Source organism: Flavisolibacter tropicus, assembly GCF_001644645.1.
GTDB lineage: Bacteria > Bacteroidota > Bacteroidia > Chitinophagales > Chitinophagaceae > Flavisolibacter > Flavisolibacter tropicus.
Genome location: NZ_CP011390.1, coordinates 2,520,687 through 2,578,357 on the forward strand (window position 1 = coordinate 2,520,687; position 57,671 = coordinate 2,578,357).

At 41.5% G+C, this 57,671-nt stretch carries 42 protein-coding genes and 1 riboswitch (2 of these 43 cut by a window edge); of the genes, 6 read left to right on the forward strand and 36 right to left on the reverse strand.

Annotated elements, in window-relative coordinates; genetic code table 11:
* The 3 genes in view from SY85_RS10555 to SY85_RS10565 are tightly spaced (at most 52 nt apart) and all read right to left on the reverse strand, a layout consistent with a single transcriptional unit that may run on beyond the window.
* Positions 1-113 carry the start of a fasciclin domain-containing protein gene (locus SY85_RS10555; protein ID WP_066404281.1) on the reverse strand. 448 nt of this gene lie to the left of the window's left edge, so the window shows 113 of its 561 coding nt (coding positions 1-113); its start codon is at positions 111-113; its stop codon lies off the left edge, out of view.
* Between the two features lie 52 nt (positions 114-165).
* Positions 166-2,187, reverse strand: a complete 2,022-nt coding sequence (gene nosZ, locus SY85_RS10560) for a Sec-dependent nitrous-oxide reductase (RefSeq protein ID WP_066404283.1) — start codon at positions 2,185-2,187, stop codon at positions 166-168.
* Between the two features lie 35 nt (positions 2,188-2,222).
* On the reverse strand, positions 2,223-2,699 hold the full coding sequence (locus tag SY85_RS10565; RefSeq protein WP_066404285.1) for a c-type cytochrome: 477 nt from the start codon (positions 2,697-2,699) through the stop codon (positions 2,223-2,225).
* Positions 2,700-2,863: 164 nt separating this feature from the next.
* Between SY85_RS10565 and SY85_RS10570 the strand changes: the two genes are divergently transcribed.
* A complete protein-coding gene (locus SY85_RS10570; protein WP_066404287.1) occupies positions 2,864-3,307 on the forward strand; it encodes an RrF2 family transcriptional regulator in 444 nt (147 codons plus the stop codon).
* Between the two features lie 96 nt (positions 3,308-3,403).
* Here SY85_RS10570 and SY85_RS10575 read toward each other — a convergent pair whose 3' ends face one another.
* From SY85_RS10575 to nosZ (SY85_RS10650), 16 genes are all read right to left on the reverse strand, one after another.
* Positions 3,404-4,036, reverse strand: a complete 633-nt coding sequence (locus SY85_RS10575; RefSeq protein WP_066404291.1) for a hypothetical protein — start codon at positions 4,034-4,036, stop codon at positions 3,404-3,406.
* Between the two features lie 292 nt (positions 4,037-4,328).
* Positions 4,329-4,742, reverse strand: coding sequence for an arsenate reductase ArsC (locus SY85_RS10580; protein ID WP_066404293.1), 414 nt, complete (start codon positions 4,740-4,742; stop codon positions 4,329-4,331).
* A complete protein-coding gene (locus SY85_RS10585; protein WP_066404297.1) occupies positions 4,739-5,404 on the reverse strand; it encodes an MIP family channel protein in 666 nt (221 codons plus the stop codon). Before SY85_RS10585 ends, SY85_RS10580 begins: the two co-directional genes overlap by 4 nt.
* Complete coding sequence (gene arsN2, locus SY85_RS10590) at positions 5,397-5,837, reverse strand: arsenic resistance N-acetyltransferase ArsN2 (protein WP_066404298.1); 441 nt, start codon at positions 5,835-5,837, stop codon at positions 5,397-5,399. The genes SY85_RS10585 and arsN2 overlap by 8 nt, the downstream gene beginning before the upstream one ends.
* Positions 5,838-6,089: 252 nt before the next feature.
* Positions 6,090-6,938, reverse strand: a complete 849-nt coding sequence (locus tag SY85_RS10600; protein WP_066404301.1) for an arsenite methyltransferase — start codon at positions 6,936-6,938, stop codon at positions 6,090-6,092.
* Positions 6,939-6,993: 55 nt separating this feature from the next.
* Positions 6,994-7,323, reverse strand: a complete 330-nt coding sequence (locus SY85_RS10605) for an ArsR/SmtB family transcription factor (protein WP_066404303.1) — start codon at positions 7,321-7,323, stop codon at positions 6,994-6,996.
* Positions 7,324-7,608: 285 nt separating this feature from the next.
* Complete coding sequence (locus tag SY85_RS10610) at positions 7,609-8,172, reverse strand: hypothetical protein (protein ID WP_066404304.1); 564 nt, start codon at positions 8,170-8,172, stop codon at positions 7,609-7,611.
* Positions 8,173-8,372: 200 nt separating this feature from the next.
* Entirely contained in the window at positions 8,373-10,874 is a 2,502-nt protein-coding gene (locus tag SY85_RS10615) for a heavy metal translocating P-type ATPase (protein ID WP_066404305.1), read from the reverse strand.
* Positions 10,875-11,167: 293 nt separating this feature from the next.
* Positions 11,168-12,421, reverse strand: a complete 1,254-nt coding sequence (locus SY85_RS10620) for an efflux RND transporter periplasmic adaptor subunit (protein WP_066404306.1) — start codon at positions 12,419-12,421, stop codon at positions 11,168-11,170.
* A 5-nt stretch (positions 12,422-12,426) separates the two neighbouring features.
* A complete protein-coding gene (locus SY85_RS10625) occupies positions 12,427-16,752 on the reverse strand; it encodes a CusA/CzcA family heavy metal efflux RND transporter (RefSeq protein ID WP_066404308.1) in 4,326 nt (1,441 codons plus the stop codon).
* Between the two features lie 79 nt (positions 16,753-16,831).
* Positions 16,832-17,203 (reverse strand): DUF6660 family protein, encoded by a 372-nt coding sequence (locus SY85_RS25445; protein WP_335583202.1) that lies wholly within the window; start codon positions 17,201-17,203, stop codon positions 16,832-16,834.
* Between the two features lie 86 nt (positions 17,204-17,289).
* Positions 17,290-18,060 carry an ABC transporter permease subunit gene (locus SY85_RS10630; RefSeq protein ID WP_066404310.1) on the reverse strand — a complete coding sequence of 257 codons (771 nt, stop codon included), beginning with the start codon at positions 18,058-18,060 and terminating at the stop codon, positions 17,290-17,292.
* A complete protein-coding gene (locus SY85_RS10635) occupies positions 18,060-18,809 on the reverse strand; it encodes an ABC transporter ATP-binding protein (RefSeq protein WP_066404312.1) in 750 nt (249 codons plus the stop codon). The genes SY85_RS10630 and SY85_RS10635 overlap by 1 nt, the downstream gene beginning before the upstream one ends.
* Positions 18,806-20,038 carry a nitrous oxide reductase family maturation protein NosD gene (locus SY85_RS10640; protein ID WP_066404314.1) on the reverse strand — a complete coding sequence of 411 codons (1,233 nt, stop codon included), beginning with the start codon at positions 20,036-20,038 and terminating at the stop codon, positions 18,806-18,808. Before SY85_RS10640 ends, SY85_RS10635 begins: the two co-directional genes overlap by 4 nt.
* A complete protein-coding gene (locus tag SY85_RS10645; RefSeq protein WP_226999062.1) occupies positions 20,039-21,052 on the reverse strand; it encodes a nitrous oxide reductase accessory protein NosL in 1,014 nt (337 codons plus the stop codon).
* A gap of 70 nt (positions 21,053-21,122) precedes the next feature.
* A complete protein-coding gene (gene nosZ / locus SY85_RS10650) occupies positions 21,123-23,177 on the reverse strand; it encodes a Sec-dependent nitrous-oxide reductase (protein ID WP_082886366.1) in 2,055 nt (684 codons plus the stop codon).
* Between the two features lie 704 nt (positions 23,178-23,881).
* Here nosZ (SY85_RS10650) and SY85_RS10655 point away from each other — a divergent pair.
* Positions 23,882-24,352 carry a c-type cytochrome gene (locus SY85_RS10655; protein WP_066404318.1) on the forward strand — a complete coding sequence of 157 codons (471 nt, stop codon included), beginning with the start codon at positions 23,882-23,884 and terminating at the stop codon, positions 24,350-24,352.
* A gap of 107 nt (positions 24,353-24,459) precedes the next feature.
* The gene (locus SY85_RS10660; RefSeq protein WP_066404320.1) at positions 24,460-25,692 is read left to right on the forward strand and encodes a hypothetical protein; all 1,233 of its coding nucleotides are present in this window, start codon (positions 24,460-24,462) and stop codon (positions 25,690-25,692) included.
* Positions 25,693-25,705: 13 nt separating this feature from the next.
* Here SY85_RS10660 and SY85_RS10665 read toward each other — a convergent pair whose 3' ends face one another.
* The 7 genes from SY85_RS10665 to SY85_RS10695 all read right to left on the reverse strand — a co-directional run bounded on the left by SY85_RS10665 (position 25,706) and on the right by SY85_RS10695 (position 39,688).
* A complete protein-coding gene (locus tag SY85_RS10665) occupies positions 25,706-26,725 on the reverse strand; it encodes a PorP/SprF family type IX secretion system membrane protein (RefSeq protein WP_066409596.1) in 1,020 nt (339 codons plus the stop codon).
* A 5-nt stretch (positions 26,726-26,730) separates the two neighbouring features.
* Entirely contained in the window at positions 26,731-31,041 is a 4,311-nt protein-coding gene (locus SY85_RS10670) for a PKD domain-containing protein (RefSeq protein WP_066404327.1), read from the reverse strand.
* Between the two features lie 350 nt (positions 31,042-31,391).
* Positions 31,392-32,411 carry an alpha/beta hydrolase family protein gene (locus SY85_RS10675; protein WP_158512961.1) on the reverse strand — a complete coding sequence of 340 codons (1,020 nt, stop codon included), beginning with the start codon at positions 32,409-32,411 and terminating at the stop codon, positions 31,392-31,394.
* Between the two features lie 244 nt (positions 32,412-32,655).
* Complete coding sequence (locus SY85_RS10680) at positions 32,656-34,641, reverse strand: LTA synthase family protein (RefSeq protein WP_082886367.1); 1,986 nt, start codon at positions 34,639-34,641, stop codon at positions 32,656-32,658.
* 128 nt (positions 34,642-34,769) lie between these two features.
* Positions 34,770-36,023 (reverse strand): sensor histidine kinase, encoded by a 1,254-nt coding sequence (locus SY85_RS10685; RefSeq protein ID WP_082886368.1) that lies wholly within the window; start codon positions 36,021-36,023, stop codon positions 34,770-34,772.
* Positions 36,024-36,032: 9 nt separating this feature from the next.
* Positions 36,033-36,710, reverse strand: a complete 678-nt coding sequence (locus tag SY85_RS10690) for a response regulator transcription factor (protein ID WP_066404331.1) — start codon at positions 36,708-36,710, stop codon at positions 36,033-36,035.
* A 524-nt stretch (positions 36,711-37,234) separates the two neighbouring features.
* Positions 37,235-39,688: a PAS domain-containing protein gene (locus tag SY85_RS10695; protein WP_066404333.1), complete on the reverse strand. Its 2,454-nt coding sequence runs from the start codon at positions 39,686-39,688 to the stop codon at positions 37,235-37,237.
* Between the two features lie 406 nt (positions 39,689-40,094).
* Between SY85_RS10695 and SY85_RS10700 the strand changes: the two genes are divergently transcribed.
* Together SY85_RS10700 and SY85_RS10705 are read left to right on the forward strand one after the other, a co-directional pair.
* The gene (locus SY85_RS10700; RefSeq protein ID WP_066404334.1) at positions 40,095-41,456 is read left to right on the forward strand and encodes a Gfo/Idh/MocA family protein; all 1,362 of its coding nucleotides are present in this window, start codon (positions 40,095-40,097) and stop codon (positions 41,454-41,456) included.
* A gap of 148 nt (positions 41,457-41,604) precedes the next feature.
* The gene (locus SY85_RS10705) at positions 41,605-42,654 is read left to right on the forward strand and encodes a phosphotransferase enzyme family protein (RefSeq protein ID WP_066404335.1); all 1,050 of its coding nucleotides are present in this window, start codon (positions 41,605-41,607) and stop codon (positions 42,652-42,654) included.
* A gap of 99 nt (positions 42,655-42,753) precedes the next feature.
* On the opposite strand, the gene SY85_RS10710 is transcribed toward SY85_RS10705, so the two are convergent.
* Positions 42,754-45,213, reverse strand: coding sequence for a bifunctional YncE family protein/alkaline phosphatase family protein (locus SY85_RS10710; protein ID WP_066409604.1), 2,460 nt, complete (start codon positions 45,211-45,213; stop codon positions 42,754-42,756).
* 206 nt (positions 45,214-45,419) lie between these two features.
* Here SY85_RS10710 and SY85_RS10715 point away from each other — a divergent pair, with 206 nt between their 5' ends.
* Positions 45,420-45,902, forward strand: coding sequence for a GNAT family N-acetyltransferase (locus SY85_RS10715; RefSeq protein WP_066404337.1), 483 nt, complete (start codon positions 45,420-45,422; stop codon positions 45,900-45,902).
* A 112-nt stretch (positions 45,903-46,014) separates the two neighbouring features.
* Here SY85_RS10715 and SY85_RS10720 read toward each other — a convergent pair whose 3' ends face one another.
* The 9 genes from SY85_RS10720 to SY85_RS10760 all read right to left on the reverse strand — a co-directional run.
* The gene (locus SY85_RS10720; protein WP_066404338.1) at positions 46,015-47,982 is read right to left on the reverse strand and encodes a KUP/HAK/KT family potassium transporter; all 1,968 of its coding nucleotides are present in this window, start codon (positions 47,980-47,982) and stop codon (positions 46,015-46,017) included.
* A 42-nt stretch (positions 47,983-48,024) separates the two neighbouring features.
* Positions 48,025-48,711, reverse strand: coding sequence for a response regulator (locus tag SY85_RS10725; protein ID WP_066404339.1), 687 nt, complete (start codon positions 48,709-48,711; stop codon positions 48,025-48,027).
* Positions 48,690-49,790 carry a sensor histidine kinase gene (locus SY85_RS10730; RefSeq protein ID WP_066404340.1) on the reverse strand — a complete coding sequence of 367 codons (1,101 nt, stop codon included), beginning with the start codon at positions 49,788-49,790 and terminating at the stop codon, positions 48,690-48,692. The genes SY85_RS10725 and SY85_RS10730 overlap by 22 nt, the downstream gene beginning before the upstream one ends.
* 217 nt (positions 49,791-50,007) lie before the next feature.
* Entirely contained in the window at positions 50,008-50,673 is a 666-nt protein-coding gene (locus tag SY85_RS10735) for a DUF6985 domain-containing protein (protein WP_148661160.1), read from the reverse strand.
* 352 nt (positions 50,674-51,025) lie between these two features.
* Positions 51,026-52,393 carry a voltage-gated chloride channel family protein gene (locus SY85_RS10740; protein WP_066404342.1) on the reverse strand — a complete coding sequence of 456 codons (1,368 nt, stop codon included), beginning with the start codon at positions 52,391-52,393 and terminating at the stop codon, positions 51,026-51,028.
* Positions 52,394-52,421: 28 nt separating this feature from the next.
* Positions 52,422-52,489, reverse strand: a riboswitch (Fluoride riboswitch).
* Positions 52,490-52,644: 155 nt separating this feature from the next.
* Positions 52,645-54,294, reverse strand: a complete 1,650-nt coding sequence (locus tag SY85_RS10745; protein WP_066404345.1) for a serine hydrolase domain-containing protein — start codon at positions 54,292-54,294, stop codon at positions 52,645-52,647.
* A 178-nt stretch (positions 54,295-54,472) separates the two neighbouring features.
* The gene (locus tag SY85_RS10750; protein WP_066404350.1) at positions 54,473-55,045 is read right to left on the reverse strand and encodes a hypothetical protein; all 573 of its coding nucleotides are present in this window, start codon (positions 55,043-55,045) and stop codon (positions 54,473-54,475) included.
* A 153-nt stretch (positions 55,046-55,198) separates the two neighbouring features.
* The gene (locus SY85_RS10755) at positions 55,199-56,695 is read right to left on the reverse strand and encodes a YfcC family protein (RefSeq protein ID WP_066404352.1); all 1,497 of its coding nucleotides are present in this window, start codon (positions 56,693-56,695) and stop codon (positions 55,199-55,201) included.
* 280 nt (positions 56,696-56,975) lie between these two features.
* Positions 56,976-57,671 carry the 3' portion of an SdiA-regulated domain-containing protein gene (locus SY85_RS10760; protein ID WP_066404353.1) on the reverse strand. The gene runs 144 nt beyond the window's last position, so only the last 696 of its 840 coding nucleotides appear in the window; its start codon lies off the right edge, out of view; the stop codon is at positions 56,976-56,978.

Genomic DNA, 57,671 nt, shown 5'->3' on the forward strand with positions numbered 1-57,671 from the left:
GCTGCCGTTGCAGATGGGGCTTCTTCTGACTTAGTGCTGTTTGCCTCTGAAGTATTGCATGCATATAGAAATAGGGCAGCAATGGCAATGGACAGGTTGAATATCTTTTTCATATACATAGTTTGAATAGAGCAGCCCTAGGGAAAGGCTGCTCTATGTGATTACTTATTTTTTAGGAGTAGCATTACCGGCGTTGCCAGCAGGCGTGTTTTCAACAGGTAGATTTTTACCTGTACTAAAGGTTAGTGCTACGTTGCTACCTGCAGGAGATACGCGTACATATCCTTGCATTTCCTGGTGCAATGCAGAACAGAAGTCAGTACAGTAGATTGGGAATACACCGGTTCTATCTGGTACCCATTTCAGGGTTTGTGTTTCACCAGGCATTACCAGTATTTCTGCATTGTTGGCGCCTTTCACTGCAAAGCCGTGTGGCACATCCCAATCCTGCTCCTGGTTAGTTAGGTGGAAGTAAACGACATCACCCATTTTGATACCTTCAATATTATCAGGCGTAAAGTGAGAGCGGATAGCCGTCATTTTCACGTGTACTTCGTTACCCTTGCGCTCTACAGAAGCCTGGCTTTCACCTTTGGCTACATAAGGGTGCTGGTTATCTTCGATCTTATAGATCTTCTGGCTTTTCTTCATTAAGATCTCGGCAGGAATAGACTCCGCATAGTGAGGTTCACCCGTAGTTGGGAAGTCTAATACCAACTTCATCTTATCGCCACTGATATCAAACAGTTGCGCACTTTGTGTTAGCTCTGGACCTGTTGGCAGATAACGATCTTTAGTGATCTTGTTATAAGCCACTACATATTTACCCCAAGGCTTCTTGGTAGGACCGCCAGGAATAGACAAGTGACCAATAGAATAGTAAGTAGGTACGCGATCTAACACTTTCAAGGATTTGATATCCCACTTAACAATCTCAGAAGACACGAAGAATGAAGTATAAGCATTTCCTTTTCCATCAAACTCGGTGTGTAATGGTCCAAGACCTGGTTTCTGTACTTCACCATGCAATACGGCATCGTATTTCAGTACAGGTATGCCATCATAAGTGCCATCGTAGTTTTTATCAGCAATAGCTTTTTGAATTTTATCGAATGAGAATACTGGAATTACAGCAGCCAGTTTACCACTACCTACAATGTATTCACCACTAGGATCGGTATCGCAACCGTGTGGAGATTTTGGACAAGGCATGAAGTAAACTACATCCTGCAGCTCTTTAGGATCCAGCATAAGCACCTCATTAACAAATTCTGAAGTAGCAGTATGCGTTTTTTCGTCCAATACGTTATGTGCATACTTTACTGGCACTTTCTTGCCTTTACCAGCGCGGGCATATTCCTGGGCTTTTTTCCAGTTTACCGCCATGATAAAATCTTTGTCTTTAGCAGAAGCATTCACTTCCAAAAGTGTATTAGCTTTTTCAGAGTTATAGCAGCTAAAGAAGAACCAGTCTTTTGATTTGCCTTTACCCGCACGGGCCAGGTCAAAGTTGATACCAGGCAGCAAAAGCTGGAAGTCAATGTTCATGTGGCCGGTATTTTTATCAATACCAATAAAGCTCACTGTACCCTTGAAGTTGTCTTTATAGGTGTTAATAGGCACGTCGGTATTACCATTATCCATTGGCACGCTAAAGCGGGTACCAGCTACTACATACTCGGTATTTTCTGTAATAAATGGTGAGGAGTGGTTACCTGCACTGTTTGGGATCTCAATGATTTCCTCTGTGCGGAAGGTAGAAAGGTTGATACGGGCAATACGTGGCGTATTGTTGGCATTACCAAATGCCCAGCGACCATCGTGTTGACCATCGGTTGTAGATAAGGCAATGTGGTGCAAATCATCCCAGGGAACAAAGCCATGTGAAGTGTTCAGTAATGGTTTTGTTTCTTCAGAAAAACCATAACCGTTTTCTGGAAATTGAGAGAACACTGGAATAATGCGAAATAAACGGCCAGAAGGCAATCCGTAGATGCTCATTTGGCCGTTAAAACCACCAGACACTATGTTATAAAATTCGTCGTACTTACCAGGAGCTACATAAGCTTTCGCAGCATCACCAGTGGCAGCAGCTTCTGCACTTTTAGGCTTACAGCTGTACATTGTACTTGCCGCAGCCACCACAAGAGCTGTGTTTATTAAAAATTTTGTGGAAGAATGTGACATATAATAGGAGATTAGTTTTTAGAGATGGGAATCGATTATTTTTCACCGTCGTTGCTCCGCATGAACTCTACTATTTTGCGGGCATCTTCTTTCGCTACGTTTTGGTTAGGCATGCGTACTAAACATTGCTCTAATAGCTTTTGTGCTTCAGGATCTTTTTCCAGCATCATATCCGTGTTCATGATCATATTCATGATCCAATGTGGCTGGCGTTTTTTGGTTACGTCTTTCCAACCGGGTCCCACCAGCTTTTCATCTGTCAGTTTATGACAGCTCTGGCATTTCATATCATAGATGCCTTTACCAGCAGAAACCCACTCAGCATTTAAAGGAGAAGTAACCTGTACATCTTCTGGCTTTACTTCATTTCCATGGACCTCTGTTTGAGCAGTAGCTGTTTCTGTTGTGCCTGCTGGTGCACTTGCTGCCGAGCTGGTGCTGTCTGAACAACTTACAAATAGCCCAGACCCTGTTAGAAGAAGTGCCGCGGCAAGCAATAATTTTCTTTTCATACTGAAATTTTAGAGTTTTGTAAAAAAGACCTGCATGTCTTTAATAAGTCAAAAGTATTCCTGTTAAAACCCCTTAACATTGAGTGAGGTCAACCCTAAACATGACATTGCTCAGGTTGGTCGGAAATAACTGGAAATAAATTTGAGCGGTAAACTGGAAAGCCATGCTATTTTCTAAATCATTCAGCTATGCGTTGCGCGGTATTTTATATATCGCTGTTGTGCAGGAAGAAAAACAGCGCGTGCCTTTGGAGGAGATAGCCGATAAAGTAGGCGCCCCAAAGCATTTTATGGGAAAGGTGCTAAAGCGCCTGGTCAAAGAAAATATATTAAACTCAGTTAAAGGTCCCACCGGCGGATTTTATCTTCGAGAAAAAACCCTTTCTACACCCGTTCTTACCATTGTAGCCATCACAGATGGTCTTGCTGGATTTAAGACCTGTGTATTACGTTTTGTTGAATGCAATCTGCAAAACCCCTGCCCTATGCACGCCAAAGTAGAAGCAACCATTAAGGAGTTAAAAGAAATGATTGGAGAAACGACCGTTGGCGAATTACTAACAAACGACAAAGAGCGACTGTTGGCAAGTATTGCTACCGTGAGTTGAGTTCGTATTGTAACTCGAGCAAACAAGAAGCTTTTTTTAACTCAAGGACTGTTTGTACCTGACAGCCATCTTTAAAAGCTATCGAGCAATAACAGCTTATCTATCGTTAAATCCCTGTAATGGTTCATCTATTTTTTGTCGCAATTGTTTTAACTCAAAATCAAATTCTGGGCTACCATTAAAAACCTTGAGTAGATAGCTACTATCCTGAGGTATCAATTTAGAAAAATATTCCCTGCTTGAATCGCCATTTAAATAATAAGTAAAATAAATAGCAAACTTCCACTTATCACCTTTTGCTGAATCTGTCTCTTCGTTTAAAACCCAATAAGAAAGAGCCGTGGCTTTTGTGGTACTATCAAAATGTTTATTTAATACCTTAAGTGCTTTATTAAGTTCTTTAGGAATATCTTTTATTGCTATGTAATTGGATTGCTGCTGGCTTATTAGTTGACCTACCTGTCCATAAAAGAAGATACTAACAGCAATTAACAGGCCGCCTAATTGGCAATAAAACTGCGTCTTGCCTTCTCTACCCTCCTTGTAGAAAAGGACAATAATGAGCATGGATATTAAAAAGGCAGGAACTATAATCAAAAGTGGCAAACACCAAAAAGCAAGCTCAAAAAACGGTTCAACAAAACTTCTAGTAGATAAAGCAGCAAGGGTATAAGAGAATATAATGTCTATTAAAATAACTCTCCAAATGGCCCTTTTAAAGCTTTTCATTGTATAACTGCTAATAGAACAAGCTTGCTAGTGTGGTAGCCAACTCAGTTCTTATTGTTTTGGTTTATGGATGAAAGATAAAGAGAATTGCAATTGCTACTTACATTCACTGCATCTACCTTGCCTCTTCTGCCTAGTCTCCTTTGAATAGCCATTGTGCGACAGTAAGGAACTCCGAGTTAACCAATAAATGAATTTAACTTAAAAGAGCATTTACGACTGTTGCTGAACCGAAGAACCCACATCCACAACATAAACCTGAGAAATGAAACTCGTTGAAAAAGAGAAATGTTTACAGATTGGTTGCAACAAAATCCTGGCTATACATTTTAATCAGATTTCTAACGTTTCTAAATTGCTGCATGATCTCTTCTTCTGTTCCCGTAGCTTTTGCCGGATCAGGAAAATTATAGTGAAACTTGATTGCATTGGAAGGGAAGTAAGGGCATCTTTCTTTCGCATTATCACAAACAGTAATGACAAAATCAAAGTCAATACCCTTATACTCGTTTACATTATTTGAGGTATGCTTAGAAATGTCAATGCCATCTTCTTGCATAATTTGAATGGCTCTTGGATTGACACCGTGCGTTTCTACACCTGCACTATACACTTCTGCTTTATTACCTGCAAAATGCCTTAAGTAACCTTCTGCAATCTGACTTCTACAACTATTGCCAGTACAGAGTACTAGTATCTTTTTCATTTGCTTTGATTATCAAGTTGTGTTTTATAATGTAATACTCTAAAAATTGAGATAGCGAATAAGGCACCTAAAATGGGTGCCAGTATGTATACCCAAAGATGTTCTGTATGTCCTGAAACTAGCGCCGGTGCAATACTTCGAATGGGGTTCATACTTGCGCCGCTTACAGGACCGGCAAACATAGCTTCCAACAAAACGGTTGAGCCAATGGCCAACCCAGCAAACATACCTTGTTCTTTACTGCCTGTTGCTACGTTAATAATTACTAGCATCAGGAAAAAGGTCAGTATGAATTCTAAAACAAAAGATTGGATGGCGGATCCGGCTGGCAACGTGGCACCTAAAGTTTGATTGGAAGGAAATAAATATTTCAAGGTAAGACTTGCCAATATGGCACCAACTGTTTGACTAATAATGTAGGGTAACACTTGCTTTAAAGGGAACCGCTTTGCTACAGTGAATGCAATCGTTACAGCCGGATTCATATGAGCGCCTGAAATACCACCCAGGGCATAAATCATGGCCATAACAATCAACCCGAAAGTAATGGCAACGCCTACATGGGTAATGACACCACCAGACTGCTCATTAATGACAATTGCCCCTGTGCCGCAAAACACAAGAGCAAATGTTCCTAAAACCTCCGCTATGTATTTATTCATTTACTACAAGTGGTTTTTTCATAACGATTGCACTAACAGGGCAAACATAGCTGAATTCTGATGAAGCTTTAACTTCAGTTGGAACTTCTTCTCTTGCAATAGCGTGATAACCATTCTTGCTGAAATACTTATCCGCCGTTTCAGTTAAAAGGTACATATTACTAATACCAGAAGCCGTAGCCTGTTCTTCTAAGGTTCTTACAAGTGTTTCGGCAATGTGCCGGTTGCGGTAATCCGGATGAACCACCATAGAACGCAACAGACCAGATCGACCATATCGTTCCATTCCAATCAATCCTATTACTTTATCGTCATCAACTACTATATAAAAATCGGAAAGCGAACCCGGCAAATCTTCTGAAGGCAACTTATTTGCTTGTAGAAGACTAATTATTTCATAGCGGTGCTGCTCCATGGCGTTGGCTACTTGCATAAACTGAAGTTATTTTAGGTTAAAGGTTAGTTTTAATACTAAACTGTCTTGCACTTCTTCGAATTCTCCACATATCATAAGCAGAGAAGGCTGCTTGATTGCACTTATACTTATTTACCACTTCTTGATCGTCTATATGGTAGATTGTTTGGCAAAAGTCAATACAACATTGTGTTTGACCATTTTCCTTCTGAATATTATTTGTATTCATGGCTATACTTTTATTATTTAAGCAATGTGGTTAAGCTTCTATTAGTTACAGCAATCCGTACCGCAACAAGCCTGTTTTTCTTCAGTTGGTTTTTCAGCATATACAGTAATGCTGCGAATACCAGTACCTGATTGTTTAAAAGCGGCCAATTGTTTCGCGGACAGGTATTGACCTAATATATCATCCGGGACAATGATTGGCTTGTCCTTTTGTATAGTGATGTTTATAAAGCCGTTTGTTTCTATTAACGCCAAATACACTTGCTTTTGAATAGCCCCCGCCACACAACCGGCATACATCTCAGCAGCTTCTTTGATTTCATTTGGCAGTTCTCCCTCTAATACAATATCGGATATAGAGAAATGACCACCCGGCTTTAGTACACGATAGATGTCTTTGATAACCCCATCTTTATTAGGTACCAGGTTTAGCACACAATTGCTTACAATGACATCTGCAGTATTGGCCGACACCGGCATGCTTTCAATATCACCCTGTCTGAATTCTACATTGTTAAAGCCTCGTACTTCGGCATTTTTTCTTGCCCGTTCTATCATAGCCGGCGTAAAATCAATTCCAATAACCTTACCTGTTTCTCCGGTTTCATGCCTTGCAATAAAGGCATCATTACCTGCGCCGCTACCTAAATCAATCACCACATCACCTTTTTGGATTTTGGCAAACTGGGTGGGTAAACCACAACCTAAACCCAAATCAGCATCGGGGTTATAGCCTTCTAACTGGGTATAGTCGTCAGCCATAATACTATACACTTCGGTAGAGCAGCAACTCGAACCGCAGCAGGAACTTTGATTCGTTTCCTTGTCCTGTAAAGCGATCTCTGAATACTTCTGCCTAACCAGGTCTTTTACTTGTTCATGCGTGTTCATTGTTTTTTATTTAAAGGTTATCGTAATATTGCGATGGCATAGGGCAAAAAAAAGGTCAGCAACAATTGCTGCCTCCGTTGTAGGTATCAAATAGTTTATTGATCCAAGCCTGAGCTTGTTTCCATTCTTTCTCATCGATGCAGTAGCAAACCTTGGCTCCCTCTATTTCCCCTTTGATAAGACCTGCCTCTTTTAACTCTTTCAAATGCTGTGATACGGTGCTTTGTGATAGCGGCAGCTCCTCTACAATGTCCCCACACTGACAAGTAGCCTTCTTGGCCAATAGCTTTAGAATAGCAATCCTTGCCGGATGAGCCAACGCTTTAGCATATTTAGCTAATCGGTTTTCTGTTGTACTGAATTCATATGCTTTTGTAGCTCCCATAATTCTATCGCAATATTACGATTAATATTTAATATCCTAATATACTAAGCATTTTTTTTAAAGAATTTTCAATAGGTGGACTTATCATATTCCTTTACTATCCAATGTTATATTGCTTAAGCTTTGTAGAGTAACAGAAATCGAAAGGCTTAAGTAAGGTACTTAACCTAAAAGAGCGCTTCAAACAGGTTCGCGCCTGAAAAGGACACAAGTATTGCACTTAGGCAAGAAAGTGATAAGCGCCGGTGAAAGACGTATTTATCATTTTATAAATTAACCTCTTACTTACAATTTGGTCCAGGTAAACCCACCACCATTTTTTGTAACTAGAAAACGTTCTTCTGCGCTCCCGGCTGCTATAATTACTTTGATCGTATTGAAGCCTCCTGGCTCAAAATTCAGATTACTCATCTCAACACGGTTATAGCCAGTATCACTTATGGAAAGCGTATTAAACGGACTTTTACCCGTAAATTCAAAATAGCCATCGCTTTCAGTTATCATATTAGCCTTTGAAGAAGTATCAGCTGGGTTGCTTAGTTTAACGGAACACTTGGCGCAGGGCCGTATCTGAGCATTGCCGCCAACTGCCGCTTTAGTAAAAACCTGTCCGCGCAGATGCAAGACGCTATCTCGCTTTTCACCTTTAACCGAATGAAACGCAATCTCCCGGATCTCTGATGTACTTACTGGAACATTTGCCTGCACTTCCGGTACGACCGTACGGTCCAGAACGGCATCCTCTTTTACAGTCGAACAACTCATCTGTATATACATAAATCCTATCGCTACCGCTATAGCACAACTGCTTTTCAAATGGCTCCATTGAGTAAGAATCCGACTTAACATATGATACGTTTTAATGCTTATACTACAGCAAAGCAATTCTTATACCTTGCTAACAAATAGGGCCAACCAAAATAAACGAATACAATAGTCACTATACCGCATTGGTTACCATAAACAGGTCATTTACTTATAGTAACCAATAGAAAACCAGCCATATTTCCTAAACCAAATTGCCCGTCATTTAATAATACATTATCATCTCAACGCTTATAGGCTAACAGTCGCAGCGCATTAAATACAACCACTAGAGTAGAGCCTTCATGCCCTATTACAGCAGGCCCTATCTCAGCTATACCTAAAATAGTAAGCGGTACCAGTATCACTACCATACCCAGACTGATCACCAAATTTTGCTGAATGATCCGATGTGCCTTTCTACTTAAGCCAATAGCAAAAGGCAGGTTACCCAGCTTATCCGCCATCAGGGCAATATCGGCAGTCTCCAAGGCCACATCGCTACCCGCTGCCCCCATAGCAATACCCACAGTGCTTTTTGCCATGGCTGGAGCATCGTTCACACCATCCCCTACCATTGCTACTCTCTTTTCATTGGTTCGCAATTTTTTAATGGATTGCACTTTTTGTTCCGGTAGCAGGTTGCCCCAGGCATCAGTAATACCAATTTCTTTTGCAATGGCTTCCGCTACTTTTTGATTATCGCCAGTTAGCATTATCATTTTTCGGATCCCTACTTCTCCCAATTGTGCCAGTGTCTCTTTTGCATCCTCCCTGGCCACATCCATCAGGGTAACAATACCAATAAATTGGTCATTCTGTTGCACCAGCATCGTAGTGTTTCCATGCTTTTCCAGTTCTTCTGCTTTTGCTTTTATGTCATCCGGTAATTGACGGCCTTTCTCTTTAAAAAGCTCTTTGTTTCCAACATGTATCGTTGTGCCCTGATAATCTGCTTTAATTCCTCGGCCTTGTATGGCGGAAACATTTGATGCCGCTGGCACTTCTTTCTTCAATCGCTCCTGGCCGCCCTTTACAATGGCTGCTGCCAAAGGGTGATCGCTTAATTTTTCAACCGCGATTACTATTTCCAACAACTGTTCTTCTGAAAGGCCATTGAGTGAATAAACACCCGTGAGCTTCGGCTTTCCTTCTGTCAGCGTTCCTGTTTTGTCAAAGGCAATGGCTGTAAGTGAACCTAATTCTTCTAAAGGTTTTCCTCCTTTTACTAATACACCACCCCTGGCAGCCCTGGCTACACCACTCAGCACTGCGCTGGGTGTAGATATAGCCAACGCACAAGGACTGGCTGCCACCAATACAGCCATAGCCCTGTAAAAACTGGCACTAAAAGGTTCATCGATTACTAAGAAAGCAAATAATAAAAGGAAAACTAAAAAGAGCACTGCAGGCACATAATACTTTTCCAGTTTATCCGCAAAATTTTGTGTGGTCGACTTTTGTGTTTGTGCCTCATTTACCAATTTCACCAATCTTGCTATGGTGCTATCAGCAGCTATTTTGGTTACCTTAACTTCTAGATTTTCCCCACCATTTATAGAACCGGCAAACACTCTGTATTTAGCATCTAGCTTATCTGCATTCTCCAAATTGATCGTTGCATCGGCAATTGGCGTTTTATCTACCGGCACACTTTCGCCGGTAATGGGCGCTTGATTGACACTACTATTCCCTTTTACAACAATACCATCGGCTGCAATTTTGGAATTTGGCTTTACAACAATAACATCTCCTTTTTTTAGTGCATCAATCTGTACTTCTTTTATATCATTGCCTGTTTTAAGTAAAGCTGTTTTGGGAGCTAACGCAGCTAAGGCTGCAATAGACTTTCTTGCCTTCTCCATGGCATAGTGCTCTAATGAATGCCCAAGACTAAACAGGAAAAGTAATAAAGCTCCTTCAGCCCATTGTCCTAATAGGGCGGCACCAATAGCGGCAACAAGCATCAAAAAATCGATCTCAAATTCTCCTTTGCTGATACCGGCAATGGCTTCTTTGGTAGTGTAAAAGCCTCCAAAGAAATAGGCTCCTACATAAAAGCCAATGGAAACATAAGGCGACAAGCCTTTGATAAATGATAGCCCAAAGCCAATTCCTAACAAGGCTCCGCAAATGATGGCAAAGATCAACTCTGTTTTTTCCCCGAATATTCCACCGTGTGCATGGCCATGTTCACCTGTTGCATGGTCGTGATCATGATCGTGTTCACCATGCGTGTGTTCATGCTTGTGATCTGCGCTATCATGCGTTGATCCTTCTTTGCGAGCATGGAAATCTTCAATACTCTTTACCTCCAGCCCTGTTTCCTGGGCTTGCTGTATAATAGTGTCTTCAGAGGTAAGTTCTTTATTAAACTCTATTTGTATAAACCCAGTGCCGGAAACGGATACATTTTGTATCCCTTTTTGACTTCTTAATTGCGCTTCTATAATTCTGGCATGCCTAGGATGACGAACGCCTGCTGTTTCAATCAGCAAATGACCATATTGTTCTGTCATTTCTGCACCTGCCTTTTTTGCTAACTCCTCCACTTTACTAATCGATGCTACGGATGGATCGTAATGAAAACAAAGTTGTGCTTTCCGATCGCCGTCCTCAGGAATAACATGCACTTTATCAATACCTCTTTTGTATTGAAGCATGTTGATGATCCTGGCAACACATTCGTCTCTTTCATTTGGAACTTCAGGAAGTAGTATATCCAGATTTATTCTTGTCTTTTCCATAATGAAGAATTAAAAAAAAAATGCGAAGCCTTCGGCCTCGCATTTACAAAAGTTATAGGAATAGTTAACTATAAAAAAGATTGCGTTAATGCAAAAAATGATGCCAATAACACGACGCATTTCCAACAATTCAGTCTGTTCATTTTGCTTTGATATTTGTCTATAAATATACATAGAATGACTTTTGATTACTGTTAAAGGAAAGGGAATATAATCTGCCTGACTCTATGCTCGTATTCGAACATTTCATCTGATACTTCTTTGTAAAAGCCACCTTTTCCATAACCTGTTATTTAATCTTCGTGTTCGCCGGTATTGGTCATTTTAGCATTGGCAAAAAATGCGCCCTTGGTAATGATCTTGCTATGAGGCGGAAGATCCTTTATCAGTGTTACCTCTGTATAACCAATGTCAGAAATACCTTTTATTACTTGCACTCTCTCAAAACTCATCCCCGCTTCATCCTTCTCTGCATTTTTCTTACCACCTTCCTCCTTGCTTTCTCCGCTATGTGCCGCCTGCTTTTTACTGGTCAACACAAATAGGTAATCCTGTCCTTGGTAGCTTACAATGGCATCACTGGGAACAGCAGGCACTACCGCGGTTCCAATACTGATCAACGCGGTAATATTCATACCTTCTATCAATCCCTCTTTGTTGCCCATTACTACAGCATGTATCGGAATGGTCTTTGTTTCACCCACAAAAGCGGTCCCTATAGAATAGATTCTTGCATCATACTCTTTGCCGGGACCATTGGTTAGGGTAAAATGGATCGTTTGCCCTGCATGTAGTTTGTGCAAGTCTTTTTCATACACAAAGAGATCTAAATGCAGTTGGGAGTTGTTGACAATTTCGGCAATAGGTGAACTTGCGTCAACTGGTGAACCAATCTGTGCAGACACCGTACTCACAGTACCACTTATGGGCGCAGTAATGGCGATAGTGGTTACAATATTGCCCTTGCTGACACTGGCTACAGAAATGCCCATAGCGCTCAACTGCTTTTGCAGGGCATTGCGCGTAGCCCTTAGTGTTACTATCTCCGTTTGTACACGCTGTACGTTTTTAAGGGGTGCCGCATTACCTTCAACAAGCTCTTTTTGCCTATTCAACTCAATTTGAGCCAAATTCAACTGGGCATTGGTGGTTTGCAATTCCTGCTGCAGTCGGGCTGCATCCGGGTTCACAATAGTGGCAATTACCTGTCCTTGCCGTACATAATTGCCAGGCTGGATGAGTAAGGTTTTCAACACCCCACTATTTATGGAAGTCACCAAGGCCTTGTTTTGATTTGGCACGGTAAGGTTACCATTAGCTTTAATAGAAGTTTTTAAGTTCTTTAGCTCAATAGTTCCTAACTCAATAGCAGCGGTTTGCATTTGCACCTCGGTAAGGGAAACAGTCGTACCCTCACTCTCGTTATGACTTTCTTCCAACCCAGCCTCTTGCGTAATCTCTCCTTTCGCATCTACATTTGCGGTAGACTTATTACTGCAGGAAGCAAATGAACTAATAATGGCTATGAAGATGAAAATTCGTTTCATTACGTTTACTTGTTTAAATAATAATTCAATTGAATAGCGGATTGGTTGTACTGGTGCAGGGCATCCAGATAGGCCCGCTGCATCTCTATGGCCTGGGTAACAAACTGCTGCAGATCGGCAAAACTGCTTTCCCCCGCACGGTAAGCAATGTTGGCTGCTTTGATGATCGCTTCTGCCTGGTTTAACCCGGTTGATTCATAAAAGCGTAATAACTCCTGTTCTTTTTGTAGTTGCTGAAATGCCTGCTGATAGGTGCTTTGCAGGTTAGCCAATTCATAACCAGTAACAGCGTTTTGATAATCCCGCTGAAGTTCAGCCGCCCTAACCCTGTTTTTATAGGCGGCCCTTCCAAACAAGGGAATACCGACTGAAACAGAAAAACCAGAATAGGGATTGTCAATACCATAGAGCCGTTGCGAATAGAAACGGCCATCGAAACTAGGCTTACCAGCTTGTCGCTGTGCATAGAGTTCCGCTGAAGCTATAGCTACATTTTGCCGTTGTACCTGAACCGAGGGGTGGTTGCCCAAGGTATCTGCCAGTAAGCTAAGTGACACTTTTTCCAGCAGTTTGGCTTCAGGTAAAAACAAGGTAGCAGTATTAGTGTAACGTTTTAACAGTTCTTGTTGCGTAGCCATATCGTGTTGCAACACACTAAGCTGTACGGCAATCTCACGGGAACGCACAATGGCGGCAATGCTATCCAGACCTGCGCTTTCTCCCGTTTTTACTTTAAGCCGGGCAGCTGCCGCCAGCGAGCGGTAAATGCTATCCAATCGCTGCCACAACTGTTGCTTACTTTGTAAATACCAAAGCGTGTAATAAGCAGTTTGCACATCCCTTTTAATTTCTAATGCACGTAACTGACGGGAAAGCTCAACTGATTTTACCTGTTGCTCCAGCAGGTTGCGTCGGGCTTTATATACGGTGGGCCACTCTACACTTTGCGACAAGCCAATTTTTAAAATGCCCTTCGAGTCTTCCGGACTTAAGTCTTCGTTTTCTACAAAAACACCGGTTTTTGGAAGATCCAGCCAGCTATGTTTTAAAGTTTGCGCCTGCTGTATCTGCAGATCAGAAGCTTGCAGCTGTAAATTGTTTTGCAAAGCCGTGTCGTATACGGCTAAGAAAGAAGCACGAACCGCACCAGTTTGGGCAAATGAAACAGACGTTACCAGCAACAATGCTACAACTGCTATTACTTTGGGAAAGACACGATCGGGGCGCTTTTTATTGCCAGAAAAAAGAAGGTAAAGCACAGGAATTACGATTAAGGTAAGAAGTGTAGCTGTGATCAAGCCGCCAATTACTACTGTGGCCAATGGCTTTTGCACTTCAGCCCCAGCACTATTGGAAAGTGCCATTGGCAAGAAACCCAATGAAGCTACCGTAGCTGTCATCAAAACAGGTCGTAATCGGATTCGTGTTCCTTGTTTAATACGCTCAATTACATCTGTGACTCCTTCACTAGCTAAAGCGTTGAACTGACCGATCAGTACAATACCATTGAGAACAGCGACCCCGAATAAGGCAATAAAGCCAACGCCCGCAGAAATACTAAACGGCATCCCTCTTAATAACAGCGCCAATACACCTCCTATGGCAGACATGGGAATAGCGGAGAAAATGAGGGCTGCCTGTTTAACAGAATGAAACGTAAAATATAGAAGTACAAAAATAAGTAGTAGTGCCGCAGGAACAGCTATGCGCAACCGCGCCGATGCCTGTTGCAGGTTTTCAAAAGTACCTCCATAGCTATAATAATAACCAGAAGTTAGTTTCACCTTTTGATTTAAGGTCTTTTGCACTTCCTTTACTACACTTTCTACATCTCTTCCGTTTACATTAAAGCTAACCACAATTCGGCGGCGCCCATCTTCACGACTAATTTGAGCAGGACCGGTTTGATACGCTATGGTAGCCACTTGGGAAAGTGGTACTTGATTGCCATCTGCAGTTGGAACATATAGATTGCTTACATCTTCAATGGAATTGCGGTAGGCACTGTCCAACCGAACCACCAAATCGAATTTGCGTTCGTTTTCATACACCACACCTGCTTTGCCACCTGCAAACGCAGTAGTGATTACCTGGTTAACATCGGCAACATTTAACCCATAACCGGCCATACGTCGCCGATCATACTGTACAGTAATTTGCGGCAGTCCGCTAATTCGTTCTACTTGTGGTTGTGTTATTCCCTCTATGGGCCTAATAGCAGCTGCTACTTTCTCTCCATAGTAAAGAAGCGTATCCAGGTTTTCACCAAAGATCTTTACAGCTACATCTTGACGAATACCTGACATAAGCTCATTAAAGCGCATTTGTATAGGTTGACTGGGTTCTGCAATAACGCCCGGGATCTGCGATAGCGTTTCGCGCATACTGTCTCCTAAAGCATAAAAGTCTTTTGTTGTGCGCCACTCTTTTTTATCCTTGAGTATGACCATTAGATCCGATGCTTCTGGTGGCATTGGGTCAGTAGCCACATCGGCACTTCCTGTTTTACCAATCACCATTTTTACTTCCGGATATCGTTTTAACATCCGCTCTGCTTGCAAAACGGTTTCCGTAGTCTGAGATATCGATGCACCCTGCGGCAACACAAACTCAATGGCAAAATCCCCTTCTTCCAACGTAGGAATAAACTCACCGCCCATACGATTGAATAGCAAAACGGCTAACACAAGCAAGGCAAAAGCACTGGCAACAACGGCGTATTTAAATCGGATGGCCCAATCAAGCACAGGAGCGTATAGCTTTTGGAAAAAGGCCATCATCCTGTCGGCAAATGTTTTTTTCTGCTGCCCAACTTTCGGCAGAAAAAGGGCCGAAATCATGGGAATATAAGTAAGCGAAAGAATAAGTGCTCCCAGAATGGCAAATCCAACCGTTTGTGCCATAGGACGGAACATTTTTCCTTCAACTCCAATTAAGGTTAGGATTGGTATATATACAATTAAAATAATGATCTCCCCAAAGGCTGCACTCTTTCTAATCTTGGAAGCTGATTCATAGACTTCTGTGTCCATTTCCTGTTGGGTCAGCTTTAAAGGGCTTTTACGTAACGCCAGGTGATGCAATGTGGCTTCCACAATGATAACAGCACCATCAACAATGAGCCCGAAGTCAATAGCGCCCAAACTCATAAGGTTGGCTGAAACACCAAAGACATTCATCATCCCCAACGCAAAAAGTAACGACAATGGAATTGCCGATGCAACAATAAGTCCTGCGCGCAGGTTTCCTAAGAATAGTACCAATACAAAAATGACGATCAAGGCCCCTTCAACTAAGTTGGTTTTCACGGTATTAATAGCCCGCTTGATCAGATTACTGCGGTCTAAAAAAGGTTCAATAATAATATCTGAAGGCAGAGAAGCCTTTACCGTTTTCATTCGCTCTTTTACCCGCTCAACCACCTGGGCACTATTGGCACCTTTTAACATCAATACGATTCCACCTACTACTTCTTTTTCACCATTATATGTCATGGCACCATAACGAGGTGGTGAACCAAACTGTACTTTAGCAATGTCCCGGATGGTTACGGGTATTCCGTTCGGCTGACGCTTTATCAGAATGTTTTCTATATCGGTGATGGAAGTAACCATACCAACCCCACGGATAAAATAAGCATTGGGCTTTTTATCGATGTAGGCTCCCCCTGTATTTTCATTATTGAGACGCAACGCTTCAAAAATCTCAGGGATAGTAACGTTCATTGCTTTTAGCTGTTCCGGGTTGATCGCTACTTCATATTGCTTTGAAATACCGCCAAACCCAGTTACTTCAGCTACTCCAGGAATACCATAAAGCTGCCTCGCTACGATCCAATCCTGCAGTGTACGCAAGTCCATGGCCGAATATTTGGATTCACTACCCTTTTTAGGATGGATAGTGTATTGATAAATCTCGCCCAACCCAGTGGTAACCGGTGCTAGCTCGGGAATACCCATGCCGGATGGGATTTGACTTTCTGCATCTTTAAGGCGCTCAGAAATTAATTGCCGCGCAAAATAAATATTGACATCTTCCTTAAATACCAATGTGACGACACTTAGGCCAAAACGGGAGAATGACCGCATTTCTACCAGATCGGGCAAGTTGGCCATGGCCTTTTCAATAGGAAATGTGATAAACTGCTCCACTTCCTGAGCGGCAAGCGTAGGAGCAGTTGTCATTACCTGAACCTGATTATTGGTTACATCAGGTAATGCATCTATAGGGATACGGTTGGCGCTCCAAACGCCCCAAACAATAAGGGCAATGGTCATCACCCCTATTACAAATTTGTTTTTAATACTGAATTGGATAATCTTATCTAACATTATATAACCTTTCTCTACGTGAATGAATAGACACACGTCAGGCTATCAGCCTAAGCGCATCAATTAAAAAATCAAAAGGTTATGATAACTGGGGTGGCTCCCAGATAGGACGCGATAGACTAAGCAACGGCTCCGTCAAATCGCCATAGATGATGGAAGTATGTTCAATAGTGGGCTCAGTACAAGCCTCTATTGTGTGATTGATCGTGAAACCAGCGCAACAATTACATTGGCAAAAAGGAGGGCAAGCATCTGCTGCACTATTTTGATGGTCGGAGGCTGTTAGCAACTCATATTTAGCTACTCCATCGTCTTTATGCATAGCAGTATCTCTGCATGCCAAAAAACTTTGGGACAGAATGATCAAGGATAATATGAATGCCAAGACTCTTTTCAACGCCGCAAAGTTACAAACAGACAGATTGCAGTCCAAAGTAAAAACTGTTGCCATGTTGCAAAGTCAGTTATGTAATAAGATACGATTGACGATAAATGACATTAATAAAATAAAGTCATACGGAATCTAATTAGTTAGCACTAAATATCTTTTCGTTTAAAACTCCGTAAAGCAAGCCACAAGGGAATCATCATCCATACAAGCAAAACACCCAATGTATACAGCATCCCGAAACCAGAGCCAAAGAAATCTTTATACGTAGCACCCGTATACCCCATCAGGGCGCTTACATCGAGCTGTAACATCAAAAAGATCCGTCCCAGATCTATAGGGTTTAGCGATGATAATACAAGCGCAGCTTTCTCCAGCGGGTAATCGGTGAATGTAAACAAGAGCAGCAACACCAAACCATCGTAGATGATGGCAAAATAGAACCATAATAACAACGCAGCGCCAATACCCCGCGCTTTATCTCTTGACTTTACAGAAGCCAGGAAAGCAATAGAGGTAAATACCAATGTCAGCAACAGTCCTACTGCCAGTAAGGCAATACCTATAGCATCAAAATGATACATCAGCACGGGCACCCCTACTCCTATCAGGAAGGCCACACCCAGCGAAAAAGCTATTCCTATATACTCGCTTAAAAGTACCACACGCCGATTGATGGGCTGTGTAAGCATGAGCTCAATAAACTCATAAGAATTATACCATTGAATAGTAGAAAATACCAGGCTCACCAGCGGCACTACAATCAAAACAATCGTCAACAAACTAAGTATAGCCTTGCCCGCATTTTCCTCCATTTGAAACAGGCTAAAGGATACTAAAAACAAGAAGAGGGTATAGGCTATAGCTACTTTACTGCGCAACACATCGTACAATACGTATTTTGATATTTTTAGAACCATTATTTGTTCGTTGGTATAGTAGACAAGGTATTTTCCTGTAAAGACAAACTGTGCTTCATTAAATGAGCAATCACTTTGCTTAGCTTCTCCTCTCCTGTTATATCTTGTAATTCCGCAAAAGGTTTATGTACTAAGATCTTTCCTTCATGCAAATACATGACGTCTGTGGTAAGATCTTCAAGATCGCTTAATACATGTGAGGTAATAAGCACCAGTTTACCTTTTTCCTTTTCCTGTAAGATCTTCTCTTTTAAAATTTCGGAAGAAAGAGGATCTAAACCAGCGGTTGGTTCATCAAGGATAAACACATCCGGATCAAACAAAAAAGCGAGAGTAGCACTTACTTTCTGACGGGTTCCACCTGACAATGATCGCATGGTTTTATCAGCCATACCATCCAATCCAAAACCGGCATACAATTCATTGTCCGACTTAGGATGATCTTTGCGAATGGAGCGAATCATATCAAACAACTGGCCTATTTTCATATTATCGGGGTAGCGACCTATCTGTGGCATGTAACCTATTTGTTTTCGATAGGCCACTGATCTGTCTATCAATTGGCCCTGGAAATAAATAGAACCACTGTCAGGCCGCACCAGCCCCAGGATCGATTTGAGCAAGGTGGTTTTCCCGCTACCATTAGGCCCAATCAGCGAGACCACCTGTCCCTTCTGAAAAGAAGCCGTAATAGCATTCAGCGCCCACTGCTTTTTAAATCGTTTATTGATGTTTTTTATTTCAATCATGGCCGGTAAGGTTTCATAAGGGGCTTATCATCTAAAAATGTTTCTGGTGTAAGGCTGGGTATGGCTTTCTCTGCCCGGTCTAAAAGACTGACAATAAAACTGCGTAAGAGCATAACAGCAATAGGATTGTGCTCAATCACCATCGAATACATGCTGATAGGATGATAAGGCACATCTCCTATACCATCTTTATCCAGATCATACCCTTCGTATTTATCCCAGAAGTTATGATGAAAATGATTGAGTACAGAATTGCCATTGGTGGCCACATCAAAGGTGTTACCTGTAAAATTGTTCCACTGAAACGTATTGTCATTACAACTGGCCTGTACGCGCAAGGCCCAGCCATTGTTCCGAAAACTATTCTTTGACACTTCTATGCGATTAGTGCCCTCCATATGAATGGCAATAGAGTTCTCATCAAAAACATTCTGAATAATATAGCCATCGGAAATCTCTTTCAGTAAAATACCATAGGCACTGGCACCCCAGTTATGTTCATAACGATTCTTATACATTTCCACCTTTTTGGAATACATGACAGCAACGCCTGCACCATTATCTCTAAACGTATTATTAATATAAACGTCATTATTGGAGAACATAAAGTGTAATCCATACCGTATGTTCAGCTCACTCACATTGTTTTGAATAACCGAGTTGGTAACAAACTCAAAATAAATTCCATCCCGGTGTTGCTGTATATGATTGCTTTTCACCACCATATTATCACACTTCCATAAATGAATACCATTTCCGCTGCTTTGCTCTGTTGTGTACTTACTCTTAATGGCATTGTTGCGAATGACACAATAGGAACTATTATCGAAATGGATAGCGAAGTAGGCGTTGGTTACCGTATTATTTTCTACAATCACGTGCTGGGCATCAATAACTTTCAAGGCGGCATAATCATACAGACTGGAATAGCCGGCATTGCTAAAATGAATGCCCCGTATAGTTATGTCATGGCCACTTACTGTTAGTATTTCATATTTACCTTCACCATCCAGTACAGGTTGATCAATACCAATGATGCTGATAGATTTGGTTAACACCAGATGGCCTTCTTTATAAAGCCCCTTATGCAGGTAAATACTATCGCCATCCTTCGCCAACTGGATGGCCTGTTTTAAGGTACGCACGCCAGATGCTGTACCCACATGTATGATGCCGGCATAGGCAAAGAAGCTGCTACACAATAGCCATATGATGAGTAACCTTTTCAATTAAAGTGTGTTATAAAGATGCTCCCAGTTTAGAATATCTCCCTTCAGGGTAACGGCTTGGGTTTCTGCTGTTTTCTTATCCGCAAAAGCAGCAGCATTTCCATTCATAGGACTTTTTAATTGTGCGCTTTTGATAAACCATACTTTGTTGCTGTTCAAAAAACGGCCTTGATCCTGGTAATCCATAAATACAATTTGAGCTATATTCTCCCTCTTTTCATTTCCCGCCTTCAGGAATTGAACAATGCAATGTGCATCATCAAATTTGTACACCTTCCCTTTTTTGGTAACCACCTCAGATCCAAACTTTGGATCCATAATCGTCATGCGGCATTCATTGCACTGATCTTTACCATAGGCAATCTTTTCAGGTTCTACCGAACATCCTTGAAATAAGAATACTGACAGTATCGTCAAAGGCGTAGCCCAAGCTGTTTTTTTGGGTATTATTTTCCTGGCGCGGCGTTGCTCTACCAACCAAACAATGAAGAAGACAACTACTGCACTGACCAATACCCATCCGCCTGTATCGGGATAGGAATACGCATCAAAGTTGAGTAATTTTTTATGTCCCACCAGCGGTGGTTGATACGAAAGGCCAGGCACTTGGATAGGAGCTGTGGGATCCAGGTTGTGGCCATACTTATACCCCCACTGGTACATATCTACCATGGCAGCGACTCCACCAATTACCGTCAAGACCAGATAGGCCAGCAACAGCTTGCGTTTGCCCACCAAGGCTACTATCAACCCCAACAAAATATAGGCGCCTATTATATAAACCAAGTAATTCAATTCAGGAAACATGTCTTCATTAACTTTTGCCATGCCTATATAATGATTCAACCCGTTAATGATCTCCACCTGCCCTGATAATTTATTTAGCCAGATCTCCATGGTTAACCCTTCTGGATACTGTGGTGCAATCAGATGAATGAACCAAAAAGGAAGAAAATAAGTTGCAATCAGGCTAAGCGCTGCAATTGCAACGATGATTCTGGAAGTGATACTCACCGTTATTTATAAAGTTTAAGACCAATCTCGCTTAATTAAACGAGACTGGTCATTAAGGGATGATGAAGCTTTATCGTCTAGGACGGGAAGGACCGCCCGCAGCACTGTTTTGGCCTGTTTCTGTTCCTTGATTGCCCGCACCAGCTGTTTTAGTAGTGTCCTGAGCCGTTTTACCTATACCAAACTTTAGCGCCACGTTGCTTCCAGCTGGCGACACCCGCATATAGCCTTGCATCTCTTGGTGCAGGGCAGAGCAAAAGTCGGTACAATAGAAGGGGAAAATACCCGTACGATCTGGCTTAAATGTCAGGGTCTGAGTTTCGCCCGGCATAATAAGGATCTCGGCATTATTGGCATTCTTGATGGCAAAGCCATGTGGCACATCCCAATCCTGCTCAAGGTTCGTTACATGGAAGTAGACAGAATCGCCCATTTTAATACCCTCAATATTATCAGGTGCCAGATGTGAGCGGATAGCCGTCATATACACATGAACTTTATTGCCTTGCCGCTCCACACGGGCCTGGGCCTCGCCTTTCGTAGCATAAGGATGTGCATTATCCTCAATCTTAAAGATCTTAATGGAGTTGGGTGCCACTTTGCTGGCTAGGATAGCCTCGGCATAATGCGGCTCACCAACGGTTGGGAAATCAAGGAGTAGCTTCATTTTATCGCCGCTGATATCATAGAGTTGGGCGCTTTGTGGCAACTCCGGCCCCGTAGGCAGGTAACGGTCCTTGGTAATTTTGTTATAGGCTATCATGTACTTACCATATGGTTTTACAGTAGGCCCTCCGGCTACAGATAAGTGACCTATTGAATAATAAGTAGGTACACGATCCAATACTTTCAAAGATTTGACATCCCATTTTACAATTTCTGAAGACACAAACATGGAGGTATAGGCATTGCCCTTATCATCAAACTCGGTGTGCAATGGGCCAAGGCCGGGCTTCTCAACCTCACCATGTAACACCGCATCGTATTTCAATACGGGAATACCATCGTAATCGCCATCAAAATTTTTATCAGCAATGGCTTTTTGAATCTTATCAAATGAAAATACAGGTATCGTTGCTGCCAGTTTTCCGCTAGCCACTATATATTCCCCGGTAGGATCTACATCACAGCCATGTGGAGACTTAGGGCAAGGTATAAAGTAAAGCATATCTGGACACTCCTTTGGATCCAACACCAGCACTTCATTTCGCATGGTTGAAGTAGCCATGTGAGTACGTTCATCCAAAGTATTTGAGACATATTGAGCAGGTATTTTTTTCCCTTTTCCGGCACTTACATACTCTTCCGCCTTTTTCCAGTTTACCGCCATTATAAAATCTTTGTCTTTAGCAGAAGCATTCACTTCCAAAAGCGTGTTGGCTTTTTCCGAGTTATAACAACTAAAGAAAAACCATCCGTGCGATTTGGCCTTTCCTGCCCTTGACAGGTCGAAATTTACTCCCGGTGTCAAAATCTGGAAAGCAATGTTCATATGGCCCGTACTCTTATCAACGCTGATAAAACTAACAGTGCCTTTAAAGTTTTCCTTGTAAGTACTAATAGGGACATCGGTATTTCCAAGAATAGGTACACTAAAGCGAGTGCCCGCAATTACATATTCCGTATTCTGCGTTAAATAAGGAGAAGAGTGGTTACCCGCGCTATTAGGAATCTCTAAGATTTCTTCCGTGCGGAAGGTAGAAAGATTGATACGGGCAATGCGCGGTGTATTGTTTCCGTTAGCAAAGGCCCAACGGCCATCATGCTCACCATTCGTTACAGACAGGGATATATGGTGTAGGTCGTCCCATGGCACAAAGCCGTGCGAGGTATTCAACATGGGTTTGGTCTCCTCACTGAATCCGTATCCGTTCTCCGGAAAAGCAGAGAACACTGGAATGATGCGAATAAGACGACCGGAAGGTATTCCATATACACTTACTTGTCCATTGAAACCTCCGGATACAATGTCATAAAATTCATCGTGTGTCCCCGGTTGTACATATACTGCGGTGGCTGCATCACCACTTATTGCAGCTTGTGCCCCCTTAGGCTTACAATGTTGCAATACTGTCATACTACCCAAAACCAGTAGTAATAACAGAAGACTAGTTGTATTTCTCATGGCATATATTAAAAGAGTGAATATTGATTGAAGTGTTCTTTTGAATTCCATGCTCATCAGTTCAATTATTACCTGATTCTATTGCACAATGTTGTTCCCAAAGGAGTCTGATTAATTACTAGAGATAACTTATCAGCGACCGATAAAATATTATGGAGGAATATCCCTTTGTACAAACAGTCTATACGAAAGGTTAAGTGACAGTATGAGAATGGTGGCATTTCTCAAACCCTGTTAGTTTAATATGGTTTAAGAAAGGCAGCAAAACACATGCCTGTGTTTAAACAAAACACAACTCAACGGCGAAACAAGTTTTTATTGAGCACTTTAGTCTCAATATGACAAACAATTAAAACCGTAGCTCTGGTGGCAAGACATTTGCAGCACAGCCTATATTGCAAAGTTTTTGACATCCAGCTGTATTAAATGCATTGCAGAGGTTTGTATTAATGAGGCTTATATATTATCTTAAAGGTTGCAGAAATACATCCATCATCAGAGGCTTTCGGATACGCTACCTATTGTTAAAGCCAATTACAACCTATATAAACCAGTAATTCGACTCATAAAAGAATGCCCTTAAAGCTCTTGCAAGTTATTTGTGATGCAAAGAATCGATTATCAGGATGATAGTAACTGAAAATGGAAAGGGCAAAAGAAGAACAATAGCTAAATCATAACTCTTCAAACCAAAATCATAATTTATGGCAGTGACAAACAGATTATTACTTGTATTAAGTGTTGCCCTACTGGTCGGCACTAGCTGTGGCAATAATAAAAGCAGTACCACCTCCGGTACGGAAAGCACAACATCAGAACCTACAGCTTCCAATAATCCTAAGGGAATTGGCAAGCATACCAATGTAGAATTAACGCATCCTCTTGATGAGAAAATGGTTGGCGAAGGAAAGGGCATCTACGATATGAAGTGTGCCTCCTGCCATAAACTCACTGGGGAAAAATTGGTAGGTCCAGGTTGGCATGGCGTAACCGACAGAAGAACGCCGGAATGGATTATGAACTTTACCACCAATGTGGATGAGATGATAGAAAAAGATACAGCTGCTCAACGCTTGCTGGAAGAGTGTTTGGTGCGAATGCCTAACCAAAACCTGAGCGACGGCGATGCGCGTTCCGTATTGGAGTTTATGCGTAAGAACGATGGCAAAAACTAATTGTTACGCATTGACCATATAGATAAGCCGCTTGTTGAAAGTGGCTTATTGTTTTATGGAGATCACAGACGAACCACAGCAACGCTTTTCCGATTTAGTTTTTTCAAATGCTACCAGACAAAAAAGGATTTTGGATCCGAATCTCTCTGCTTAACTTAAGCATTGTAGCCTTACTTGGCTTTTTACTGCGTAGTAAGATCCTCTTTCCTATTTCTTGGATCAATTACCGTTTTCTAATAAATACCCATTCGCATTACGCCTTTGCCAGCTGGGTCACACTTTCCTTTCTTACACTTTTTACCTATACCATTCTTTCCCCAACGCAACAACAACGGAAGTGGTATCAGTATATGCTTGGGGGAATAACACTCTCCTCGCTAGGAATGCTTATCAGTTTTCCATTCCAGGGTCATGATACCATATCTATCACCTTTTCTTCCCTTTTTATCTTTTGCACATACGGTTATGCCTGGCGGTTCATAAAAGCGATCCGGCTAAAAGATCATCAAACACCACAGCTTACTTTAGCCCTATGCGCTGTTATTTGCCTGGTTATATCATCTGTCGGTCCGTTTATATTAGGTTACATAATAGCATCCGGCTCTACAAACAATATTCTACATAGAGATGCCCTTTACTTTTACCTGCATTTTCAATACAATGGCTTTTTTACGCTGGCTGTCTTTGCCCTGTTCTTTACAAAAATGTATCCCCGACAGGAACAACCAGTTCCCAAACCGGTCAGGCGCTTTTCCTATCTTTTGTGCGCATCGGTGATTCCATCTTTTTTTCTATCGCTACTCTGGCATCCTAATAACGGTGTATTGATGGCCATTGCTGTCATTGGTATACTTCTAATTATTGCCAGCTTGTTCTATTTTTTCCAAATTGGCCCTATCCTTCCCTTAAAGGCAATTTTCCAATCCTCGCTGACAAGAACACTTTTTTTATTAGTGCTCCTCTCCTTCTTAATTAAAAGCTTTTTGCAAATGGGCACTATCATACCAGATTTAGGAAACGCCGTTTTTGGATTCCGGCCCATCATTATCGGCTTCTTGCATCTTATCTTTTTAGGCATGGCCAGCTTCTACATTTTATCAGCCTATACAGTAATGGGCATTTTACAAACGCAAAATGCATTTACCCGCTTTGCTATTGGCAGTTTCATAACAGCAGTTATTGTACAGGAAACGGTTCTACTAATTCAAGGCATAGGCTTGCTAACCGGCCATACTAACCCCGTTTATAACTGGTTGCTATGGGGTATTAGCATAGTTCTTGCCCTAAGCGCCATGCTCATTAGTATTGCTGGTTTCAATAGACCAAGCAAGGCATCTTGAGTTATTTCAATAGTTACCAGACATTCCTTGGACAAGTGTCACCATACTTATTGCCTAGTAAAAATCCAAGCACTAATTCATGAGTACCGTTTGACACCGAATTCAGTGGTGTATTCGCAATATCATAAGCGTAACTTATATTAAATGTGTTGCCCACATTTAATCCAACCATGGCAGCATAGCCATCGTGTAACCGATAACTGCCTCCTATCCATAAAAGGTCATGATATTGTAGTTTGCAATTGATATCAAATTGAGGCATTGTTGGAGACCCCGGCACCAATTTGAACATTACAGAAGGTAAGGCATTAATGTCTTCATTCAATAAAAAGCGATAACCAGCAGTGGCAAAGAAATGTGGTACTAAGTGAACACCATATTTATCATTATCTACGAAAGAAACTTTTTGTGGTAGTATTTGTTGTGCACTTACACCTACAAAGTAATCGGCCGAATAAAGCCAAAGGCCGGCCCCTATGTCTGGTCGCAGCCGACTGACTATTCCGCCGTTAGCCAAAGCCGGGTCAGATGGATTTTCGGTCTTAGCCTGTGACACATTAAAGCTGATGTTTGTAACACCTCCCGAAAAGCCGGCCGATAAATTTGTTGTAGGTGATAAGCCTACATGATAAGCATAAGTAGCCGCCAAAGAAGTTCGATTATACAAACCGGTCTTGTCATTGATTAACGTAAAGCCCACACCATGGTGTGGTTCAGAAGCTGTATAGTTCTCCCAATAGGAGTTCCCTCTGGGGTTTTCGCCGGGCACCTGAAAAGATGTTGCAGATGTTTTATAATCCTTTTTACCAATAGGAGCATGCAAAGAAATATAGGCTGTCTTTGGAGCGCCATTTAATCCAACCCATTGATCCCTTCCACTAATTTTAAGATCCGTGTAATTTTCGATACCCGAAAGTGCAGGATTTAAAATATAGTTGTTTAAAATATACTGTGTATAATGAGGTCGCTGCTGTGCAAAAGCCAGCTGCGTAAATAAGCATAAGCCATAAAAAAGGATCCAGGTCTTTTTCATAATCATTATCGTACGATATCAACAAATCCAGACATTGGCTTGCGACCACTTCCCGGGCTTACTATATAATAATAAGTACCTGCCGGCAACGGTTTGCCATTAAACGTTCCATCCCAAGGTTTGCTATATCCTTTTGATTGAAAGGTCAATTGCCCATACCGGTTATATACCTCCACCTTTGCACTAGGATAGGTGTCCAGGTACTTTATTTCCCAACGGTCATTAATACCATCTCCATTGGGTGTAAATACATTGGGAATGGAAGGGCCTTTTAAAACCTTAACGAACACATCATCAGTTGCCATACAGCCATCTGAAGAAGTTACAGTCAAATGATAGATAATATCATCTGTGGCGCTTGTTTTTGGCGCTGATACGACATCACTGCTTAGCCATTGCGCAGGCGTCCACAAATACTTGATATTTGAACCAGTACCAAGTCCATTTAATGTTTCGAAGCCTCCCTCCAATATTATTTTGTCAGGGCCTGCGGAAGCAGTAGGTGCCGGGTACACTAATACAGGTTGCTCCTTATAGTTACTGCAACCATTAGCTCCGGTATGCGTATAACGAATTAAATGTGTACCGGGACCTGCTACTAAAGGATTAAACTGGCCGTTTATTGCTGTACCATCACCTTTATAAACACCTTGTCCTGCAATACCGTTTGTAACGGTAGCTGGTGAAAACTGCGTTATGGGTGAATTCCCACAAATAGCATCTAATGTATTGAAAGTAATAGCAGGGGTATTCATAACATCAAACGTAATGGTTGAATCCTTCCAACAATTAATTCCTGAATACGCTATTACTTTAATGGTGTATGATTTTGTGGCCGGCGTAAAGAATTCCGGGTATTTGAAACGATATTGCTTGCCGATTACAGGGTTATCATCTGTTGTTTTATTCAATGGATCATTTAAATAATCCCACCAGATTTCAAGCTTTACAATCTTTCCAACGTCTGCTACAGAATTATTTATAAGTACTATGGTATCATTACTACAATGCGTATTACCGCCGGATAATTGAAAACCGGGCTGTGGCTTTGAACCATTTATGGTAAAAGGCTGCGTGATGGCTGCTATACAACCCTTATCGGTAGTAACTGTTTGTGACACCAAATACGTAACAGCTTTTGAAAACTTGTGTCTTGGATTTTGTTGAACAGATGTGTTAGCATTACCAACAGCATCCGCATCACCAAAATTCCATGACCAGCTCTTGATGGTGCCACCATCAACCTTAGAGGTATCGGTAAATTCAGAATAAGGATCAATAAGGCAGTTGGCAGACATCGCAAATCCTGGAACGGGTTGAGGATGTATGGAGATCATTGTATCAAATACAGGACTTGCACAGCCCAAATCGGTTTCTGTTTTCAAGGTTATATTATAAGAACCGGCTAACGCGTATACGTTTGTAAAAGTTGTATTAGACGTTTGTACCACATCCTGTCCACCTGTACCCAAATTCCATATCCACTTACTGATTTTTCCTTCATTGGCTACGGATTGATCCGTAAAGATTATATCCTTAGTAGCACAGCTTATGGATGGAGAGGTGAATCTGGAGGTTGGCAATGCATATACCTGTAACACTTCGGTTGCCGTATCTGAAATGCATCCCATGTCAGACTCCGCATAAGACTTAACAGTATAAATACCTGCTGAACTGTATTTCTTACTGGGATTCTTATCTATTGAAGTTGTTCCGTCTCCAAAGTTCCAGAACCATTGTGTAACACTGGCGTTTGCTGCTGTACTTGCATTAGTAAACACAAAGGTTTTATCTAAACAATTCGTTTTTACATTTTCTGAAAAAGAAGCTTTGGGTTGAGCAAAAACCAATGCGTTACTTTGAATGGTCGTATCGGCACACCCTTCTTTTGACGTTACAATAAGTATTACATTGAACGGCCCTGTTGAAGTATATACATGAACCGGAGCTAAAGCCATTGAAAAACTACCATCACCAAAACTCCAGTTATACTGTAAGTCGGCTTGCGTTCCTCCCGTGATCTTTGAATTGTTGCTGAATGCCATACTTCCACTGGGTAGACATGCTTTGGTAAATGACAGGGCTGCTATGGGGTTTGAATTGATCACAACTGTTTTACTGAACATTGTGCTTTTACAACCAATAGTGGTTTCGACGATTAGTGTAACCGTATAGGTACCTGTAGCTGAATAGGTATGTGTTACTGCATTATTAGTCGTTGTAACAACTGGTGGAGTGCCATCTCCAAAATCCCAATACCATTTAGCAATAGCTGCAGCATCACTGGTGGAAGCGTCTACAAACGTTACGGCTTTGTTCACACAGCCTGCTGTAGTAATAGTAAATGTTGCTATAGGTAGAGGATTAATTGTTACTATTTTTTTAACGGTATCAGAAACGCAACCAATATCAGTGACTACAGAAAGACGGGCATCAAAACTACCGGTGGTAGCATAGACATGTGCAGGGTTCTTTGTTGTGGCAGAGGAATTATCCCCCATCTCCCATGACCATTTTATCACAGGTCTGTTATTACCAATGCTTTTATCAGTAAACTGTGTGCTATTTCCAATACAGACATTTCCATCAAAAATAAAGTCAGAGGAAGGTCTTTCATAAACTTCAAGGTCGTACTGGATCTCCTGTTCATCACCACAGCCATCTGCACTTGGATTTTGAGCCAGCACTTTAATAGGATAAGTTCCCGTTTTATTAATGCTATAGGCATTCGGGAGTTTATATCGATATAATGTTTTCCCATTTAAAACATAGGAAGAATCATACAGCGGCGCCGTTATAGTAACATCTGGATAACCAATCGTACCTAGCAGCCATTTAATTTGTGTGGGCTGATAAGGGAATGTCATCGAGAAATTAAATGGTGTATTTCTGCAGGTAGCAGGAAAATCGACTACGGCATATTGATTTTGAATGGAAACAAACTGGTAAAGATCCTTAACATTAGCACCTGCATTATACCCGTAAGACTCTACATTTCCATACCCATACGCGATACAGATAAAACCACTGTCTGAAGTGATCCGATGTGTAGGATTACTGGCAGTTGAAGCCGTTACATCTTCCTGGATATAAGAGTAAGGAGTACCGCTGATTGCTTTTGGTAACGCCTTAGGTGATGCACCATCTACTTTTAATGAGTTAAATGTATTTGTCTTAAAAATGATGTTTAAATAATGGTTGGCAATATTGGTATTTGGTGGTGTAAGGTCGCGCCTGGCAGACATAACGGTTATATCATTCAGCGTTTGTTCAACAGGATTCAGAGCGATCATTTCCGGATCGCTATTTACGCCATCACAACCTTGTGTAACAAGGTATTGAAAAACACAAATTGGCTTATTAGAGTTAATGATACGAGGCGTGTTGTTCCCTATGGTATTAATCTCATAAAAACGTCCAGCAATCAGTAAAGAAGGATTCAAGGCGACACCATTTACATAAACCAACTCAGCAGGGTCCTGAACCAGTATCCGGTAAATATCGTAGGCTCTATTTATAAAGGGTGCAGTGTAATAGGTTTTACCCCAGGCTGTAAAGGGAAACAACTGTTGGTATAAGTTATCGCCGGTACTGGCGGAAGAACAGCCCATGGCGGTGAAAGTAGACCCCGAAAAAACGGCGATCGGTTGGCAGGTAGCGCTGGCCGTGCCAATAGCCTTGATATGGGTTCCTGTCAGATCTTCATCACTCTGATATTGATATACATCACCTTTCGATAAGGTGATTTGAAAAGGAACATTAGCAGGATGTGTTCCATTTGCATCGGCCTGAGTTGGCGTAATTTCAATGGTTGTATTATCTAAGGTAGCAATGATATCAAATTGTGACCGGCGTGTTGGACCAGGTGATGTGGATTTGTAAGAAGAAACATAATATTCTTTTCCCAGAACATTGGTTGGCAATACCAATGTAGATCCTGAACGCGCTGCATTTAATATATGCGCATATACAGCAACAGGCTTATCTGCAATAATATGAATACCTTTTTTAACACCAATGCCTTCCGCTTGTGCGTTATAAACAAGGCCATTTGATGGTGATGAAGTATTTGTTAGTTGAACGGTTGTAACCTGGTTTGCTGTTACGGTGAAGGGGATCATGTTTCCGCTAACATCAACGGTACCCGAAGCGTTTTGATCCGAGGTAATGTATAAAGCCATTCGAGAGGTTGTACCATCGAAATGGCCGGCATAAACAACCCAAAAATCCTTTCCTTTATTTGATAAATCCTGAGCGCAAAGGGTAGAAATTAAAAACATCAATACCATACCGCACGCAGCAGCTTTGACATTCATTCGTTTTTACAGGGTATTTACTTAATAAATATTAGATGAATAAAGCTAGCCTTTATTTTACATCATCAAAAATTATCATTTATTCTTTTATAATTCGGTCATTTACAAGCGTTTTCGGTTGTATTCTTTACGCCAAAGTTCGCGCAAGATGGTAGTTTATGAGTCTCCTAACTACCATTGAATGAGCACAAATAAAGAGGCTTTCCGCCCTTTAGACCGTTGGTGCAGCCAAAATACCAGCAACAACACGAATAAAGCCGCCAACGGCAATGCGCGAGAATTTAACCACTTCTACTGAACCTATTACATTAATTCTTGCAGTAGGCGCAGTTGCTGTCTTTGTCTAGTAACTACAATTGTGAGAAAAAGGCTTTCGTCCGCTCGGCAAGTTCTGTATTGTTTGTAGCTATATCGTTATGTGTTTTGTCGTAAGTAAACAATTGAAACGTTGCAGCATTTCCTTGTTTTTCAATTTCTTTCTCCAGGTCGTACCCTTGCTTGACAGGGACAATTCTATCCTGCAATCCCAAATGCAATTGCCCTAAAGGCAAGTGCTTTGCAAAGTAAATAGGTGATGAGGCTAGCATCTTATTTCTTGTTTCCGCTAAGGTTGCCTGCCCATTTTTAAAACCACTCAAAAACTGGCACTGGTACGTAGCATCATTTTCACTTTGAGATGTGAGTTCAAATAAATTGGTAGGACAAGCCACCCCAATAACCCGCTTTACCCTTGCATCCCGAATGCCTGCCAATAATGCCACAGTGCCACCCCTGCTACCACCCCTTACACCCGTTCTGTTTACATCGGCAAAAGCCTCGGTTTGTTGAATCAGGTTAAGAAACGCCAGTACATCATCTGTTGCCCCATCAAAGGCATCACATTGATTGCCCTCGGATAGAGGCGATTTATAAACAGTTCCATTTATAGTGATTTCCAATGATTGTCCTCTCAACGCCGGAATGGCCAAAAGGTGCGCATCGGCTGTATTTGCATTATCTAAGGCTATGTTTACACTATTGGTTGTAAGGTTTAATCCAAACCCTCCCACAAACACTTGCACCGGCACTTTACTAATAGTACTGGGCACAACCAATGCGCCATACTCTTTAATGTTATTTACTTTGAAAGAAACAATCTTGAGTTTAAATTTTCCCGACAGAATATCTTCCTGCTGAATAATTGTATAATCTGTAGGCGTAAGGTTTCTGCTTTGCCAATCGCTAAAAATATTGTTTAGCTCAGTAGTTGTTGGTTCTGCAAACAGTGCATTCTTATCGCTTTTTGACAGAAAGTCTTTTTTGCAGGATGTCAGTACAACAACCATCACTACAGTTGCCAGTAGCTGAAATATCACTAACCGCTTATTCAATATGAGCATTTTTTTTGAAAGCTGCCGTTTATACTTGAAGCCTTGGCGTGAAAGATAGAACTGCAACAGTGAACTCGGGTGCTCAAGCAGTCAAAAATTATTGCTAAAAAGCACCGAAACTATTTTACACACTATAGTTATGGCAATTATCAAGTCAGACATAACGCAAAAAAGCGCTCACTTCTATTAATTGACAGATCATTTCATCCCAAATGCCTTTGCAGAAAAGGTTTTCCAGCTTGCCCTAATCGATACGATACCGTTTGGACTGGTAAAGATTCCATGGTAACAATGCATGCGCTAATGCATCTTTGGCCGATTCAGAATTAACGGTTGCCGGACTAAGCTTATGAGTAACCTTGTCATAAACAAAAGCCTGTGGGGCTTGGTAAGGCTTTAATACGATCAGCGAATCGCCTACCATATAACCGTAATTATTGCTGTATTGCATAATGGCCCTTCCCGGATCATCTGCTTTTAATTGCATCAGGTCTTTCCCAATCATGGGATTTGTCGTATTAATGCCTGCAAAATGCAATAAAGTCGGTAGTAAATCTACTTGGCTGGCAACCTTGTTAAAGGTTTCTTTCGGCACGCCAGGTCCGATTAATAAGCCAGGAATATGAAACTTATGTACCGGAACAAAATCATCACCAAATACCCGTGTATTATGGTCAGCTACTACCAGGAACAAAGTATTTTTATAATAATCAGACTTTTTAGCCAGCTCAAAAAACAACCCTACTGAATAATCGGCATACTTCATAGCATTATGCACCGTTTGCTTAGGTTGCTCATAAAGTTGTATACGTCCATCAGGAAACTCAAAAGGCGAATGATTACTGGTGCTAAGAATGACAGAGAAAAAGGGTTTATCACCATGCGAGCGAAATACCTCGTCTGCTTTTCGCATCAGGTCTTCGTCCGAAACTCCCCACACACCCTTAAATGCGGGTTTAACAAACGTAGGTTCATCGTATATATTGGTAAAACCATTACCTAGGAAAAAAGACCGCATCTCATCAAAATTGCTCTGGCCTCCATAAATAAACTCTGTAGTGTAACCCTGCTTTTTAAACAATTCACCGGAAGTAAAAAAGTCGCTTCGTGATAAGCCAAGATTGACAACACTATTACCGGGTGTTGGTAGAAACCCAGTTACAACGGCTTCAATGCCTCTTACGGTACGCGTTCCTGTTGAATAAAGGTTTGTAAGGAATAATCCCTCTTTACTCAGCTTGTCAATATTGGGCGTTAGAGGAAGTCCACCTAAAGCGCCTATATATTCAGCACCAAGGCTTTCCTGCAAAATAATGACAACATTTAACGGCCTCTTGCTATTAGCTCCTGCCTCCTGTTTGTGCAAAAACGGAATTTCCGATTTTACAAAAGCCGAATCCGGAATTTGCATATTCTTCTTTACCCTCGCAAAAACCTCTGCTTCATTCATGTTTCCATAAAAAGCAGACGGGTCTTTTTCATTTGTCAAACGTGTTGCCGCTATAAAAACAGAGTACGTAGAGTTAAGAGTTAACTCATTTACTAACTTGTTCTTTTCTGAGAAATAGGCTGTACTTATGTTGGCCGGCCGAGGAGACAAGCTGGAACGGGCACCCAAAAACAACAAGCCACCCAAACCAGGCAACAAAAGAAACCGATAGCGCCAGGTAAGCGGTTTAAAGTTCAAGACAACATTCTTAAAGCTCTTCCATGTAAAATAATGGACAAAGGATAAAAGAATGAGGGTAATGATCAATTCCCATTTATTAGTAGCCCAAACAGTCTCAGACACTTCCTTGAAGTGCTTTAAGTACCTGATAAATATGGCATCAGGGCGTAAATCATACTCACGGATAAAGGGTAATGTTGCCATTTCCATGAAAAAGGCAACATCAATGAACAACGTAAAGTAGAAGATCCAGAAGAACTTTGAGGAGTTAATAAACTGCTTTGGCAACAACAGGAAAAACAAAGCAGGCAAAAACAAATAATAACATATTAAGATCAGATCCATCCGAATACCAATAAGATACATCAGGTAGAAATGGGGTTCCTGGATGATACGATCCCAATAAGCAAAGCTTAACAGCAAGCGACTTACTAAAAAAAGTGAAAGCGATAGCGTTAGAAATAGCAACAACGGGGAGAGTGGCCCGAACTTAGAAAATATTGAAAGTGCTGTCTGGCATTTTGCCTTTGCTAGTTTAAATAAAGCAGGAATATTTTTCATGAATAGTGGATGGCGAATCTAATTGTAACCTGCAAAACTACCAGTCAATTCTGAAGACTTTCTAAAGATTATGTAAAAAATGGCCCACTGTTTTTATAAATGGCTCAAAGAAACGCCAATCAGGCAGTTTACCAGCGAATGATAAACGTATGAATACCAGGCTCATATCCATAAATGGCTGTAAAACCTGAAACATCACAAATCTGTTTGATGATAGAAAGGCCTAAACCATTACTCTCAGAGCTTTGTACTGATTTATAAAAGCGTTGAAAAATCTTTTCTTCATCTAAACTATGGCGGTTCCCAGAGTTGACAATCCTCAAATGGTCAGCATCCAAAAATATTGCGATCCGCCCGCCGGTATAATTATGACGGGTAGCATTACTTAACAAGTTATTCAGTAAAACATCAGCTAACTCATTATTCATCAAAATGGTAATCTCTTTTAGTTCCGCCGTCACTAAAACTTGCTGATTATCCCACAACTCAAGAAACTCAGCAAGTTTTTCTTCTACTTTCTGTTTCAGGTTAATAACTGACACTTTCTCAAACTGACTGTTTTCAATCTTAGTTAATAAAAGCAGGGATTGGTTTAACCTGTTAAGCTTTTCAATGGCACTATAGGCACTTTGCACCATTTTGCTTTGCGTTTCAGATAATGCTTCATCTTGAATCAGCAAGTCCAACTTCGACCGGATGATGGCCAGCGGTGTTTGCATTTCATGAGAAGCATTCTCTGTAAATTCCTTTAAGATATGATACTCACTTTCCGCTTTATTTATTGTTTGCTGCATCGTTTTCCGCAACAGCTCAAACTCGTCAATATCAGTGGGCTTAAAATTTAACTCCTGCTTTTTACCCAACCGAAACTGATTAAAAGACTCAAGCATGTTATAAAACGGATTCCATAACCGTTTCAGGACAATCCGGTTTATGATAAAAGAAGCCAACAACATGAAAATAACTGTAGTTAATACAATCAGAAGGATCTCTTCAATAAGATCATCTGTGTCTTCTTCAGACTTGGCAACAAGTATTTTATACCATTGTCCATTGACATTTATACTAAAAACCATTTGCCGAAAAATGCCATTGCCATTGCTCAAAGAATCAAATAACGTAGTTGAAGTAAATGTTTGCTCTTTAATGGGGGCAGGTATAGGGGTGTGGGTGATCACCTGATCCCGAACAGGTATAGGCTCTGGCAGCCGATTATATTTTTTTACATAAGTCTGTATTTCCCTTTGTTCAATTTCCAGATCATCATCTATTTGTTTCACTAATACATGAACAATAAAATAATGAAACGTAAAGCTCGCCAATAGGAATATGACAATTGTTATGAGTAGGTTAACCCTGTTATATCGCTGAAATAGTTTCATGCAAAAAATTTAAGGGATGATAAACTTGTATCCCAACCCATATACCGTTTTGAAATAATCCGGCGCCCCAGCCTGAACCATTTTCTTCCTTAGGTTCTTTATATGCGTATAGATAGCGTCATAATTGTACATCATATCCATATTATCACCCCATAAATGATTCAGGATTGCATTCTTTGTTATTACTTTATTTTTATTGCCAATAAAGTATAGCAGCAGTTCATATTCCTTACGTGTTAGATCCAGTAACTGCATTTGAAATGTGACCGTCTTTTCGTTTAAATCCACCACCAATTCATCAAACCGCAATACATTCTTTCCGTCAAAAGATTTCCGACGAATGATCGCATCGACACGGGCCCCCAATTCAGGCAAATGAAATGGTTTGGTCAGGTAATCATCGGCACCCGACTTCAAACCATATACTTTATCATCCAGCGAGTTTTTTGCAGAAATAATGAGTACCCCATCTATCTTTTCCTGGCGCTTTAATTCTTTAAGGATATCTATACCATTGCCATCCGGAAGTGTTATATCTAATAATATACAAGCGTATTCATTTAAGGCAATCTTTTCCATTGCCGTTTGATAATCAGGAGCCTTTTCACAAATAAACTTTTCAGAAGCCAGGTAAGTACAAATACTATCCGCCAATTCCTCCTCGTCTTCTATGATCAATACTTTCATCTTACGCTTACTAATTAATTAGATTGCATTTAGTTTCTTTCAATATCCTGTTTGTTACTATAGCAGAGAATTTAATAACTCCAGATCCCCTTATAGATCATTTTGAGCAAAACTATAATTTGATAACAGCATCGATCTAGTTTTCCTATTAGTTGATGAAACAACGTTAAGATCGTAGTGCTCAAATGCCAATAAGGGTAGCGTATTGAGCAAACTTAAATTGGAACTCTAAAGACAATCTGAAGATGAATGAGGTAGTCCTTTCTTTCTGCCAGCTCTTCCTTGTATTGTATTTATCAGACTCCAAGAACTTGGCGCCTGCATAGAAATAGTTTAGCCCTCTAAACTTATAGCCAGGCAATACCTACCATCATATTCACGCCAACCACACAGGAGCCAGCCCTTTGGAAATAGCAGGAAAGAAAAATAAGTTAATTAAGTTACTAGTGATTCCCTTGATTCTAACAATTACGGCAGCTCATTTATCAGTACAATAGTTTAGTAAGTAATCTTAGCCACTCGTTTTACGCAACAGGCAGCAATATCTTAAAAGTAGCGCCTTCACCTGGTTGGCTTTCTGCCCATATAAACCCATTATGGTTTTCAATCACCTTACGTACGATGGAGAGCCCCACACCAGTGCCCTTGTATTCGGCCATACCATGCAGGCGAGTAAAGACATTAAAAATACGCTCGGCATCAGCCTGCTCAAAACCAATGCCATTATCCTTGACCGTTACCTGGTAGTAGTTTTTGGATTGTTCTTCCCCATTAAGTTGCAAACCGGCATCACTGCCTTTCACCTGCTTGCACTGGATGTTTATGACTGGTGACACATTGGGCCTGCTATATTTTAAGGCATTGCCGATCAGGTTCTGAAAGGCCTGCTGCAACTGGCGTCGATGACCAGTAATGGTAAATAGCTGCTCTACATTGATAGTGGCCTTTTTTTGTTCAATTTGAAGATCCAGGTCATTGAGTACTTGTTCCATCAACTGATTCATATCTACCGTTTCCGCCAAAATAGCGCTTTGACTAACCTCTGAATACGTCAACAGATCATCGATGAGTGTACTCATGCGCTTAGAGGCTAACTCCATACGCTGGAGATACTGCTTTTCATTTTCGGTCAGTCGCTCTCCTAGGCTAGCCTTTAGGCGGTCTGCAAAAACATGGATCTTACGGGTAGGTTCTTTCAGGTCATGCGATGCGGCATAGGCAAATTCTTCCAGGTTTTTGTTTGATCGCCGCAGGTCTTCCACTGTCCGTTCTAACTGCAATTGTGCTTCCTTAATAGGTGTCACATCTGTAAAAACATGTATCAGGTGATCATCATCCAGCTTAGAAACGGTCAGCTCCAACCACCTGCCTGTAGACTCCATCTGGTATTGGGTCATAAAGGGCTCGCCTGTTTGTAGCGTTTTTACACACATCTGGTAGTAGGCTGAATCAATAATATGGGGCTCTATTTCAGTGGCTCGCTTTGACAAATAAAACTCTTTTGGCAACCCAATATATTTGATGGCTGCATCATTGGCCAGAATGGTGATGGCGTCTATTACTTTGCCATTATCATCCCGGCAAATACGACTTACAGAAATACCGTTAGACGAGTTTTTCAATATATTATCTAATAGGTTCCGCTGCTCTTCCATTTGAATAGAAGCCGCTTTTTTTTCTGTAATGTCTTCTGTAGAAACCACTACAGTATCCTTATCAATTGGAACAATGACATACCTGTACCAATTGTCTATGTTCTGGGCAACAAAATGGGTTTCATCTCGGAAAGTTTCACCTGTTTTCAAAAGTTTGCAGAACAATTCAAAAAAGCCATTACTCCTATTTTCAGGAATCAAAGCAAGCATATTTGAACCTATTACCTCCTGCACTTTTCGATTAAGCAATTGGGCTATGTGATTATTAACAAACAGGTATTTAAAATCGGTAATCTCTCCTACTGCGTTCCGTACAGCCTTTAGGGCATAGATCCCGTCCATAGAAGACTCCAGAACGTTAGCCATAAATGTTTTCTGCTCTTCCAGATCGGCCGTTCTTTCCGCCACGCGTTGTTGTAGAGTAGCTTCGCTTTCTTCTACTTTTCGGCGGGCCACTACCTGTTCTGTAACATCAGTACCTACAGCTAAAATACCAGAGATAGTACCATCTGCTTCCCTAAACGGCTCATAAACAAAATTGAGGTAAAAGGTTTCCATCTTGCCTTGCCGGAGTAGCTGCACAGGCCGTTCGCTGGCAGTAAAGGCTTGCCCTGTAGTATAAACTTGCAACAGCAGTTCCTCTAGCCCTTGGTGGCGAACTTCAGGCAACGCATCAAAAACGGGTCTGTGCAGCACCTCTTCCTGACTGTGGCCCCAAAGTTCGCAAATGCGTTCATTGGCAATTTCTACTACAAAAGAAGGCCCTTTTAGAATACTCATGGCTACCGGCGATTGCAAAATAGTAGCGCGCAAATGGCGTTCACTTTGTTGAACCTTACGAGAGGCCAGTACTTTTTCAGTCGTTTCAATACAGGCACAAAACAAGCCGCCAACTGAACCAGACTCATCCAAAATAGGACTATAAGAAAAGGTAAAATAGGTTTCTTCAATATAACCATGGCGGTTGATATATAGTAATTGATCGTCTGACCAGGTAGCTTTACCACTAAACACTGAATCGACTAGCGGAGACAAGTCCTTCCAGATTTCAGCCCAGCCTTTACGTCCAGATTTACCCAATAGGTCAGGATGTTTTTCACCGGCAATGATGCGGTAGGAATCGTTATAAAAAGTGGTTAGATCCTTTCCCCACCAAACAAACATGGGGAACTGGGAGTTTAATAACAGATTTACTGACGTACGTAGACTTTGTGGCCAGGTGTCTGGGGTACCTACCACGGTAGTGTTCCAGTCTTTTTTTCGCATCAGGGCACCCATTTCTCCGCCATCACCCAAAAAAGCCAAAGGCCGCACGTTGTCCATTATCATGTTGTTTGTGGTCAAGGGATTAATTCAAAACTAAACATAAGCCATTTTTATCCGCAACAGGATAAAAAGACAAACTTATTTATTGTGTGCATGTTTCGACTTTACAAGGTTGAGGGTGTGATTTTCCAATACACTACTGATGCTGCAACAACAATTTATAAGCTATTGTTTCCCCGCCAACACTCTTTTTTTGTTTACTAAAACTAAAATGACTCAGCAAGGAAAGCAGCTCTAGGGAACCAGTGACTTTAACCAAATGGAGTCTAATGCTTCTTGTCTAATGCGCATGAATTTTAACTTCACTGGAAGACGCTAAACAAAATTTATTTTTGAAAGAGTTTAATACCTAACATTACCTCTTAGACGCTGTTCTTTATTAAAACACTCAACAAACATACCCATGAATAGAAAAGAATTTGTAAAGTCCACTAGCCTGGCGGCTGCTTCTCTGATGCTTTCCCCTGGCATGAACCTGTTTGCACAGGGTGCTGCTGATACCAAACTGAAAATAGCAATTATCGGAGTGGGCCTAAGAGGGCAAAATCACCTGGATCTTCTTTTAAACAGAAATGATGTTGATGTGGTAGCCATCTGCGATATTGATGAGCGCATGCTTTCGATGGCTAAAGAAGCCATTACAAAGTCAGGTAAAAAAATGCCGGAGGTTTACACCGGCAGTACAGAGGCCTGGAAAAAACTGCTGGAACGCAAAGGTGGACTGGATGGTGTCCTCATTGCTACCCCCTGGGAGTGGCACAAGCCCATGATTATTGGATCCTTAGAGGCCGGAATTAAATATGTAGCTACAGAAGTGATACTGGGCATCACCCTTCAAGATCACTGGGATGTGGTGAAGGCCGCAGAAAAGCACAATGCCCACGTCATGATGCTGGAGAACGTTTGTTATCGCCGCGATGTAATGGCGGTTTTAAATATGGTTCGCCAGGGATTGTTTGGCGAACTCATTCACCTACAGGGTGGCTACCAGCACGACCTGCGCGAGGTGAAGTTCAACGATGGCGTAAATCCATATGGCCATGGTGTGGAGTTTGGTGAAAAAGGGTTTTCGGAAGCCCGTTGGCGAACCGAGCACTCGGTGCACCGCAATGGTGACCTTTACCCCACCCATGGTATCGGCCCTATTGCACAGTATATCAACATCAACCGCGGCAACCGCTTTCTAACCTTAAACTCTTTTAGCACGAAAGCCAGAGGCCTGCATAATCATATTGTTAAAGGCGGCGGTGAAAACCATCCCAATGCCAGGGTCAATTTCAAACTGGGTGATATTGTGACTACCCAAATTAATTGTGCCGGTGGCGAAACGATCCTCCTGCAACACGACACCAACCTTCCCCGCCCCTATTCATTAGGTTTCCGGGTACAGGGTACCAATGGCATATGGATGGATGTAAATAAAGGGATTTACATTGAAGGACAATCCGCCAAACCACACCAGTGGGATGATGCCAAAGTATGGCTGGACAAGTACGACCATCCGCTATGGGCCAAATGGAGCAAAGAAACAGCCGGCGCTGGCCATGGAGGAATGGACTTTTTTGTGATTCATTCGTTTATTGAATCCATCAAACGAAAGGTGCCAACACCCATGGATGTCTACGATGCCGCTGCCTGGAGTGCCATCACCCCATTGAGCGAAAAATCCATTGAACTGGGAAATGAAACCGTGGAATTCCCCGACTTTACCGGCGGCCAGTGGATGTACCGCAAACCAGTATTTGCCCTTACCAATGAGTTTTAAAGAGCAAGGGTAAATAGAAAGTGGTGAATGATCTTTTTATAGCATTCACGAGTTCACCTGTTTACAAGTTTAAAAGCTCCAAGAAACGAACAGGTGAACTCGTGAACTAAAGAACATAATGCAGTCCACCATCACGAAAAACAATAGCATGAGTCGTTTGTCACAAGCCGTACTATCCCAATTTGGATTAGTTGAAGAAACAACCCAGATCATTCCCTTTGGGAGCGGCCTTATCAATCATACATGGAAAGTCATTACTCCAGAAAAGGATTATATATTACAGCGAGTCAACCATGCTGTTTTCAAAGACCCTTCGGCTATAGCTTATAATACAAAACGGATTGCCAACTATCTTAAGGAAAAACATCCCGAGTATCTCTTTGTTGCGCCTGTAAGCACAAAAAATCGTAATGAAATGGAATACCTGGATGAAGGCTATTTTCGCATGTTCCCTTTTGTAGCTGGCTCACATTCTAAAGATGTAGTAGAAACTCCAGAACAGGCTTACCAGGCCGCTACGCAGTTTGGTAGGTTTACACAACTTTTGAATGGAATAGATATCAGTCAACTAAAAACCACTATCCCGGGCTTTCATGATCTGGACCTGCGTTACCAGCAGTTTCTAACCGCATTAAAAAACGGGAATTCACATCGCATTAAAGAAGCAAAAACGCTCATTGATTTTACCATTTCAAACGCAGACATTACCAGTACATATAAACAAATAACAACAGACCCAGCGTTCAAACAAAGGGTAACCCATCACGATACCAAGATCAGTAATGTATTGTTTGATGCACAAGATCATGGCATTTGCGTCATAGACCTAGACACAGTAATGCCCGGCTACTTTATCAGTGATGTGGGCGATATGATGCGCACCTATCTTTCACCTGTTAGTGAAGAAGAGAAAGACGTTGACAAAATAGAAGTGCGAGATGATTTCTACCAGGCTATTGTAAAAGGTTATTACGAAGAGATGAAGGATGAACTGACGGGAAAAGAAAAGCAACACTTCTTCTATTCCGGAAAATTCATGATCTACATGCAAGCCATCCGCTTTCTAACGGACTACTTGAATAATGATGCGTATTACGGTGCTAAGTATCCAGAGCACAATCTTGTTCGTGCACGAAATCAAATGGTGTTATTACAAAGACTGATGGAAAAAGAAAAAACGTTAGCGACTTACATTTAATAAACTTGTCAATCGCTAACGTTTGTAGCTGATCAATGCACCTATTTTACTTGACAGCAAGTATATTTACTTTTTTTATCACATCGCTGGTTAACACCGCTAATCGTTATCCTCGGCGTCTTCCTCCTTGGTCACCTTTACAAAGGCGCTCCGCCTTGGTACCGGCATTACACTTTCTTCCCCTTTAACAGCCTTCCAAATAACTTGGCTAAAAATCAAATCAGGCACCCGGTCTTCTTTGCTAAAATCAAAGGTTTCACTTAACCGAGCCGAAGCCGTATTCACCTCGTTTCTTTTATTCAGATCAATGTTTGCTGGCAAGGACTTGAAAGATGTTGCATCTGTAAGTACTGTAAAACTCCGCCACATTGGTGTTGCCGCAGCATCATACTGACTCATCGGCGGCAAGCCTAAAATCAATTCAATGGTGCGCAACATGGATGATGTGGAATACATGGTGTGATCCACAAAGTTTCTTTTTACAAATGGACCCGCCACAAAAGCTGTAGTCCGGTGCGCATCCACATGATCCGGTCCGTTTTGCGCATCATCTTCTACTATAAAGACAACTGACTCTTTCCAGATAGGGCTTTTAGACAAATGCTCCATAAACAAACCAACCGCCCAATCATTATCAGCCACATGGGCAAAAGGTGTAGGTCGGCCTTTTCGCAAGCCTTCCGTATGGTTATTACTAAAACGTAGTGTATTGAGTTGCGGTACGGCACCTACTGCTACCAATGAGTCAAATTCTCTTTGCCATTGGTTAAAGCGAGTTGTATCTCTGACCTGTAAGTTGTAACCAGAATAGTAAGGGCAAAAATGTCCTTCCAGAACAGGAATGTTTGCCTTTCCCTCATCAGCAAATTCACCATACGTACGGTAGCTGACACCAGCGCGTTTTGCATAGTCCCAAATGAATCCTTTTTTCGGATTAGCAATTTCACGTTTTCCTTCTCCGGGATAACTTCCACCCCTTCCGCCATAAGAAGTTGGCCAGTCCTTCTCTAAGAAGTCAGTGGCATGTGCGGAAGTACTCCAGTTATGACCGTCAGCACTAACTTCTCCATCTACATAAAAATTATCCAGCAATACAAATTCTCTTGCCAGTTTATGCTGATTGGGTGTAATATGCTCACCAAATAAAACCAGGCTGGTATCACCATTACCTTGTGGCATATCGCCTAACACCTGATCATATGTGCGATTTTCCTTGATAATATAAAATACATGCTTGATGGGCGATTTCTCTCCTACTTTCATGGGAATTGGATTACCGGCCTCACCCTGTGCTACCAACTCGCTGTCTTTCGAGTACGGTGTATTCTTATATACAGCTTTGGAGTAAACGGCCAGGGAAGCGTCGTCTGGTTCATCCAGGATCGACAAGGTTCCCTTCAGTAAACCAGCAATGTATTCAACCGCCTTGGGCGCATTGGTATCACCTTGGTGGCGCGCTACATTTTGTTGAGGGCGGGCAGGATTGGGCCCATTCGGATTGGCAAAAGAGGAAAACCCTTTACCGTTAGTGACCCATATTTTTTTCCCAACCACTTTAATATTGGTCGGATACCATCCCACTGGAATAAATCCTTTTGATGAACTACGGCCAGGAACTGCTACATCAAAAATAGCCAGGCAATTATTATCAGCATTGGCCACATACAGCTGCTTTTCAGATTGCGATAGTGCTAGCCCATTTGTTGTAGACCCTGCCGGAGCATCTGGATACAACGCTGTATTCAATACTTCAACTACTACACGCCTCTTTATATCAATGACCGAAACACTATTATCATTTGCATTGGCAACAAACAAGAAAGTCCCCTTCTTATTTAATAACAACTCATTGGGGTTGTCTCCTACTGCTATTTCACTTATTATGCGATTTTCCTTAGTATCAAACACCAACACTTTATCACCGCCCCACAAGGATATGTAGAGCTCTCGCTTATTAGGTGATAACAAACAGGTATAAGCTTCTTTTCCTAAAGCCAGTTGTTGTGTAATAGCCTTTGTACGCAGGTCAATTACATACAAAGAATTGTTTTCTTTTGTCACTACATACATGCGTTTTGCCGCATCATCAATATCAATTCCTGCAGGTGATATTTTAACTGGCCATTTCTTGCCCAAGACAATACTGTCTGTCAGACGAAGCCTATTGTTTTCTATGGCGTATTGTAATATCCAGTTATCATTTCCACCAGATGCATACAAGAACTTTTCATCGGAGCTAAATTTCAATCCGTACCAGGACTTTGGTATAACAACATTATCTACAATCTTTTCTGCTTTCGCATTAATTAATTGAAGGCTTTGTACACTCTGACCGTTATTAGTTACAGCGAGCCATTTTTTAGAAGGAGACAATGCTAAGTTGAGCGGAAGATCTCCTAACGGCAATGACCGGCCAGCGGGGGAAAGGTGCCACCCATTTGGCAACCTGACACGAACCTTTGACAAGCGCTCCTCTAAACTTTTAGGCGACTGCTGCGCTTTGATGACTGTAATTGAACAAGCGGAAGCAATTAAAACTACAAGAGTCCTTTTAATCATGTAATGCATAAGATATATAAGGCGATTGAAGGATACAGAGGTAGCCAATTTTACAGGTATGAGCAAATGAAGTTTTTATTAACAAACAGGATACCTGTTTGACTTTATTGTCTGTAAAGAAGTAGTATGATCACATTGAGTTATTTTTGAAGTAGACAGTTCTCCCTTTTTTGATGCTCTCCACTCGTAAAACTTCGAAGCAACTTATGAAATTCAGGAATGCAACACTTGACGATTTAGAATCCATACACCAAATTGAAACGGTTTGTTTCCCGCCAAATGAAGCCGCTTCATTCGATTCTTTTTCAAAAAGACTTCAGGTGTTTCCCAATCATTTTTGGTTGCTGGAAGATGAAGGCCAACTTATCGGGTTTATAAACGGAATGGTAACTAGCAATAAAACCATAGTTGATGAAATGTTTGCGAATGCAGACCTGCATAACGAGAATGGTAGCTGGCAATCGATTTTTGGAATAGCTGTTTTACCGGCATTTAGGAGGAAAGGCTATGCTGAGAAACTGATCAATCATCTTATAGAAAAATCAAAAGAGCAAAACCGCACAGGAGTTACACTAACCTGTAAAGATTACCTAATTCCTTATTACAAGAAATTTGGCTTTATTGATTTAGGAATATCAAAATCGGTGCATGGTGGAGAAGTATGGCATGATATGATTATTAAGTTCTAGAATGCAGCAGTAGAATACCATCTAACTGTTTAGATACACACACTACTTCCTTTGCAAGAGCGTTAAAACTAGCAGAAACATAGCTATAACCTAAAACATTACATAATTAGGTTTACGAAACACGCTTCAGCTTAATATTTCTTACAGGCGCAACCACCAAGGGGAACTTTTCTATCACAACGTTGCTTGTATCTAAACCAAAGCCCCTTTCCTCCGACAAACTGATATCTTTCAGCCAGAAGTGGAACTTCATGACCAAGCGTTCTAATATAGGCAGTTCATTATCCTGACTCAAGTACTTCTCCATTACTATAAACTGAAAATCACCTACCACATTGTTGCGCTCCTGACTTTCATAGCGACTTGTAATATTTACTTCACGGTTCTTTACAAGGTCTTCCACCACCTTGCGAAACATCAGGTTGATCCGCGGCTGTACACGGAATCCTAAACGGAACTCTACGCGGATAATGTCGTTGGGAATAATATGTTCTACTGTGTATTCCGAAGTATAAGGATCATCCAGTGTATCTACGTGTACAAACCAATAGATATCAGCCCGCTTAGGCTTCCGGTTTAATATAGAGTAGATGATCTTATGCTCAATTTCTTTAGGATTATCTGCACTCGTCAAATACACTAAGTGGGTAGTATACTTGGTTATGGAGCGATCATTACTAAGTTCTTGTATCTTAGGAATGTAGTGATCCAGGCGTACAAACTCCACATAACGGTTTTTGATCCTGCGTGCCCTGTACCAGATATACATAACCAGGAATAGCGCGCCACCTACTATCAAGGTCACATAACCACCATGAGGAAACTTGTCCATATTAGCCCCTAAAAAACTAAGCTCAATGGTAAGGTAAACAGCTAAATACAAATAAATAAAAGCCCTGTTCACCCGGTGAAGCACCAGGTAATTAGCAAACAACATAGAAGTGGCAATCATACAAAGCGTGATGGCCAGACCATAAGCCGCTTCCATATTAGCGGCCTTTTTAAAATACAATACAATGCCTGAACAACCTACAAATAGCATCAGGTTGATGGCGGGAATAAAAAGCTGACCACGCGCTTCTGTAGGATACACTACTTTAAACTTAGGCCACAAATTCAGACGTATAGCCTCACTAATAAGTGTAAACGAACCTGAGATCAACGCCTGGCTGGCTATGACGGCTGCAGAGGTGGCAATAGCAATACCGAAGTATAAGAACCATTCCGGCATTGTGCCGTAAAAAGGGTTAAAGCCAACCGATATCATTTCGGGCGTAATTCGTTGCCCGTGATAATGACTCAATAACCAGGCACCTTGCCCCAGGTAATTCAAGATCAGACAGCTTTTGACAAAAATCCAGGAATACCGAATATTCCATTTGCCACAATGCCCCAGGTCAGAATAAAGTGCTTCTGCACCAGTTGTACATAAGAACACGCCTCCCAAAATGTAAAAACCATTATGATACTGGGTCAATAGCCTGATACCGTAATAGGGGTTAAATGCTTTAAATACGTGCAGGTCATCGGCAAAATGGATAACGCCTAAAGTGGCCAGCATCAGGAACCAAACTAACATCACAGGGCCAAAAAATTTTCCGATAAATGCGGTTCCAAATTGCTGAATGAAAAACAAGGCTGAAAGAATACCAATAACAATATAAACAATGGTTGACTGTGTGATACTGGCAAACGCAGGCACCTGCTTTAAACCCTCAATAGCAGATGTAACCGAAATAGGGGGAGTGATCATGCCATCGGCTAAGAGAGAAGCACCCCCAATCATAGCTGGTAAGACCAGCCATCTTTGTCTTCTACGTACAAGTGCATATAAGGAAAAGATACCCCCTTCTCCCCTATTGTCCGCTTGTAAAGTAAGAATGACATATTTTATAGTGGTCTGCAGTGTAAGTGTCCAGATGATAAGGGAGAGCGCTCCCACTACTAATTCTTCCGTAATCACTTTACCGCTTGTAATTGCATTCAGTACGTACAGTGGCGAGGTACCAATATCACCGTAAATAATGCCCAACGCAATTAAAAGACCTGCAGCTGAGAGTTTAGTATATGTAGTAGACATTTTTAGTTTTATACGTTAATAAAATAGGGTTCCGATTGCCAATCAATCTTTACAGACAAACCGATAACCGATACCCGATTCGGTTATTATAAGTTGAGGGCGGTTAGGATCGGTTTCAATCTTTTTGCGGAGCTGCGCTACAAATACCCGTAAGTATTGCGACTGATTGATGTAACCCGGTCCCCAGATATCACGTAGCAAATATTGATGTGTAAGCACCTTCCCTTCATTACGAACAAATAGTGCCAGCAAATCGTATTCAGTAGCCGTAAGTTTCACCAGTTCACCTTTCTTGCGTACAGTTCGTTCCAGAAGGTTAATCTCTAAATCTTCACAGAGGATCACAGGAACATTTTCTTCCAGCACAGAGCTTCTCAACGCCGAACGAATACGAGCCATTAACTCCCCTGTACGAAAGGGTTTGGTCAAATAGTCATTGGCCCCATTGTCTAAGGCCTTAATGATATCTTCTTCGCTATTTTGAACCGAAAGAATAATAATAGGATTGGTGAACCACTCCCGCAGTTTTTGCAACACACTATGTCCGTTTTCGTCAGGTAATCCCAGGTCCAGGATCACAGCATCGGGCGGATGGTTAGCTGCCAGCGCCAAACCTTCTTTGGCAGTTGCTGCCTGGTTGATGATATAACCATTGCTCCCTAATGCAATTTGCAAGAGCTTACGAATCTGCACCTCATCGTCAATGATCAAAACTTCCGTCTTAGCCATAGCTCATCGTTTTTATTCACCTGTGTTGTTTCAGCTGGAATGGTAATAGTGAAGCGAGCGCCATTAGGCTGCACATTGTCTAACCGTACGGCGCCTCCCATGGCTTCCGTAAAGCCTTTCACTATGGAAAGACCCAGCCCCGTGCCACCTGTTTGAGTATTTTTCAATCGATAAAACTTATTGAACACCTTTTCTATTTCTTCAGCGGGGAAACCCTTTCCATTGTCTTCAATAACAATTTCCAGTATATCTGCATGGCATTGAGCCACTATATAGATAGTACTATTCCAGGGGGTATATAAACAAGCATTGCTTAACAGGTTATAAATCACCTGCTCCAGCATGCCTTTGTCCAGTTTAAAAAGTGGTAATTCAGGATTGATTTCTACGGTAATGGCTTGTGTACATTTATTTTCTTCAATTCGATTAACGGCATGGTACACCACTTCGTTAATATCGCACCAGTCTTTTTTGGGTTGCAGAAACCCCGATTCTAAACGCGACATACTGAGCAGGTTTTCCACTTGCTGGTTCAACCGAAATGATGCTTTTGATATTTCAGCCAATAGAATGCCCTTGTCTTCAGCAGAGAGGTGCAGGTTACTACTTTGAAGTGTATCAGTAGCCCCAACAATAGTGGCAATGGGCGTACGCAGCTCGTGAGACAGCGAATTCAGTAACGTGTTATATAATTTGATCGTATTGGCTCTTGCTTCTTTTTTACGCGCTTCTTTTTCTACTTGCCTGATCTTATAAGTTAGCACGGCGTTGATCAGTGCAATGACAAAATACATGATAAAAAGGATCACATCCTCTGTTGCCCAAACATGTAAGGTAAAGCGCGGTGGAATAAAGAAGAAGTTCCAGATCAGCGCACTCATCAAAGCTGCAAAGAGAACAGGTAGTATATCAAAACTGATGGCTATTACTGACATGGTGAGCAATAAGACCAACGCCACTACCTTATAGCCCATGAAGGCAGAAAAGATGTAACAGACACTAGCAACACTGCAAACCAACAAGATAGTTAGAAGAAACTGTTTAGGCCTGCTTACCTTATTTATAAAAAGGTCTGGCATGATATCCAATTCACATTACAAAAGTAGAATGTGTAATGTAAGGATGATATAAAAAGGTGAACGGCAGGTATAAAGATTTTATAAAGACAAGCACAATCAATACTATCGTTTTGATTTAGGTATTGCGTGTCAGGATTGGTGTTTGGACAATCATTTTATACCAAGTGCACCAACGGCTATTGAATAAATACAGTTCTATACCCAAACCCTAGCCTTGTCACCACCAAAATTGCCACCATTTTTTTTGCTTACGTGGGCAGGAAACACTAACTCTATCGTTATACGCTTTTAATTCCTGCTCATAAGTACCATTGTCTTTATAGATGTTCCAAATGTCAACGTCCGGTCCTATTTCTATTACCCGGTCCTTATGAGTGACAACCTGAAAACCATGTTCTATGTCCCACCGACATCTGAATTGCCAGTTAATATAAGCCACTTCATCTTTACTATCCTCACTTATACTAATGGATTCAGGACCAATATAATCTTGAAAGTCAAAATCTTCCCGCTCTTCAGAGAGTTTTGGAAAGTGCGGAGCTTCCTGTTCCCAGGAGGCATATTCATCTGAAAGCAAACGTGGAAATTCCCTTTTCAACCCTTGCACAATGGAGTGCTTAATATCCTCCTGGTGTTTCATCAAATAGGTATATGCATTGATTTGTTCTGCTGAAAAATGCAGGCTCTTATCTGGGGCAATTTCACCATCCACAAATTGCACAATTCGCCCGCCAGTAATGACTCTATCTTCTCTTCCTTTGTAGGCTTCATCGTTCAAATAGTAACCATTCCAGCAGGGCAGCTCTATAAAGCCTTTTATCATGTAAAGTGGCTTTAGTTTACTTCCGATATTTTCTGCCTGCATGTTAGGTATGCTGTTCATTACATTGCTCATTTGTCTGACGAGAAATTATTTGTTAAAATATCATCATTGGTTTATACATAACGGAGTGAACATAAGGAAATATAGACAGTCTCTGATGCTGCAACTCACGTTTGATCTAAAGATAATTAGAATTGAATGGCTTTTAATATAGTCTAAGCAGGGCCTTTCCTGCATTTAATCTTCGCAAACCAGAGACTGCCAAATACCAAAGTAATTTTCGTTGACAAAATGAAACTATACGTGATTTATATTGTCTTCTAAGAAGGAACTAATCCGCTTAGCGATTCAGGATATCTACCACTTGGCATTGCCTAAGGCAATGCCGGCAAACTAGGCTTGAAGAAAGATTCTAAGCCTTCCCTGTTTGTGGGCCTTGATTGCGATTATTACTTGCTTGTTTGGATTTGATTTCTTTTAAGGAGTCTTCCGTTGGGGTGGTCAGATGAAATTTAGTAACCGCCATGCGTTGGGCGCCATAGATGCCCGTGTGTCCACTAAAATAATACGCTGTAAAGCAGGCCACGGCATAGTAAATTATATTGTTGCCCCCAAACAGTTCAACCCCCATTAAGGTACAGGCAATGGGCGTATTGGTAGCCCCGGCAAATACGGCAATAAACCCCAGCCCTGCAAAGAGATCTACAGGCGCGCCACTGATCATAGCTAATGTGTTGCCCAACGTGGCACCTATAAAAAACAGGGGTGTAACCTCTCCACCCTTAAAACCTGTATTGAGTGTAATGGCTGTTAGCAACAATTTCCAGAACCAGCTCCACGTGTCGGCGCCACCAGCCTGAAAGGCAGATACAATGCTCACGCCACCTACTGGATTGGTTACACCTAAGCCTAAGTAGTCAAAGCTGCTCAACAGGTAACTAATACCAATAACAAGTGCTGCACCTATAACAGGGATCAACCAACGGTTAGGCACATACCGGGTAGTAGCACCTTTGATCGCATGCGATAGCTCAGCGAAAACAAATCCCACTACACCAAAGGCCGCACCGGCTACAATCACTTTTACCAATAGCAGCAGGTCAAAATGAATGAAGGGAAGCCACTGTGTAGCATCACCGTTAAACAAGATGTTATAGCGGGTATGATGAATGCCATACGCGGAACAAACAATATCGGCAAGCAAGCTTGCTATAAAACAGGGCAATAGGGCATCGTACTTAATGCGGCCAATAGTAAGTACTTCTAAGGCAAAGACAGCTCCTGTTACGGGTGTACCAAATACAGCACCAAACCCAGCCGCCATACCACACATCAGCAGCATGCGCTTATCGCGACTCTTCAATCGGTACCACTTAGCAAAGAGCGAGGCCATGCTGCCACCCATTTGCACGGCCGTGCCTTCTCTTCCAGCGGACCCACCAAAGAGATGCGTAAGCACGGTAGAAAATAAGATAAAAGGTGTCATGCGGGTGGGAATACCTCCACCGGGTTTATGAATCTCCTCCAGGATCAGGTTATTCCCTGCTTCTGCATTCTTGCCAAAGGCCTTGTATAGGTAAGTGATAAAAATACCAGCCAGTGGCAGTAAAAATAACAGCCAAAGATGTGTCCAGCGGGTAGCCGTAGCCATGTCCAGCAGCCAAAGAAATAAGGCCACCAATGAGCCAACAACAATAGAAACCGGCACTACAAGTGCAGTCCAATAAAGCAGGTGACGGGCGATCTTGAAATGTTCAAAGGAGTATCGATACTTGTTCATCTACAAATAGAATAAGGTTACTATTTTGCTACTTGTAGGCGCCATTAGCTTTAGAAGAAGCGGTTGGGGCAGGAAGACACCATTTCCTGTATATAGCAAATATAACGTTTAATACCTACTTGCTCCATGTGGGTATCCCAATCGGTGTATAGTGAGGCGGTTTAGGAACTTAGCAGCATATCCTCTATCAAGACGTGGAGCGTAGAGAACCCCTGTTTATACAAAATACCATTTTTGCCAAATGGGCGAATCTATTGCCGCCTAAACTCCAACTTCCTACATCCTTCCCTAGTAAAAGCAAAACCATCTTTTGAGAACTGTAAATAATTAGCGCCCAGATACTCAAAAACAAAATCAGTATCGGTTATGCGAAACAGATCAAATGTCAATCCAGGTAAGAATTCAAACTGTAAGGCGCTATCAGTAGCCATGATCTTATAAGAGGTTTGAAGTTCTTTAGATAAGTATTCTCCTGCAAACGTTTTCCAATCCTCTTTCTTTACCACCGGCTGTATCTCATGAAGCCGCGTTGTATTATGGTAATAAGGATCTAAAACTTCTATGCTTTGCTTCTTTTGTAAATACTGAGCCGGTATAGGATCTAGATTACGTAGTGTATCACCTATTACTTGAAAGGGTGCTGCATATCCAGATGGAGCACTACTAATGGTAACGTATCCGGGGAAACGTTGAACCTTTGCCAGTTGCGGCTTTTCCTCGTTATAATAAAATTGCTCCTGAATCTTTTCGCCCGATTGATCTACTGAAGGTAATGCAGCTCTTTTGCCATCATGCACTACATCACTTACCTGGAGCAGTAGAGTAAGCAGTCCGTAATAACTGCTATTATTGGTAAGTCCGATTACCGAAACCTTAGTTTCTGGGAAGTACAAGATATCTGCCTTGAAACCTTCATCAGCCCCAAAATGCTCGTAAAGCGTACGGCCACGATACATTAGTTTTTCAAGTCCGCCTGCATAAGCAATCAACTGCCTATTACTAAGCATACCGGGCTGCATTAAGAGTTTAGCAACAGGACTCAACTGTGGTACTGTTTGAGGGTTCTGTAAAAATTGCGACCAACGTATCAAATCATTCAGTGTTGTAATGATGCTGGAGGAACCATAGGTCTTGCCTTGAAAATGATCTTCCCGGTAAGTATTGGGACCGCTTTCCCGGTAACCCTCTGCCTGCTTTTCATCATTGGGGAAAGTGGGTGACACATAAGTGCGGTTCATCCCCAGCGGTTGAAACACCTCCGCTTTCATATAATCCGGATAGGTTTTTCCAGTTAGCTTTTCAATCAGTTGCGCTAACAGCACATAGCATGAATTATTATACTCGTATTCTGTACCCGGCGTAAAGTTCAATGCCGCTGACGCCTGTAAGTAATGCATCACATTTTCATTGGTATATGTTGCAGGTGGCTTTTTAGATAATGCTGTTAACACAAAACCATCCCGCATACCACTTGTATGATGGATCAACTGATTGACTGTTATCTTTTGAAATACAGGAGGGAGTTTAGGGAAATACACTCGTATTGAATTATCCAAAACCAGTTTCTTCTGTACCGCCAGTTGATAGATGGCGGCTGCTGTAAACTGTTTGCTAACAGAAGCGATCCAGAAGGTTGTTGCTGAATCAATACTTATTCCCTTTTTAATATTAGCCATTCCATAACTCCTACTATAGTGCGCCTGACCATCCTTAATTACCGCAACAGAAATACCGGGTGCTTGTTTATTACTCCAGGAAGAAAGCAAAAAGTCTATGGAGTCTTGAATTGAGTGAATGGTTTGTGCTTTTAAAGTAGACGCAGTGAATCCGGCAAACGAGAGGGCAATCAGTAAATGGAATTTAAACGTCTTTAGAATGGTTAAAGCAGAGTTTGGTTGCACGTTGGTACTATTTAAAGCGTGAATGAAATGATAGGACTAAACATCATTTCACAGGGTGGGACAACCTACACTATTTATTCAATGCAAACCTAGTTTTCTTGCTAGCAGAAATGCTTATACATTTTCTAAAATAATTTATATTTTAAGAAGATACACCAGACTAGCGCTAGTTTGTAGCCTAGCCCTTGTTGACTAGCTTACTAGTAGAGGGCTTGTACTTTATACTCAAGATATATCCAGGATTTAATCCTGCACTCAGACTCATCTGAATATTTGCACCATTGTCAAGCTGGTACTGGATTTCCCGTGACTTACCTTTTTGAGAACTACTATCAATTATTGGTTGTTCCTGAATAGCATTTGTAATACGCTTAATAAAGTTCAAAGCGTTTTCGTGCGATTTGAAATAATACACTAGTTCAGGTTCTGCTAGTATTGGTCCTAATCTATTCACAACAAGTTGTCCTCTTCCATTTAAAGCTGACATATATGGGTGAGTTGCAATTGAAAACCTATAACCATCACTTGTATCGCCTAAACCTGACAATGGTGGATATAGAATATTGTCACCTTCAGGCTCATTGTATTTCAAAATCGGTTGCGATTGAAAATAATTCACTAGTTTTTCAAAGGACTTATCTAAATCAGCTTTGAAAAATGCAGCAGATGCAAATTCATGCAATGTTTGCTTAGAGGTATTTTTGCAGCTTACTATAAATAAGAGCAAAATGTAAAATGCAAGGCTTTTCATTTTGCGTTTAACGAATTAGTACTTTGATAAGAACCATCAATTGAAAATACTGTATTACTCACAATAGTCCAAGTACCCAGCCAAGCCCACAATACTTGCGACAGATTTAGGGCGCCACCTGATCAAATAAGCTATTGCTTTACTTCGTCTACGTTATAAATAAATTCCAATAATCAAGGCTATCATACAGATGATGGTAAGCACCACCAGAAAGGGCATAATAAACTTCACCCAAGTTTTCAGGCTAATGTTTACCATAGCCAATGAAGGAAGGATCAACCCTGTAGGTGCCAGGAAAGACATCAGGCACATGCCATACATATAAGCATTCACGATCTCTCTGCCCGGTATGTTTACCAATACTGCCAATCCCCCAATAATGGGCATGGTTAATACGGCCATACCGGAACTAGACTGTATGAAAATGGAAAACACAATATAAAACACAAGCAGCAGCAGGATAAAGAACGCCGGTTGCATACCCTGCACCAGGTTGGCAGCAAAGAACAAAATAGAGTCGCTAATGTGGCCATCATTTAAAACAATCGTCACGCCTCTGGCCACACCTACAATGAATGCTACAGACAATAAGCTCTCCGCTCCTTTAATAAACTCACGTACAAAGATCTTTTCTTTCATTTTTGTAATGACCGCCACCAGGATAGAAGAAGCCAGGAAAAGCGAACTCATTTCTGTTGTCCACCAATCCAAAAACACAACACCATATATCATGGTCAAAAAAGTGGCGATGTAGATAAACAGTAGGCCTTTTGTTTTCCACTCCAGCTTTGGTGCGGTTGCCGTAACCTCATACACTTCATAGGATGGCTTTACATCTCCATCTATTTTATAAACGAGTGATGCTTTAGGATCCTTTTTTATTTTGGCGGCATAGCGTAAAATATACCATACCAGCAATGCGGTAACCAACACCCACAGGACCAAGCGCCCGGTGAGCCCGTCCATCCAATTGATGCCTGCCGCATTAGAGGCAATGATGGTAGAGAAAGGATTAGAGAAAGCAGGCAGACAACCCAATGCCGTACCGCCGAAAATAATAGCTAAGGGAACAAGAAGATCATAACCGGCAGCCAGGAACAAGGGAACCAGTATGGGATAAAATACAAAGGCTTCTTCCGCCATACCATAAGAGGCTGCTAAAAAAGAAAAGATGATGGTGAGAATGGCTATCAACCAATGCTCTCTGCCCTTCATGGTATAGGCCAGCCAACTGACGCCTTGAACCATAGCACCCGTCTCATTGAATACATACATAAACGCACCAATGATCAGGATAAATAAAATGATGTCGATACTGTCAACAATTCCTTTTATGGGTGCCTGCAATATGCTGATGAAACCTTGACCAGTCCTTTCCTGTTTAGCAAAGGTTCCGGGTATAGATACAGGCTTACGGATATCGCCATGTATAAATTTCTGCACTTGTATTTTAATACCAAGACTATCTAATGTGCGTTGTGTAAGAGGCAGCTGTATTTCACTGGTATCTGTAACCACGGCAAAGTTCTTTCCCTGAACAGAAAGTTTACTATACTGCCCTGCGGGTAACAGCCAGGTGCATAAGGCTGCAAAAACAATCACCACCATTAATATGGTAATGGGCGCAGGGAATGACCTTTTTAATGCCATCTGTCGATTTTGATAATGAAGTTGCTTTGAAATATTTTGTTTTGCAACTCTATTTTCTTGGGTCGCGCTGTTGCCGTTAGTCGCCGGCCAACGGTTCACATGCCTAGCTGGTGTGCTAACAACAAAAAAGAGTCTTTGTTCTTACATGCCAAAGTAGAAGAATCTGATGATACTCCTGAATATATACTCATTAAATAAAGAACCGTTGGCCAGCGACCAACGGTAACGAAAGGAGGCTGTTCTTCTTTGCATAAGAACAGCCTTATTATAGAACAGATTATTAAAGACCCACTTTTTGTATGGTAGCCGCACCAGTTGTTCCTGCATTGGAAATAAACAACTCACCCTCCGGCGAAAAAGCCAAACCTTCCGCATGCGGTAAATTTGAGCGGCTATACGTGTACATCTTTTTCATTTGCCCTTTTTCATCCATCACTAACAACTTTGGATCAGAGCCTTGCAGTATATAGATATCGTTAGTTATAGGATGTATCTCTATTGCAGAAGGCAGAAAAGCATTATCCTTGCCTTTTAGGCTACAAAATATGGGATCAGCCAGGTTGATCTTTACAACAGGTTTAGCAACCAGCTTTCTGGACTTCAAATCAAATGCATAAACACCTTTGCACTGACGATTACGGGGCAAATTCCCTTTTGTAACCAGCAGCAGGCGGTCGTTCTTTTTATCATAGGTAAGGCCTTCCACATTGTTCTTCGCCGTTAGTGGTATGTCGTATTGCTTCACTACAGGCGTAGCACCTTCATAATCCTGCACCTCATAGAGGGTACCATCGCTTTGCACCACATAGGCCGACGTTCCAGCAATAGCAATACCTTCATAATTACCAGCTTTAGCAAAAGGTATCTCCTTTTCTATTTTATTGTCTGTGGTATTATAAATAAAAATAGAACCCAACCTATCCTGTATACAGGCAAACCGGTTATTGCCTAAATATTTAATTCCAGAAACTTCTTT

Coding starts and splice junctions, on each gene's coding strand:
- nosZ (WP_082886366.1), bottom strand. CDS start 23,177: ATGAGAAATACAACTAGTCTTCTGTTATTACTACTGGTTTTGGGTAGT.
- SY85_RS10750 (WP_066404350.1), bottom strand. CDS start 55,045: ATGAAAAGCCTTGCATTTTACATTTTGCTCTTATTTATAGTAAGCTGC.
- SY85_RS10710 (WP_066409604.1), bottom strand. CDS start 45,213: ATGATTAAAAGGACTCTTGTAGTTTTAATTGCTTCCGCTTGTTCAATT.
- SY85_RS10630 (WP_066404310.1), bottom strand. CDS start 18,060: ATGGTTCTAAAAATATCAAAATACGTATTGTACGATGTGTTGCGCAGT.
- SY85_RS10605 (WP_066404303.1), bottom strand. CDS start 7,323: ATGGGAGCTACAAAAGCATATGAATTCAGTACAACAGAAAACCGATTA.
- SY85_RS10575 (WP_066404291.1), bottom strand. CDS start 4,036: ATGAAAAGCTTTAAAAGGGCCATTTGGAGAGTTATTTTAATAGACATT.
- SY85_RS10725 (WP_066404339.1), bottom strand. CDS start 48,711: ATGGCTAAGACGGAAGTTTTGATCATTGACGATGAGGTGCAGATTCGT.
- SY85_RS10740 (WP_066404342.1), bottom strand. CDS start 52,393: ATGAACAAGTATCGATACTCCTTTGAACATTTCAAGATCGCCCGTCAC.
- SY85_RS10625 (WP_066404308.1), bottom strand. CDS start 16,752: ATGTTAGATAAGATTATCCAATTCAGTATTAAAAACAAATTTGTAATA.
- SY85_RS10695 (WP_066404333.1), bottom strand. CDS start 39,688: ATGGACAACGTGCGGCCTTTGGCTTTTTTGGGTGATGGCGGAGAAATG.
- SY85_RS10755 (WP_066404352.1), bottom strand. CDS start 56,695: ATGGCATTAAAAAGGTCATTCCCTGCGCCCATTACCATATTAATGGTG.
- SY85_RS10700 (WP_066404334.1), top strand. CDS start 40,095: ATGAATAGAAAAGAATTTGTAAAGTCCACTAGCCTGGCGGCTGCTTCT.
- SY85_RS10655 (WP_066404318.1), top strand. CDS start 23,882: ATGGCAGTGACAAACAGATTATTACTTGTATTAAGTGTTGCCCTACTG.
- nosZ (WP_066404283.1), bottom strand. CDS start 2,187: ATGTCACATTCTTCCACAAAATTTTTAATAAACACAGCTCTTGTGGTG.
- SY85_RS10610 (WP_066404304.1), bottom strand. CDS start 8,172: ATGTTAAGTCGGATTCTTACTCAATGGAGCCATTTGAAAAGCAGTTGT.
- SY85_RS10690 (WP_066404331.1), bottom strand. CDS start 36,710: ATGAAAGTATTGATCATAGAAGACGAGGAGGAATTGGCGGATAGTATT.
- SY85_RS10660 (WP_066404320.1), top strand. CDS start 24,460: ATGCTACCAGACAAAAAAGGATTTTGGATCCGAATCTCTCTGCTTAAC.
- SY85_RS10615 (WP_066404305.1), bottom strand. CDS start 10,874: ATGGAAAAGACAAGAATAAATCTGGATATACTACTTCCTGAAGTTCCA.
- SY85_RS10670 (WP_066404327.1), bottom strand. CDS start 31,041: ATGAATGTCAAAGCTGCTGCGTGCGGTATGGTATTGATGTTTTTAATT.
- SY85_RS25445 (WP_335583202.1), bottom strand. CDS start 17,203: ATGGCAACAGTTTTTACTTTGGACTGCAATCTGTCTGTTTGTAACTTT.
- SY85_RS10580 (WP_066404293.1), bottom strand. CDS start 4,742: ATGAAAAAGATACTAGTACTCTGTACTGGCAATAGTTGTAGAAGTCAG.
- SY85_RS10720 (WP_066404338.1), bottom strand. CDS start 47,982: ATGTCTACTACATATACTAAACTCTCAGCTGCAGGTCTTTTAATTGCG.
- SY85_RS10600 (WP_066404301.1), bottom strand. CDS start 6,938: ATGAACACGCATGAACAAGTAAAAGACCTGGTTAGGCAGAAGTATTCA.
- SY85_RS10730 (WP_066404340.1), bottom strand. CDS start 49,790: ATGCCAGACCTTTTTATAAATAAGGTAAGCAGGCCTAAACAGTTTCTT.
- arsN2 (WP_066404298.1), bottom strand. CDS start 5,837: ATGCAAGTAGCCAACGCCATGGAGCAGCACCGCTATGAAATAATTAGT.
- SY85_RS10570 (WP_066404287.1), top strand. CDS start 2,864: ATGCTATTTTCTAAATCATTCAGCTATGCGTTGCGCGGTATTTTATAT.
- SY85_RS10735 (WP_148661160.1), bottom strand. CDS start 50,673: ATGAACAGCATACCTAACATGCAGGCAGAAAATATCGGAAGTAAACTA.
- SY85_RS10685 (WP_082886368.1), bottom strand. CDS start 36,023: ATGAAACTATTTCAGCGATATAACAGGGTTAACCTACTCATAACAATT.
- SY85_RS10715 (WP_066404337.1), top strand. CDS start 45,420: ATGAAATTCAGGAATGCAACACTTGACGATTTAGAATCCATACACCAA.
- SY85_RS10585 (WP_066404297.1), bottom strand. CDS start 5,404: ATGAATAAATACATAGCGGAGGTTTTAGGAACATTTGCTCTTGTGTTT.
- SY85_RS10620 (WP_066404306.1), bottom strand. CDS start 12,421: ATGAAACGAATTTTCATCTTCATAGCCATTATTAGTTCATTTGCTTCC.
- SY85_RS10680 (WP_082886367.1), bottom strand. CDS start 34,641: ATGAAAAATATTCCTGCTTTATTTAAACTAGCAAAGGCAAAATGCCAG.
- SY85_RS10665 (WP_066409596.1), bottom strand. CDS start 26,725: ATGAAAAAGACCTGGATCCTTTTTTATGGCTTATGCTTATTTACGCAG.
- SY85_RS10635 (WP_066404312.1), bottom strand. CDS start 18,809: ATGATTGAAATAAAAAACATCAATAAACGATTTAAAAAGCAGTGGGCG.
- SY85_RS10565 (WP_066404285.1), bottom strand. CDS start 2,699: ATGAAAAGAAAATTATTGCTTGCCGCGGCACTTCTTCTAACAGGGTCT.
- SY85_RS10705 (WP_066404335.1), top strand. CDS start 41,605: ATGAGTCGTTTGTCACAAGCCGTACTATCCCAATTTGGATTAGTTGAA.